Below are 57671 nucleotides of genomic sequence, written 5' to 3'. Positions count from 1 at the left end.
CAGCATGGGCGCGGTCCTCGCGTACGAGCTGACGCGCCGTCTGGAGGCGTCCGGGGAAGGCCCGCGCGGCCTGATCCTCTCCGGCCGGCGCTCCCCCCTGGTGCCCCGGCGGGACGACCTCCACACCCTGGACGACGACGCCCTGCTGGCCCACGTCCAGGCCCTGTCCGGCACCGACGCGGGACTCCTGGCCGACCCGGAGCTGCGGGCGCTGATCCTCCCGGCGCTGCGCAGCGACTACCGGGCCGTGGGAACGTACCGCCACGAGCCGGGGCCGCCGCTGCGCACCCCCGTCAGCGTGTTCTGCGGGGAGTCCGACCCGCGGGCGAGCGTGGCCGAGGCCATGGGCTGGCGGGAGCTGACGGGCGCGGCCTTCACCTTCAGGGGCTTCCCCGGCGGGCACTTCTACCTGGCGGAACGGCACGAGGCGGTGGTCGGGGCGATCACGCAGGACCTGAGGGCGTTCACGACGCCTTGACGCCTTGACGCCTTGACGCCTTGAGGCCCTGGGACCGGCCCCGTTCCCCGGCCCCGGCATCGACCCCCGGGACCGGCACCGGCCCCGGGACCGGCCCCGGCCCCGGCCCCGGCCCCCGGTACCGGCACCGGCACCGGCACCGTGCCGCCCGGGACGCTCGCCTCAGCGGCGCCTCAGCCGCGCAGCGGTCCGCCTCAGCCCGCCTGCCGGTCGCCCCGTACCGCCAGGTGCCGGGCGAGCACCTCCAGAGCCCCGGTCACCTCCGGCAGCCGCTCGGCCCCGTCCTCGCCCAGGGCCCGGGCGAGGGCCTCCTCGACCTTGGACGCGCCCGCGGCCCGTACGGAGGCCACCCGCGCGGAGAGCCCGGGGGTCTGCCGCACCAGCGTCCGGCGGCGGTCGGCGGGGTCGGGGGCCGTCTCCACGGAACCGGCCTCGCGCAGCCGGGCGACGGCGCCCGAGACCTGGCTCTGCGGCAGCCCCGTACGCTGCGCCGTCTCGCCGACGGTGGTGTCCGGGTGCGCGGCGATGTCGCCGGCGACGATGACGACGGAGCGCGTGCCGCCCGCGTACTGCCCGGAGCCGCCGGGAGGTTCGGGCAGCGCTTCCTCGCCGAGCTTCATCAGGGCCCGGCCCAGCAGGAACAGTTCGATTCCATCCACCCCGCCAGGTTACATCGAAAAAGATCCATCGAAAATTATCCATCGGTATTGATGCATCGGTTTTGATGGGCTAACTTCGTATCAGAGCGCGGGACGAAGGCCGGCGCCGCCCGACGGTACGAAGGAGTGTCTCCACGATGTCCAGCCACCCCGTTCCCACCACCGCCACCCTCCGGGTCCCCGGCGCAGCCCTGCACTACCGGATCGAGGGGTCCGGGCCCCTGCTGCTCATCTCCCAGAGCGGCGAGGGTGACGCCGACCGCACCGTCGACCTGGTCCCGCACCTCACCGACACGTTCACCGTCCTGACCTACGACCGCCGGGGCCTGTCCCGCAGCCGCCTGGAGGACCCGGCCCGGACCACCTCCCTCGCCGAGCATGCGGAGGACGTCGGCCGGCTGCTCGCCGCCGTCACCGACGAGCCCGCCCTGATGCTCGGCTGCAGCCTCGGCGCCGTCATCGGCCTGCATGTGGCGGCCCGCCACCCCGGCCGGATCTCCACCCTCATCGCCCACGAACCGGTCGCGCCGCGCCTGCTGCCCGCCGCCGAGCGCGCCCGGCACGAGGCGGAGCTCTCCGAGCTCCAGCACGTCCACCGCACGGAGGGACTTCCCGCGACCGTGCGGGAGGCCGCCCGGGTGCTCGGCATAGACACCAGCGGCAAGGACGCCGAACCGGGCCTCACCCCGCAGCCGCTGGGCGAGCGGCGCCGCGCGAACTTCGCCTACTTCATCGAGCACGACATCACCGCGATCGTCGAGGACACCCTCGACCCCGCCACCCTGACCGCCGCGCCGACCCGCATCATCCCGGCCGTCGGCGCCACGACCCCCGCCACCGTCTTCGACCTCGCCTGCGCCTCCGCACTGGCGGAGCTGGTGGGCGAGGAGATACACACCTTCCCCGGCGGTCACAACGGCAACACCAGCCACCCCAAGGCCTACGCCGAGAGCCTGCGCGCCCTGCTGACCGCGTCCTGACGGGGCCGTCATCGCGCGGGAAATGCTGTAGGCAAGGCCGGAAGCCATCAATAGATTGACGCGCATGGACCAATCGGCCGGCGCCTCCGGCATCGATCACCGCGCCCTCCTGGCGGCATCCGTCACCGTCGCGCTGTGGGCCTCCGCGTTCGTCTCCATCCGCGTGTCCGCCGAGCACTACGGCCCCGGCGCGCTCGCGCTGGGCCGCCTCCTGACGGCCTCCGTCGCACTGGGCGTCGTCCTGCTGGTCAAACGGGTACCGCCGCCGCCCCGTCAGGCCTGGCCCGGGATCCTGGGGTCCGGGGTGCTGTGGTTCGGGCTGTACATGGTGACGCTGAACTGGGGCGAGCAGGGTGTGGACGCCGGCACCGCGGCCATGGTCGTCAACATCGGCCCGCTCGTCATCGCCCTGCTCAGCGGCTGGCTCCTGAAGGAGGGGTTCCCGCCGATGCTGCTGGCCGGGATGGGCGTCTCCTTCGCCGGGGCCGTCATCGTGGGGATGTCGAACTCCAAGGGCGGCAGCTCCTCCCTCACCGGAGTGCTGCTCTGCGTGGTCGCGGCCCTCGCCTACGGGGCCGGGGTGGTCTCGCAGAAGCCCGCGCTGCGGTACGCGGACCCGATCCAGGTCACCACGTACGGCTGCTTCGTGGGCACGGCCTGCACCCTGCCCTTCGCCGGCCAGCTCCTCACACAACTCCCCGGGGCCCCGCTGCCGGCCACCCTCAACATGGTCTACCTGGGCCTCTTCCCGACGGCCCTGGCCTTCACCACCTGGACCTACGCCCTGTCCCGCACCACGGCCGGAAGGATGGGCGCGACGACCTATGCGGTCCCCGCCCTCGTCATCCTCATCGCCTGGTCCGCCCTCGACGAGGTCCCCGGCTGGCTCACCCTCCTGGGCGGCGCGACCTGCCTGACGGGCGTGGCCCTCTCCCGCCGCCGCCCGCGGCAGCGCACGGGCAAGGTCCCGGCGACGCGCTGAGGGCCCGCCGTCTCCGCTCAAGGCGCCGGGGCCGGTGCCCGTGTCCGTGAGGCGGGGTCAGTTGCCGCCGAAGGTGCGGGCCACGGTCTCCAGGCGGTCCCGGTGGGCGTCCCACCAGGTCCGGTCCTCCGGCGGCAGGCTGTTCCCGCCCCTCGCCTCGCCGGCGGATCCGTCGAGGAGTTCGCGCAGGATGTCGGCGTGGCCGGCGTGGCGCTGGGTGTCGGCGATCACCCGCACCAGCACGTGGTGCAGGGTCACCTCACGGCGCTCCTCCGGCCACCAGGGGACGTGGCCGGTCGCGCCGAGGTCCAGGGAGGTGATGGTGGCGTCGGCATGGGCCCAGGCCCGCCGGTACAGCTCGGCGATGTCCTCGCGGGACTCGTCGGCCGTGGCCCACATGTCCGCGTTGGGTTCCGCGTCCCGCGTGTACCACCAGGCCGGGGGGTCTTCCGTGAAGAAGGGACGGCCGAAGGTGTCGCCGAAATAGCCGAGCTCCACACCGGCGAGGTGCTTGACCAGGCCCAGCAGGTTCGTGCCCGTGGGCGTCAGCGGTCGGCGGACGTCGTAGTCCGGCAGGCCCTCCAGCTTCCACAGCAGGGCGTCACGGCCCTCCTGCAGGTAGCGGAGCAGCTCTGCCTTCGGATCCGGTGCGGTGGCCATGGCCCGATTCTCCGGCACGGCGACCGCGCGGCGGCGGTGTCGGCCGCCCGTCCGTCACTTCGTCAGGAGGATTCCCGGCCGGTGGCGGACAGTTTTGTGGTGAGGGTGGTGGCCCAGTGGTGGGCCCAGGTGCGGAGGGTCTTGGTGGTCCGGGGGTCCAGGCCGTACGCGGCGAACTCCTCGTCGTCGTACCAGTCGGCGCCGGACAGGCGGTCGCGGAGGTCGTCGAGGCGGAAGGCGTCGCGGCCGTGGCGCAGGCCGAGGCGTTCGAGTTCGGCCAGGGTGCGGTGCGGGGCGGCGGCGTGGACGTCGATCAGGTCGCGGACCGCGCCCCGGTCGGCGAGGGCGCGGACCTTCGTGCCGATGACGTCGTCGAAGGCGAGGACGGGGCCGTACGGGGTGGGCTCGGGAGCGGCCCAGAGGTTCTCCTTGAGGACGTCGAGCCCGCACCGTTCGCCGTCGGCGCGGTCGGTGACCATCAGCCGGGCGGACAGGGGGTCGACCCCGAGGACGGTGACGTGCCAGCCGGCGTCGGCCAGCCGCCGGGCGAGGTCGGCGGCGATGTCGGCCATCGGGGCGGGGTTCTCGGTGGCGACGTCGAGGTCCTGGCTGGCCCGTTCGACGAGGCCGTGGGCCTGGACGGCGTAACCGCCCGTGAGGACCAGGGGGTACGGGCTGCCGATGGTGATGACGTCGGCGAGGAGGCGGCGGTGCAGGCCGGTGAGGTTCACCCGGCGGAGCCCGGGCGGGCGGGTGGGTGGGGCGTCGGTGCCGGTGCCATGGGCCCAGCATCCCGGATCAACCGGGCCCCGTTCAGCGCTTCTTGGGGAAGGCCGCCCGCAGGGCCGCGCCGCGCAGGGTGACGGCGATGCGGAGGGCCGGGAGGACGCAGAGGGCCTGCAGGGCCGCGTACCACCAGGGGCAGACGCCCGGGATCAGGTCCACGCCGACGATGGCGATCGGGAAGACGACCGTGATCGTGCGCAGGCGTTCGAAGGCGCGGTGGGAGCCGCGGGCGGTTGACGCGGTCAGCCGGTGGAGGAGCAGGGCGATCAGGGGGAGGAGGGCCGCCCGGGTCCACATGAACGGGTTCACCATGTGGCCGGTGGCCGCGACCGCGACGACCGCCAGGAGGGCGGCGGTGGTGAGGGCGGCGTAGACCTTGACGGTGGTCCGCGTCGTGGCGAACGCGGCCTGGGCGGCGGGGGTGTCGAGGAGGGCCGGGTCGGCCGTCGCGGTCTTGGTGGTCGTGGTGTTCTGCTGCGTGTTCTTCGCGTTCGTCTTCATGGACATGACGCTACGGAGCGGCCGTCGGGGCCGGTATCGGTCTGGCCCCACAGGGGGGTGGGGCCAGCCCCACTCCTGCCCCGAGCTGGGGTGATGCGGGCTCCGGGCGGTGCACAGTGGGATGGTGAACCGGAAACGAGGGGGAGTCATGGGGCGTGTGGGGAACTGGGTCGTACGGGCCGGCGTGGGGTGGTGGCGGGCGGTGGTGGTCGTCGCCGTCTGCGGGCTGGTCCCGGCCGTGTGGGCCGCCGCCGTGGGGCTGGCGGTGCTGTGCGGGGCGGAGCACCCGTGGTCGTGGATCGGGCCCGCCGTCATCGTCTGCGCGGGCACGCTCGCCCTGGCGCAGACCGTCTGCCGGGCGGTGCGGGCGCTCGTCGCACGCTGGACCGGTACGGAGATACCCGGCGGGTACCGGGAGGCCGGGCCGGTGATGCAGCTGTCCACCGGCTACTGGTGGAACGGCTTCAGCTACGAGCGCAGCCGCCGCGACGCCGTCATGGACCAGCGGATGCGGCTGTGGTGGAGCGACCCCGCCACCTGGCGCGACCTGCGCTTCGCCGTCGTGGCCCCGCTCACCGCCGGCTTGGCCGCCGCCCTCCCGCCGGCCGCGCTGGCCTTCGCCGCGGCCGGGCCGGCCGGGGTCGGGCCGGCCGGGTCCGGGGCCGTCGGGCGGCTGGCCGGGGCGGGCGCCCTGGCCGTGGCCGTCGGCTGCGGCCCGTACGCCTGGCGCTCCCTGCACCGGGTGGCCGTCCGCTTCCTGGGCCCCTCGCCCAAGATGGCGCTGGCGGAGCGGGTGGACGAGCTGACCTCCCAGCGCGCCGACGCCACCGTCGCGCAGGCCGCCGAGATCCGCCGGATCGAGCGGGACCTCCACGACGGCGCCCAGGCCCGCCTCGTCGCGCTCGGGCTCTCCCTGGCCACCGCCGAGGCGCTGATGGACCGGGACCCGGCGCAGGCGAAGGCGCTGATGCGGGAGGCGCGGGCCGGGGCGGCCGCCTCGCTGACCGAACTCCGCGAGCTCATCCGGGGCATCAGCCCGCCGGTCCTCAGCGAGCGCGGGCTCGTCGACGCCGTCCGGGCGCTGGCGCTGGACGTCCCCCTCGACGTGGCCGTCCGGGCGGACGGTCCGCTGCGGCTGGACCCGCCGATCGAGTCCGCCCTCTACTTCGGCGTCGCCGAACTCCTCACCAACGCGGTCAAGCACGCCGGGGCGGCCCGCGCGCACGTCTCCCTCACCCGGGACGACACGGGCGTCGTCGTCGAGGTCGAGGACGACGGGCGGGGCGGGGCCGACGTCCGGCCCGGCGGCGGGCTCGCCGGCCTGGGCCGCCGACTCGCCGTCTTCGACGGCACGTTCGCGGTCACCAGTCCCTCCGGCGGCCCGACCCGTGTCAGGATGGCCGTGCCATGCGAATAGCCGTAGCCGAAGACCTCTACCTCCTGCGCGACGGGATGGTCCGCCTGATCGAGGCGTTCGGGCACGAGGTGGTGGCCACGGCCGCCACCGGGCCCGAGACCCTCGACGTCCTGCGGACGCACCGCCCGGACGCGTCCGTCATCGACGTCCGCATGCCCCCGACCCAGTCGGACGAGGGCCTGCGCGCGGCGCTCACCGCCCGCGCGGAGATCCCGGGCCTGCCCGTCCTGATCCTCTCCCAGCACGTGGAGCAGCTCTACGCCCGCGAGCTGCTGGCCGACGGCACCGGCGGCGTCGGCTACCTGCTGAAGGAGAGCGTGTTCGACGCCGAGCAGTTCATCGGCTCCCTGGAACGGGTCGCGGCGGGCGGCACCGCCATGGACCCGGCCGTCATCGCGAAGCTGCTGTCCGGCGGCGCCCCCGACCGGGGGCTGGCCCGGCTCACCGAGCGCGAGCACTCCGTCCTGGGGCTGATGGCCGAGGGCCTGTCCAACCAGGCGATCGCGCGCCGGCTGTTCCTCAGCGAGGGCGCCATCGGCAAGTACACGACCTCCCTGTTCGGGAAGCTCGGCATCACCGACGACGACGACACCAACCGCCGCGTCCGCGCCGTCCTGGCCTACCTCAACGAGCGGTAGCTAGACGGCCTAGCCCGCGACGGCGAGCAGGGGGGCCGCGTACTGGCGGGGGCGTTCGACGATCAGCCGGCTGCGCAGGGCGTGGGCGGCGGCGCCGGTGAGGCCGAGGCCCTCGGCCGCGGCGCGGAAGGTGACGTAGCGGGCCTCGCCGTGCCGGTCCCGGAGGCGTTCGAGCCAGGCGTCGATCCCGCGCAGCGCCTCCTCGACGGAACCTTCCGGGGTGCCGGCGCCGTTCATCAGGAGGGCGCGGTCGCGTTCGCGCTGGAGCTCGGAGAACCCGCAGACCTCCAGGCTGAGGCGTTCGGCGGCGGCCAGGTCGGCGTTGCCCGAGAGGTGGAGCCCGCGGGCCAGGCGGTTGCGCGCGAGGACTCGTTCCGCGCTGATGCGGTAGACGCGGGCGCTCGCGTCGGAGATCTCCACGGGCAGGCCGGTGTCCCGTACGACGCAACTGCCGCGCAGGCCGCGGGCGGCGGCGGCCAGGAGGGCGCTCGCCTCCGAGGGGTGCCATTCGAAGACGTGGTCGACGAGGCGGGTGTGCTCCGCGGTGAGCGTGAGGTGGTCCTCGCCCAGGTCCGGGAGCAGGTCCCGCTCGGGGACCTCGCAGTCCAGGCCGGGCCCCGCGAGGTACACGTCGGCCTTGATCCCGGCGGTGGCGCAGGCGGCGACGGCCAGGGCGTCGGGGAGCGGGCTCAGCAGCGTGGGCTCGTCGCCCCGGGCGAAGACGTCTCCGCCGACGTCGACGATCTTCACCTCGTCCACGCCGAAGTGCCGTGCCGTCCGCGCGATCTGGCGGGCGAGGCCCCGCACCCCGCGGTAGGGGTCGAGCAGGCCCAGGGTGACGGGGAGGTCCCCGGCGAGGCGGGGCAGGGTGGAGCCGGCGGGGGCGATGGCGGCGCTGCTCGCGAGGATCTCACTGACCCCGCGGGTCAGCGGGCGCAGTCCGGTGAAGTCGCGTTCGGAGCGGGGCCCCGGGACCGGGTCCACCACGAGGCGCTCCCACGAATAGGAGAGGACGACGGCGGGCTCGTCGCCGCTGAGCGCGCCGTGCACCAGAGTCGTGCCGATAACGTCCCCGCCGCCGCCCGCGGCGATCAGAAGCTGAGTCATGACCTTCCCCCCGGCCCGTGGGCCGACCGGCGCCCTCCGTGGTCGCGGGCGCTGCCTTTCCGATCCCCCGAGTCTTGCCGCCGGCCCGCGGGGAAGTCGACGGAAGGCGGTGGCAGAGTCCTGCCCTGGCAGGTCCCTGACGGCGGTCAACTGCCTTGACGCGTGGGGCCGGTGGGGCGGGCATGACGTTGCCATGGCAGGACCCTGACAGCCCGGGCCGCTGACAGGGTGTCGCCCGGCGGTGAGAATTCGAGGGCCGGAAAGGGCCCGCGCACGTACAGACAGGGGACGTTCATGAGCAACTCCTCGCCCGTCACCGGGGCGGTCGCCGCGACCAACGGCTGGGGCTGAGCCGTGTACCTCGTCACGACGCGCCTGGAGGCGGGCTGCGCGAGCCGTTCCGCCCAGGTGGACGAGCCGCTCCTGGCCTCCCTGCTCCGGGAGGCCGCCGGGCCGGACGACGGACTGGAGCACGTGTACGTCGCCTGCGATCCGCGGGGCGCGGACCTGGTGCTGTTCCTCCTCCAGCCGAGGCTGGGGCAGGCGGAGGCCGTCGCGGGCCGGCTGTCCCGCCGGTGCCTGGGCCGGGCCCGGCAGCTTTCCGGCTGGAGCCTCGGCCACTACGGCACCGACCTGGTCCCCACCCTGTCCGAGCGGGCGCTGCTGCCGGGGCCGCCCGCCGTCCTCTGAGGACGGCGGCCCAACGCGGCCGCGCCGCCGCGGCCGCCGCGCCCCGGCCCGCTCAGGGGAAGGCCGGTCCGTCACCTCCCCGCAGCCAGCCGCGTTCCCCCGCGACGACCCCCGCCTGGAACCGGCTGCGGGCGCCGAGGCGTTCCATCAGCTCCGCGGTGATCCGCCGGGCGGTCCGTACGGAGACCCCCAGCCTGCGGGCGACCACGTCATCGGTGTGCCCCTGGGCCAGCAGCCCCAGCACCGCCTGCGCCTGGTCCGACAGGCCCGAGCCCGAGCGCCGCGCGCGGCCGTCCCCGCCGAGCGGCACGGCCTCCTGCCACACGTGCTCGAACAGCGCGCACAACGCCGCCACCAGGCCGGATCCGCGCAGGACGAGCGCTCCGGCCGTGGCGTCCCCGGGGTCCGTCGGCACCACCGCCGTACGCCGGTCGTAGATCGTCATGCGCATCGGGAGCGCCGAGGCGGTGCGCACCGACGCCCCCAGCTCCTCCAGCCACCGCGCGTACTCCACCGTGGGCGGGGAGTTGGCGATGCTGGAGAGGTAGACGGTGCGCATCCGGACGCCCCGGCCCAGCTGCTCCTCGTCCAGGGGCCGGCTCGCCGCCATGGTCTGCGCGGACTGCGGCCCGCCGTCGGCGAAGGCCATCAGCTCGCCCTCGCAGGTACGGGCCAACTCGCCGATCCGGGACCGGATTTCGTCGATCCCGTCCAGCAGGCGCACATCGGCCTGGCGGCGGGCCGGGCCGTGCCGGTCGTAGTCGGACAGCAGCCGGGCGACGCTGGCCCTGGTGACCGCCAGTTCCCGCTGGCGTTCGGCCAGGTCCGCCTCCCGTTCGGCCAGCAGGCTGGTCAGCCCGACGTCGGGGCTCACCGCGTGGACCCCGGAGCCGTCGCCGCCCCCGTGGCCGATGAGGGTCATCCGGGCCAGCGTGTCGCAGGCCCGGCGGATCCGATCGACGGGCAGCCCCAGCTCCTCGGCGAGCCCCGCGAGGCCGAGGTCGGGGCGGGCCAGCATGGCGCGGTAGACGGACTCGGCCTCGTGGTCGAGGCCCAGCGCACTCAGCACGACACTCTCCTTCCGTGTGACGCCCCCGGCCCCTCGGCCGGCTGCCCGCTCACCAGCTGGTGTGCAGGGGCTTGCCCTCCGCGTAGCCGGCCGCGCTCTGCACGCCGACGACGGCACGCTCGCGGAACTCCTCCAGGGAGGCGGCGCCGGCGTAGGTGCAGGAGCTGCGCACCCCGGCCACGATCTCGTCGATGATGTCCTCCACCCCGGGGCGCCGCGGGTCGAGGTACATCCGGGACGTGGAGATCCCCTCGTCGAACAGGGCCTTGCGGGCCCGGTCGAAGGAGGACTCCTCGGCGGTGCGGTGGCGGACGGCGCGGGCGGAGGCCATGCCGAAGTTCTCCTTGTAGCGGCGGCCTTCGCCGTCGAGGTGGATGTCGCCGGGGGACTCGTGGGTCCCCGCGAACCACGACCCGATCATCACGTTGGAGGCGCCGGCGGCCAGGGCGAGCGCGATGTCCCTCGGGTGGCGGATCCCGCCGTCGGCCCAGACGTGCTTCCCCAGTGCGCGGGCCTGCTCGGCGCATTCGAGGACCGCCGAGAACTGGGGGCGGCCCACCCCGGTCATCATCCGGGTGGTGCACATGGCGCCCGGCCCCACGCCGACCTTGACGATGTCGGCCCCGGCCTCGACGAGGTCGCGGACCCCGGCGGCCGTCACCACGTTCCCGGCGACCACCGGAACCCCGGGGTCCAGGGCGCGCACCGTGCGCAGGGCCTCCAGGGTCTTCTCCTGGTGGCCGTGGGCGGTGTCGACGACGAGGACGTCGGCGCCGGATTCCAGGAGCTGCTTGGCCTTCAGCGCCACGTCCCCGTTGATGCCCACGGCCGCGGCGATCCGCAGCCGGTCCCGGGCGTCGACGGCCGGCCGGTAGGCGGTGGCCCGCAGGGCCCCGGCCCGGGTGAGGACGCCGGTGAGGCGGCCGTGGCCGTCGATGACGGGAGCGAGCCGGTGGCGGCCCTCGTGCAGCAGGTCGAACGCGGCGCGCGGGGCCACGTCCTCGGGGAGGGTGAGGAGGTCCTGGGACATCACCTCGCGCAGCCGTGTGAAGCGGTCGACGCCCTGGAGGTCCTTCTCGGTGGCGATGCCGACGGGCCGGTCCGCCTCGACGACCACGACGGCGTCGTGCGCGCGCTTCGGCAGCAGCGACAGGGCCTCGGCCACCGTCGCCTCGGGGGTGAGGACGACGGGGGTGTCGTGGACGAGATGACGGCTCTTGACCCACCGGACCACATCGGCGACGACATCGGCGGGGAGGTCCTGCGGAATCACGCACATTCCGCCGCGGCGGGCCACGGTTTCGGCCATCCTGCGGCCGGAAACCGCGGTCATATTGGCCACGACGAGCGGAATTGTTGTTCCGGTTCCATCGGAGGTCGAAAGGTCCACCGACATTCTGGATCCGACGGCCGAATGGCTCGGCACCATGAACAGGTCGTCGTACGTCAGATCGTGCGGAACCGGCTGTGCGGAGAGAAACCGCATGGGAATTACCTGGCCAATCGATCGATGTGCTGTACAGGGAGCCGGCGGGCGAATCCGCGCACGCCAGCACCACCGCCCCGGTGGCACCCGCGTGGTGTGGGCGGGTGGGCACCGGGGTCGGTGGGAATCGGCCGCTGCCGAAGGGGAAGGGTCAGGCGCCGGCGGTCTTCAGGCCGGAGATGCGGATCGGCTCGCCGCCCATGTGCTTCTGGGCGCGCTTGTTCTGCTGGTGCAGCCGCTCGTAGTACTCGCGGTCCAGTTCGATGACGTTCTTCGAGAAGAACATCCAGGAGAGGACGTCCCGGTACTTGAATCCGTCGGCGGTGAGCTGGACGCGGTCGGTCGGCAGCCGGCGCAGCAGGCCGAGTTCCTCGGCGGCCCCCAGGACCGGCTCGAAGAGGTGCGCCTTCTCCTGGTAGCCGAAGCGGTCCAGCTCGTGCAGGTCGAGGTCGAAGGTGTCCAGGACCAGCCGCTTGCGGATGATCTCCTCGTCGTCGAGGACGAAGCCCGTCTGCGGGGTCAGCTCGTGGGCCAGGGCCTGCTTGATGTAGTCCGCGACCTCGCCGAGGCTCGGCTTCACGTTGCCGACCATGTAGTCGACCGAGCTGGTGTAGCTTCGGGCGCCGGCGCCGAGGCCCAGCAGGGGCACGCCGTGGAAGGTGAGGACCTTCTGCTGGTAGCCGCCGCGGCCGAGCTTCTTGTAGCGGACGTTGGACTCCTGCACGTAGCCGGCCTCGCGGAACCTGGCGTTCGCGTAGTCGTAGCGCTCGTAGAGGTCCGGGTTCCACATGTACTGGTAGGACCCGGTCTTGGAGAACCAGGCGTCCGGCCGCACCGTGAGGAAGTAGGTGCTGATCGTCTCGGGGGCCAGCGCCACCAGCTCGTCGACGGAGTGCCGCCAGCTCTCCGGGGTCTGCCCGGCGAAGCCCATGATCAGGTCGGTGCTCAGGTTGGGCAGCTGCTTCTCGCGGATGATCTCGATGGCCTCGCGGATGACCTTCTCGTTCGCCTGCCCCCGGCCGGCCTCCCGGATCTCCGCCGGGACCAGCGACTGGATGCCGATGTTGGCCCGGGTGAGGCCCATCGCGATGAGGCGCTCCAGGGTTTCGGGCTCCTTGACGATGGAGTCCGGGGTGGCCTCGATCGCCACCTCCTCCACCGTGCTGCGCCAGTTCGGGTACACCTCGTCGAAGGTGGCGAAGAGCTGCTCGAAGTGGCGCGGGCTCAACAGGCTGGGCGTCCCGCCGCCGATGTAGATGGTGCGCAGCCGGCGGGCCTGGATGATCTCGGAGTGGTCGCGGATCTGGGTGCACAGCGCGTTCATGTACGCGTCGTACACGTCCATGTCCTCGGAAATGACGGTGTACAGGTTGCAGAACCCGCACTTGTACCGACAGAAGGGGACGTGCAGGTAGAGATTCAGTTCCGGAACGGGATGCCGTTTCAGGTCCTCGTCCCAGATGTCCTTGATGTTCCAGGCCCCGTCGAGGGGCCGGTAGGCGCTACGCGAAGGGTACGCGTAGTTGAAAGGCGGAATGACGCCCTGCTCGATGTGGCGTGCGAGCTCATCGCGAATTGCGCTCAACGTGGTGTTCCTTAAGTGCGGTGTGCGAGATCCGGGCAGCAGGCGACAGGGGCGTGTGTCGTGGATCCGAAAACGAAGGAACGGAGGCTCGGCCTCCTCATGTAATTGCGGCGCCCCCGCGGCAACGCGATCCGCCGAAAAACCCCTGACCGTTCACGCATTCAGGGCGCAGAAACAAGGCCGGGACGGACGCTGCAATAAGTAGATAGGGAATTTCGGGCCGAACGGCAGGCCCGTTTCGCACAAACGTGCATCGACATTCCGGCCCCCCGGTTGGCGGAACCCACAAGATTGTCTTGGTGGGTGAGATCTTTGGTTCCCGGCTCCACCGGCACCCCGCCACGGCACTAGCGTCACTGGCTCATGCACTGAACGGGGGTTCAAATGAGGCATGTAGCACGGTCGTTGACGCCTGGAGCAGAGGCGGCGCGACCCCGGCCGGAGGGCCGGGAGAGATCCATCCACACGTCCACGCGACGCTGCGGGGCCCCACCGCCCCGCGAGGGTTCCTGAGCGTCCGTCACCACCTTTGATCCGGGTCAACAGGCCTGCGCGCGCCGTGAGTTGACGGCAGCGCCACCGGGCCGCCGGCCCTCTTCCGCCCTACCGGCACCCCGCATCGGCTCCGGCCGCTGCCCCCTGGCGCCCCGAGTACGCCCGGGGGCCGGCGCAGCCATGCCCGGGGCCGGGACACCAACTTCGTGGATGAGGTTTTCTCGTGAGTCCAACGCCATGGGGCGCCCCCGAGGCGGTAGCCGTGCACCAGGCCGTCGGGATCGGCGGCACACCCCCGCGCCCGGACGGCGCGCAGAAGGTCCGCGGCTCGTTCGCCTACTCCTCGGACCTGAGCGCCGAGGGCATGCTCTGGGGCGCCACGCTGCGCAGCCCGCACCCCAGCGCCCGCATCCTCTCGCTCGACCCCTCCCGGGCGCGTGAACTGCCCGGGGTCTTCGCGGTACTCACCCACGAGGACGTGCCCGGCAGCAAGTTCTACGGCCTGGAGCGCCGCGACCAGCCCGTCCTCGCCCTCGACGAGGTGCGCTACCAGGGCGAGCCCGTCGCCCTGGTCGCCGCCGACCACCCGGAGACCGCCCGGCGGGCCCTCGCGCTGATCGAGGTGGAGTACGAGGTCCGCGAGCCCCTCACCGACCCCAGACTGGCGGCCTTCGACCCGGACCGGCCGAGCCTCCACCCGCAGGGCAACCTCGTACGCCACCAGCCCATCCGCTCGGGGGACACCGAGGCCGCCCGGCGCCGCGACGACCTCGTCGTGGTCCGCGCCGAGTTCGAGATCGGCATGCAGGACCAGGCGTTCCTCGGCCCCGAGTCGGGCATGGCGGTGCCCGACGGGGACGGCGGCATCGACCTCTACGTGTCCACCCAGTGGCTGCACCACGACAAGCGGCAGATCGTGCCGGTCCTCGGGCTGCCCGAGGACCGGGTCCGGCTGACGCTGGCCGGGGTGGGCGGGGCCTTCGGCGGGCGCGAGGACCTCTCCGTCCAGATCCACATGGCGCTGCTGGCGCTGGCCACGGACCGCCCGGTGAAGATGTCGTACGGCCGCGACGAGTCCTTCCTCGGGCACGTCCACCGCCACCCCGCGCAGATGCGCTACGAGTACGGCGCCACCCGGGACGGCCGGCTCGTCTACGCCGACGTGGAGATCGTCTTCGACGGCGGCGCGTACACCTCCGCGACCCCCGGCGTGGTCGGCATCGGCTCCTCGCTGTGCCTGGGCCCGTACGAGGTCCCCCACGTCGAGGTCGACGTGTACGGGGTCTACACCAACAACCCGCCCTGCGGCGCGATGCGCGGCTTCGGCGGCGTCCAGGGCTGCTTCGCGTACGAGTCGATGATGGACCGGCTCGCCGCCGAGCTCGGCATGCACCCGCTGGAGATCCGCAGGATCAACGCGATCACCGCCGGCTCCCGCATCGCCAACGGCCAGGCGGTCGACGCCCCGCAGCCCTTCCGCTCCCTCCTCGACGAGATCGCCGCCATCCCGCTGCCCGAGCCCCTCGCCGCCGGAGCCGACCAGCGCGACCTGCCCGGAGGCCTCTCCGGCAGCACCCGCCCCGACGGCGTCGTCCGGGGGGTCGGCTACGGCGTCGGGATGAAGAACGCCTGCTTCTCCGGCGGCGACGACGACTACTCGACGGCCCGCGTCCGACTGGCCGTCACCGACGGCGAACTCACCGCCCACCTCCACACGGCGGCCGCCGAGGTCGGCCAGGGCCTCACCACCGTCGCGGCCCAGATCGCCCGCACCGAACTCGGCGTCGAACGCGTCGTCCTGCTGCCCGCCGACACCTCCGTCGGCGACTCCGGGGGCAGCTCCGCCTCCCGCCAGACCTACATGACCGGCGGCGCCGTGAAGGCCGCCTGCGAGGCGGCCCGCGAGGAGCTCTTCCGGCTGGCCACCCGCCGCCTGGGGCTCAGCGACCGCCCCGGCGACGACCTCTCCGTCGAAGGCGGCAAGCTCGTCTCCCGGCGCGACGGCGTCCTCGCCGACCTCGCCGAGGTGCTGGACGGGCGGAGCGTGGACGTCACCCGCGAATACCACCACCGGCCCACGAGCGCCGTCGACCCCCTCACCGGCCTCGGCGACTCGCACGTCCAGCTCATCATGTGCGTCCACCGGGCCGTCGTCGACGTCGACGCCGAACTCGGCCTGGTCCGGGTGGTCGCGCTGGACGCCGTCCAGGACGTCGGCCGCGTCATCAACCGGGGCGGGCTGGAGGGCCAGATCCACGGCGGCTCCGCACAGGGGCTGGGGCTCGCCCTGATGGAGGAGATCGTCCTCGACGGGGGCAGGGTCCAGAACGCCTCCTTCACCGACTACCTGATCCCCACCGCCCTCGACGTGCCGCGGATGCGGCTGCGCCTCGTCGAACACCCCGACCCCCACGCGCCGTACGGCGTACGGGGCGCGGGGGAGGCGCCCACCCTCTCCGCCACCCCCGCCATCGTCTCGGCCGTCCGCGCCGCCACCGGGCTCGCCCTGACCCGCATCCCGCTGCGCCCCCACGACATCGCCCTGGGCGAGCGGACCGAAGGGGTGCCGGCATGAGGAAGGTGCTGCTCGTCGAGGCCATGGGAGCCGCGGAGAGCCTGCTGGACGCGGGCCGGGACCTCGGCGTCGAGATCGTCGTCGCCACCCACCCGGAGATCTACGAGTGTTACGCCCCGGCGGTCAAGGACAAGATCACGTCGGTGGTCTTCACCGACTTCTCCGACCCGGCGGCGGCCCGGCGGGAACTCGCCGACTACGCCCGCGCCGAAGGCGTCGCCGCGGTCGTCGGCTGCTGGGAGTTCCTCACCCCGCTGGCCGCCCGGCTCGCCGCCGACCTGGGCCTGCCCGGCAACGACCCCGAACGCGCCGACGGCTGCCGCAACAAGCGCGTCATGGCCGCGCTCTTCGCCGAGCACGGCGTGCCCGCACCCCGCACGCTCCTCGCCGAGGACCACGAGACGGCCGCCGCCCTCCTCGCCGCGAGCGGCCTGACCTACCCCGTCGTGGTCAAGCCCGCCGAACAGGCCGGCTCCTGGGGCGTCTCGGTGATCCGGGGCCCCGCCGAACTGCCGGCCGCGTTCGCCGCCGCCCGGGCCTGGCCGTACGAGTCCCCGCACGGCTTCCCCCTCGACACCACCGTCCTCGTCCAGGAGTACGTGGAAGGCGTCGAGTACAGCGTCGAGAGCGTCGTCTTCGAAGGGCGGATCACCCCCCTCACGGTGGTGCAGAAGTTCACCACCGACGGGGTCTTCCGCGCCGAGACCGGCCAGACCGTCCCGGCCGCCCTCGACGACACCGACACCGCCACCCTGTACGAGACCACCGCCCTGGCCGTCCGCGCCCTCGGCATCACCGACGGCGTGGCCCACACCGAGCTGAAGCTGCTGCCCGGGGGCGGCGCGAAGATCATCGAGGTGGGGGCGCGGCTGCCCGGAGACCGGGTGCCCGAGCTGATCCGGCTCGCCCGCGGCGTCGACGAGGCCCGCGCCTGGATCGAGGTCGCCCTCGGCATCGAGCCCGACCTCACGCCGCGCGCCGACCGGGCCGCCGCCATCCGCTTCTTCGTACCGCCCCGGGCCGGCCGCTTCCGCAGCATCGACGGGGTCGTCCGCTCCCCGCAGGTCCACCGCATCGCCGTCTACCCGCAGCCCGACGAAGAGGTCCGCGGCCCCGGCGACAACGACGGCCGGGTCGGCTACGTGATGCTCACCGCCGCCACCCCGCAGAAGGTCAACCGCGCGGCCGACGCCGCCGTCGCCAACCTCACCATCGAACTGGAGTAGTACATGACCGAGTCCGACATCAAGCGCATCGCCTACATCCGCTCGATCCCGATCTCGCGGGCCGGCCCGTACATCCCGGAGCTGGCGCGCACCGTCACCGACGCCGGGATCGAGGCGCGGATCTTCTTCACCGACGGCGAGTGCGAGGCCGCCGACTTCCCCGGCGGCACCTGGGAGAAGCTCCCCGAGGACGCCCGTCCCGACGAGATCGCCGAGCGGATCCTCGCCTGGGGGGCCGACGGCGTGGTCTCGCTGGCCTTCCCCGACGAGGCGGGCCTGCGCGACGCCCTCGTCAAGGAGAAGCTGGCCGCCCACGGGATCCCCGCCGTCACCAACGGCCCGGAGCCGAGCCGGCTGCTCGCCGACAAGTGGGAGACCAAGAAGATCCTCGCCGACTACGGCCTGGACACCCCGCGCGGCATGCTCGTCGACGGCACCCTCCTCAAGAACGGCGGCGCGGACGTCCCCGTCTACGCGGACATCATCCGCTGGAAGGCCGAGGAGATCGGCTTCCCGCTGCTCACCAAGGCGGTCTGGGGCAGCTCCGGCAACGGCATCCGCTTCATCCCCGACCGGGCCGCGCTGGAGGAGTACCTGGCCACCCCCGACGAGGGCAACCACGTCATGGAGCAGTGCATCACCGGCGAGCTGTGCACCGTCGAGCTCGTCGGCGCCGACGGCGAGTACGCCGTCCAGCCGCTGTGCTTCACCGGCCCCACCGGCGGCAAGCCGACCTTCGCCTTCTGGGAGCTGCGCTCCTCCGCCCCCCGCCCCGCCGACGACGCCGCCTTCGTCCCGGTCGCCGAGAAGCTGAAGAAGCTCTGCGCGGGCCTGGGCATCACCGGCGTCATCAACCTCGACATCATCTACAGCGGCGGCACCTACTGGGTCCTGGAGATCAACCCCCGCGTCTCCGGCGCCACCGCCCTCGGCGTGGCCGCGTCCGGCCGCAACACCTACCTCGCCATGACCGAGATCCTCCTCGGAACCTGGCCGGCCCAGCCCGAGCCGGTGCTGGAGCGCCGCCGCTGGTCCCTGGAGTTCCCCGTGAACCACGTGACCGACGCCTTCGTCGCGGCCGCCCACGAGCGCCTCGACATCGTCCAGGTCACCCCGACGCTGGTCGTCGACGGCAGGGAGTACGGCGGCCTGCTGATCGCCACCTGCGAGTTCGGCGCCGAATCCGCCTTCCTGGACGGCATCACCGCCCTGGACGCCGAGTACGGGGTGCTCTCCGCCGACATGACCCTCCAGCTCAAGCAGCTGCTGACGGGCCCGGCGGCGCAGGCGGTCCGCTGACGCCCCGCCGTACCCCGGCCGCGCGCCCCGCCGCGCTTTCGTTCCTCCCGCAAGTGAAAGGTCGACCCGCCATGTCCCAGCCGTACGTCCATCTGCCCGCAGCCGAAGTCCGCGCCACGCTCGGTGGACACACCGACGCCGAGGTGAAGCTGCTGCGCGAATCCTGGAACGACATGCCGGTCGACGGCTACCTGAAGGGCGGCGCCGACTACCGGCGCCGCCGCTACAGCGAGTTCCGGCTGACGGACGCGGGTCTCGTACGCGCCCCGCACGGCGCCTTCCACCAGTCCCTCGACGTGAACCCCCTGCACGGCGGCGTCGCCCGGGAGTTCGCGCCCGTCGAGGACGCGGTCGCGCAGTCCCCCGTACTGGCCACGCTCGTCCGGGGCCTGCTGGACCGGCTCCCGGGCACCTTCGACACGGCGGGCGGAGCCGTCGGCGTCCACCAGATCCGCATCACCGCCACCCGGGACGCGGCGGGACTGCCGGCGCCCGAGGGCATCCACGAGGACGGCCACCACTTCGTCGCCCAGGTGCTGATCCACCGCGACAACGTCGAGGGCGGCCACTCCCAGCTCTTCGACCGCGACCGCGCGCCCCTCTTCAGCACCCGGCTGACCGAACCCTTCGAAACGATCATCATCGACGACCGCCGCGTCTTCCACGGGGTCTCCGCCATCGAGCCCGGCGCCGACCTGCCGTACGCGGTGCGCGACATGATGCTCGTCGACTTCTTCCCCGCGCCCGCGCCCGCCCCCGTACCGGCCGCCCACGCCCCCGCCGCGCACGGCCCGGTGGCCGCATGAGCCGGCTGCTGCTCCTCGAGGCCATGGGCAACACCGGGCCCTACCTGCTGCGGGCCGCCGAGGAGCTCGGCCTGCGGGTCACGGTGGTCACCCACGAGGACGTCTACGAGAAGTCCTACCCCCCGGCGCTCAAGGAGCTCATCGGCGAGGACGTGCTGTTCACCGACTTCGCCGACCCCGAGGCCGCCCGGCGTCAGCTCGCCGCCCACGCCCGCGCCCACGACGTGACCGGCGTCCTGTGCGGCTGGGAGTTCCTCAGCCCGCTCGTCGCCGAACTCGCCGCCGAACTGGGACTGCCCGGCAACGACCCGGAGCGCGCCACGGGCTGCCGCAACAAGCGGGTCATGGCCGGGCTCTTCGCCGAGCACGGCGTGCCCTCCCCGCGCACCGTCCTCGCCACGACGTACGAGTCGGCGCTCACCGGGATCGCCGGGAGCGGCCTGGCCTACCCGGTCGTCGTGAAGCCGGCGGAGCAGTCGGCCTCCTGGGGCGTCTCGGTGGTCCGCGCGCCCGGGGAACTGGCGGCCGCCTTCACCCTCGCCCGGTCCTGGCCGGTCGAGACCCCGCACCTCATCCCGCTCGACACCACGGTGCTCATCCAGGAGTACGTGGACGGCGTGGAGTTCGGCGTCGAGGCGGTGGTCTCCGGCGGCCGCGTCGCCGTGCTGCCCGTCACCGAGAAGTTCACCACCCGGGACGCCTACCGGGTCGAGACCGGGCACACCGTCCCGGCCGACCTGCCGCGGGAGTCCCTGGACCTGATCCGCCGCACCGTCGAGCAGGCCCTGCACGCGCTCGGCGTCCGCAACGGCGTCGCGCACGTCGAGCTCAAGCTCACCCCCGGCGGCGGGGCGAAGGTCATCGAGGTCGGCGCCCGGCTGCCCGGCGACCACGTGGTGCGCCTGATGCGCATGGCCCACGGCATCGACGAGGCCCGTGCCTACGTCGAGGCCGTCACCGGCACGCCGCCCCGGACCGCCCCGGCCCACGACCGGGCCGCCGCCATCCGCTTCTTCACCTCGTACGAGCCGGGCACCTTCCGGGGGCTGACCGGACTCGGTTCCTCGCCGCACGTCATGGCCGTCGACACCGACGCCCCCGGCACCCGGGTCGGCGGCGTCCGCGACAAGGGCAACGACGCCCGCGTCGGCCACGTGATCCTCTGCGCCGCCGACAACACCGAGGTCAACGCGGCGGCCGACGCCGTCATGGCCCACGTACGGGTGGAGGTCGGCTGATGCCCAACGCCCTGACCCGCGCCTACCTCGCCGGCCCCCGCCCCGGCGCCCGCCTCGCCCACGCCTGCGCCGACGCGGACCTGCTGCGCACCGCCCTCGGCGAGCGCTTCCTCAGCCGCCCCGTCCTGCTGGAGGGCGAGCAGGTCCGCTCGATCGGGCGGCGGCTCAGCGACCTCTTCGACCTGCTGCTGTCGCTGCCCCACCGGCTCCACGACGGGGACGTACGGGCCTTCGCCCGCACCGTCGGCTGGTCCCCGCTGCAGATCGCGACGGCCCTCAGCGCGGACGGGACGCCCCGCGCGGTCCCGCGCTTCGCCCGCTCGGACCTGTACGAGGAGGAGAGCGGCTTCCGCATCCTGGAGCTCAACGTCGGCAGCCCGCTCGGCGGCTTCGACACCCCGCTGATCGACGACGTGCTGCTCGCCGACCCGTACGTGTCCGCCTTCGCCGAGGAGCACGGCGCCGACACCACCGACACCACCTGGGTGCTCGTCAAGGCGCTCCAGGCGGCCCTGCCCGCCCTCGACCTCGCCGCCGGCCCGGTGATCGGCCTCGTCGACTGGCCCGACAGCTTCCCCTCCCTGGAACCCCGGCTGCGGGTGATGGCCGAACTGCTCAGGCCGTACGGCATCGAGGCCGTCCCCTGCCACGCCGGACAGGTCGAGGCCCGCCCCGACGGCCTGTACGTACGCGGCCGCAGACTGGACGCCGTCCACCGCTTCTACGTCATCGACGACGTGGTCACCCCCGCGGACGCCGCCCTCCTGCGCCCCCTGCACGACGCGGCCAGCGACGGCCGGGTCGCCCTGTTCACCCCGCTGGAGCCGGAGGTGTACGGCAGCAAGGGCTGCTTCGCCGTCCTCAGCGACGAACGCAACCGCGGCGCGTTCACGCCGGCCGAGCGGGAGCTCATCGACTCCTTCCTGCCCTGGAGCCGGACCCTGCGCGACGAGAAGGTCCACGTGGACGGCGAACTCGTCGACCTGCTGCCCTACGTCCGCGCGCACCGCGAGGACCTGGTCGTCAAGGCCACCGGCTCCCACGGCGGCCTCGACGTCCTGCCCGGCTGGTCCACCGGCCAGGAGGAGTGGGACCGCGCCGTCGAGTCCTTCGCGGGCGGCCCCTACATCGCCCAGCGCCGGGTCCGGCCGGTGACCGAGGAGTTCCCCGTCGGCGAGGGCGCGGACGAGACCGAGCCCATGGTCCTCAACTGGGGGATCTTCCTGGCCGGGCACGGCTACGGAGGGGCCTTCATCCGGGGCACCACCGACCCGGACGGCGGCGTGATCAGCCTGGCGAACGGGGCCCGCACGGGCACCTGCCTCCACACCCGTCCCGAGCGGCCGTGAACACCGCCGCCCCCGTACCGTCCTCCGCGGAAGGGGCCGCCCCATGACGCCCACCACCCTCCACGACACCCGGCCGCCCGGGCGGGTCCCGGACGGGTTCCGCACCCGGGACCCGCTCGCCCTCGACGAGCTCCACGGCTCGCTGTCCGACCCGGTGCTCGGCTCGATGACCCTGCTCAACGAGATCGCCGGCCGCTACCCCGACGCCGTCTCCTTCGCCGCGGGCCGCCCGTACGAGGAGTTCTACGACCCGGACCAGCTCCACGCCCACCTGGAACGCTTCACCCGCCACCTGCGCGAGGACCTCGGCCGCACCCCGGCCCAGGTGCGCACCGCCCTCTTCCAGTACGGGCACACCAAGGGCCTGCTCACCGAACTGCTGGTGCGCAACCTCGCCGTCGACGAGGACATCACCGCCGACCCGGACGCGATCGTGGTCACCACGGGCTGCCAGGAGGCGATGGTCCTGCTGCTGCGGGCCCTGCGCACCGACGACCGGGACGTCGTCCTGGCCCCCGCGCCCACCTACGTGGGCTTCCTCGGCGCCGCCCGGCTCATGGACATGCCGGTGCGCCCCGTGCGGGAGGGCGCGGGCGGCATCGACGTCGACGACCTCGTCGCCCAGGTGCGCGCCGCCCGCGCGGCCGGGCTGCGGCCCCGCGCCTGCTACGTGGTCCCCGACTTCGCCAACCCCAGCGGGCTGAGCATGAGCCTGCCCGACCGCGAGCGGCTGCTGGAGACCGCCGCCGCGGAGGGCCTCCTCGTCATCGAGGACAACCCGTACTCCCTCTTCAACGCCGGGGCGCGGCGGCTGCCCACCCTCAAGTCCCTCGACCGGCACCGCAACGTCGTCTACGTGGGCTCCTTCGCCAAGACGGCCTTCCCCGGAGCCCGCGTCGGCTACGTGCTCGCCGACCAGCCCGTCGCCGGGGCCGCCCCCGGCGAGGGCCGGCTGCTCGCCGACCAGCTCGCCAAGCTGAAGAGCATGCTGACGCTCAACACCTCGACCGTCTCCCAGGCGGTCATCGGCGGCAGGCTCCTGGAGCACGAGGGCAGCATGACCGCGGCCACCCGGCGCGAGAGCGAGGTGTACGCCCGCAACCTGCGCGCCGTGCTCGACGGACTGCGCCGCCACTTCCCGCCGTCCGGCCCGCCGGTCAGCTGGAACGTCCCCGGCGGCGGGATGTTCGCCGTCGTGACCCTGCCCTTCGAGACCGACGAGGCGGCGCTCGAACTGTCCGCCTCGCGGTTCGGGGTGCTGTGGACGCCCATGCGGCACTTCTACGGGGGAGCGGGGGGCACGCACCAGATCCGGCTGTCCTTCAGCGTCCTGACACCCGAACAGATCGATCTGGGCCTGGGCCGCCTCGCCGCCCTGGTCCACAACCGCACCACCGGGAGATGAACGACACCATGACCAACCGCCTCTTCACCTCGGAGTCCGTGACCGAGGGGCACCCCGACAAGATCGCCGACCAGATCAGCGACACGATCCTCGACGCGATGCTGCGCGAGGACCCGCACTCCCGGGTGGCCGTCGAGACGCTCGTCACCACCGGCCTGGTGCACGTCGCGGGCGAGGTGCGGACGTCGGCGTACGTCCCGGTCGCGCAGCTCGTCCGCGAGAAGGTGCTGGAGATCGGCTACGACTCCTCGAAGAAGGGCTTCGACGGCGCCTCCTGCGGGGTGTCGGTGTCCATCGGCGCCCAGTCCCCGGACATCGCCCGGGGCGTGGACGCCGAGGGCAAGGACGGCGAGGACGCGCTCGGCCTCCAGGGCGCGGGCGACCAGGGCCTGATGTTCGGCTACGCCTGCGACGAGACCCCCGAGCTGATGCCGCTGCCGATCCACCTCGCGCACCGGCTCTCCGCCCGGCTGACGGAGGTCCGCAAGGACGGCACCGTCCCCTACCTGCGCCCCGACGGCAAGACCCAGGTCACCGTCGAGTACGACGGGGACGAGCCGGTCCGCCTCGACACGGTCGTGGTCTCCACCCAGCACGCGGCCGCCGCCGATCTGGAGGCCCTCCTCGGCCCCGACGCCGACCAGGCGGCCGTCCTCGCCGCCGACATCCGCGAGTTCGTCGTCGAGCACGTCCTGGCGCTGCTGGCGGCGGACGGGATCAAGCTGGACACCGAGGGCTACCGGCTGCTGGTCAACCCGACGGGGCGCTTCGAGATCGGCGGCCCGATGGGCGACGCGGGGCTGACCGGCCGCAAGATCATCATCGACACGTACGGGGGCATGGCCCGGCACGGCGGCGGCGCCTTCTCGGGCAAGGACCCGTCGAAGGTGGACCGCAGCGCCGCCTACGCGATGCGCTGGGTCGCCAAGAACGTCGTCGCCGCCGGCCTCGCGACCCGCTGCGAGGTCCAGGTCGCCTACGCCATCGGCAAGGCCGAGCCCGTCGGCCTCTTCGTGGAGACCTTCGGCACCGCCAAGGTCGACGTACGGAAGATCGAGGAGGCCATCGTCCAGGTCTTCGACCTGCGCCCCGCCGCGATCATCCGCGACCTCGACCTGCTGCGCCCGATCTACGCCCAGACCGCCGCCTACGGCCACTTCGGCCGCGAGCTGCCCGACTTCACCTGGGAACGCACCGACCGCACCGCACAGTTGCAGGCCGTCGCCTTCGGCGCGTAGGCCGTTTCCGCCGCAGCTGTCCGCCGCCCCGCCGCCCGTCGCGGGATCCGGCCCGAACCTCCTGGAGCTCCCTTGTCTGCCGTCACAGCCCCCCGGTCCGTCACCTCCCTGGCGGGCCCGGCCCTCCCGGCGATCTCCTTCCTCGCCCGGCTCCCCGCCGCGATCTGCCCGATCGGCACGCTGCTGATGCTGACCGAGCTGAACGGGATCGGGCGCGCCGGCCTCGCCGCCGGCATGCTGTGGACCGGCCAGGCCGTCGGCGGGCCGCCCCTCGGCCGGATGGCGGACCGGCTCGGACACCGCAAGGTCGTCCTCGCCGCCTCGCTCGCCAACGCCGCCGCCATCGCCGCCCTGGTCGCGGCGGTGCTCGCCGACGCCCGGGCCTTCGCCGAGGCGGTCCTCGCACTGCTGGTGGGCCTGACCGTGCCCCAGATCGGCCCGCTGTCGCGGACCCGCTGGATCTCGCTGACCGGGGACGACCCCGGTCTGACCGGCCGGGCCCTGTCCTTCGACACCACCATCGACGAGATCAGCTTCATGGCCGGACCGGCCCTCGCGGGCCTGACCGTGATGCTGATCCACCCGGTGGCGGGACTGCTGCTGGCCGGCCTGCTCATCGCCGTGTTCGGCGTGCTGTTCGCCCTCCACCCGACGGCCCCCCGCGGCAGCGGGGCCCGTACGGCCGGCGGCGCGACCACGGCGCTGCTGTCCCCGGCGCTGTGCGTGCTGTTCGCCATGGCCCTGCTCCAGGGCATGATCTGGGGCAGCGCCAACGCCGGGATCAGCGCCCTCGCCCAGCACCTGGGCGACCCGGGCAAGGCCGGCTTCGTCTGGGGCGCCATGGCGGTGACCAGCGCCCTCGCCGGGATGGCCGTCACCCTGCGGCCCGGGAACCAGGACCTCACGGTCCGGCTGCGGATCGCCATCACCGCCCAGGCCGTGCTGCTGCTGCCACTCCTCGCCGTGGAGGGCTTCCTCGGCGCCGCCGCGGCCGTCGCCGGGATCGGCATCGCCGTCGCCCCGCACCTGATCGCCCTGTTCGGCCTGGCCGAGCGGGTGGCCCCGCCGGCCCGCATGGGTGAGGCCATGTCCCTGCTGGGCAGCGGTCTGATCGTCGGCCAGGGCATCGCGGCCCTGGCGGCGGGCCAGCTCGCCGAACGCTTCGGTCACGGGGCGGCCTTCAACCTGACCTGCGCGGCGGGGGCGGCGGCGGTCCTGGTGGCCGTGGCCCTGGTCCGCACGGCCCCGTTCGCCCGGGAGGCCGAGGCACTGTGAACCGGACGACCTGACGTACGGCGCGGCACCGGGCCGGCCGCCCCTCAGGGGGAGGCCGGCCCTTCCGCTGCCCGGAGCCGGGCAGGGTCACACCACATAGGTGGTCTCGTTGCGCCCCAGGAGGTATCCGAGCTGTAATCGGTTGTGTGCGCCGAGTTCCTGCTTGATGGCCGCGATATGGGCCTGGAGGGAGCGCTCGCTGATCCCTATGCGGCGCGCGATGGCCTTGTCCGAGTAACCCTCCACCAGCAGCCGGCTGATCGACTCCCGGATCGCCGGGACCACCTCGTCGGCCGCCCGCGCGGCGTGCAGCGGGACGAAGGGGAAGGGCTTGGCCCGGTCCCAGGCCTTGTCGAACGTGTCCCGCAGAAATCGTACGATGGTCGGCTCGGTAATCGAGATGGCCGTGGTGCGTTCCTCGTTCGCCGAAATGAAGGCGACGTCGTCCACGATGATCAGACGATCGAAGAATTCTTCGAGCGTCCGTACTTGAGCGCCATATTCCGTTACCGCGCGAACGTATTCCTTCGTCGCCTCGTCGAATCTCGTCGTGTGCTGATACAGGGTCCGCATCGCGATCCCCGCCGAGATTTGCCGGCGTACGGATTCCAGCGCGTCCTTCAGCACCGCGCTCGGCCGCGCCCCGTCGGGCTGCGCGGTGAGGATGTCCCGCCGGACCGCCCCCAGGGCCTCGTTGATCGCCGTCGAGATGCTGCCCAGTCCGTGCAGGTACCGCACGCCCGGGCCGACCACCTCCTCGGCCGGCGCCTCGACCGCCGCCACCGGCGCGAGCGCCGCCTGCTGCGCCGCCTCCTGCGCCAGCAGGCCCAGGTGCGTTGCGAGTTCCCGCAAGAAGGCCTGCGGCTCCCCGGCCGCGGCCTTGCACAGCTCCTCAGGTGCACCGCTCTGTGCGGTTTTGACGTATTTGACTACGTCCACTACCCACCCCTGTCTGTCCGGTATGGAGCTGTTTGCAGGGGTTGAGACCCCGTGGGTTCCCGCAATGCGGAAACCGGAGCCATCGTAGGTCTAGTTCCTCTCGAGCGGGCAGGAGAGATTTGGTCTCACCGCAGGAACGAACACCGAGAAGGCGCACCGGAGATCAGGACCACCCGGATACCGCCTCGGTTTGGCGTTCCTGGAATGCCTGAAGGCGAAACGACTCGAGGGGACTGGGCAAAATGGGGAAGAACCGCATGGTGACTCGTCCGGCCAACCGTGTTTCGGGAATCCGCGGACGCGTGGTTCTCGCGACGGCCGGCGTGGCCCTCGGGCTCGGAACGGCGGTCGCCGGACTCGCCACCCATGCCGCCCAGGACGTCTCCCCCGCCGGCTCGGTCAGCCACCTGCGCTCCGGCGACGTCGGCTGGAACCTCGTGAACCCGCACGTCGCCGCCGGTGAGAACGGTGAGGCCGGCGACGTGGGCTGGAACAACCCGCAGCCCGCGACCACCCCCGCGCCCACCCCCACCTCGTCCGACGACGTTGGCTGGAACTGATCGCCCACGGACACCCCGTCCTGCACTGCATCACCTCCCGTCACCGACCGACCGGCAAAGGAATGGCTGATCCTCGTGGTTGCCTCCCCCTGGTTCCTGACCTCCGAGACCGCCGCAGGATCCGCCCCCGCCGCCGTCCGCCTCTACTGCTTCCCGCACGCCGGCGGGAACCCCCGGACCTTCCTCGGCTGGCAGCCCGCCCTGGAGGGCGACGCGCTGATCGCCGCCGTCTGCCCGCCCGGCCGCGGCCACCGCTTCCGCGAACCGGCCCCCGCCTCCCTCGCCGCCCTCGCCGACGGGGCGGCCGCCGCCATCGCCCTGGCCGGCGACGGCCCCCGCACGCGGCCGTTCCTCCTCTTCGGCCACAGCTTCGGCGCGGCCCTGGCCTTCGAGGTGGCCCGCCGGCTGGACGGCGTACACGGCTTCGCCGGGCTCGTCGCCTCCGGCTGCGCGGCCCCCTCCCTGCTGCCCACCCCCCGCGTCGTGGAGGCGGCCCGCCTGGAGGGCCGCGCCTTCACCGAGGCCGTCGGCTTCTTCGGCGGACTGCCGCCCGAGGTGATGGAGGACGAGGCCGTACAGGAACTCCTCCTGCCGCACCTCAAGGCCGACTTCCGCATGGTCGCCGCCCACCGCTACCGCCCGGGCCCCCCGCTGACCGTCCCGGTCACCCTGCTCAACGGCACCGGCGACCGGCACGTCGGCCCCGCCGCCCTCGACGCCTGGTCCCGCGAGTGCGCCGCCCCGCCCGCCCGCCACTGGGCGGACGGCGGCCACTTCTACCTCGAGGACCGGCCGGACGCCGCCACCTCCGTCCTGCGCTCCCTCGCCCGCGCGGCGGCGGCCGCGGCGGAGGTGACGGAGCCGTCCGCACACGGACCGGCCGTCCGCGGCGATGAGTACGTTGAGCTGATCTGACGGCCCGCCCGACGCACGACGGCACCCCAGCGAGGAACCCCATGAGCCAGCTCCGCCCCAGCGCCGACCCCGCCGCCCGCCTCCGCCGCGGCGAGGCCTTCCGCGACCTGCACACCGGCCCCGGCCCCTTCGTCGTCCCCAACCCCTGGGACGCCGGCACCGCCCGCATCCTGGCCTCCTTCGGCTTCGCCGCCCTCGCCACCACCGGGGCGGGCCTCGCCCACGCCCTCGGCCGCCCCGACGGAGCCGGCCGGGTGAGCCGCGCGGAACTCCTCGCCAACGCCGCCGCCATCGTGGACGCCACCGGACTGCCCGTCACCGCGGACCTGGAGAGCGGCTTCGGCGAACGCCCCGAGGACGTCGCCGAGACCATCCGCCTCGCCGCGGAGGCCGGCCTCGCCGGCGGCTCCGTCGAGGACGCCACCGGCCGCGAGGAGGACCCGCTGCGCCCCCTCGACGAGGCCGTCGAGCGGGTCGCCGCCGCCGTGGAGGCCGCCAAGGGGCTCGGCTTCCCCTTCACCGTCACCGCCCGCGCCGAGAACTTCTTCCTGGGCCGGCCCGACCTCGACGACACCATCCGCCGGCTGCGGGCGTACGAGGCCGCCGGCGCCGACGTGCTCTACGCCCCGGCCCTGCCCGACGCCGAGGCGGTCCGCGCCGTCTGCGCCGCCGTCTCCCGGCCCGTCAACGTCCTGATGACCGGCACCCTGAAGCTGTCCGTCGCCGAACTCGGCGCCCTCGGCGTCCGCCGGATCAGCACCGGCTCCGCCCTGTCCCGCGCCGCGCTCGGCGCCCTCACCCGCGCCGCCCGCGAGATCACGGAGTCGGGCACCTTCGACTTCGGCGCGGACGCCCTGCCCTACGCCGAGGCCAACGCCCTCATGGCCGCCCCGCCCGCCGCCGTGCCCGCCGCCCCCGCCCCGCACGCCCCGTCCGCAGCCGACCGAGAGAGCGATCCGGCACCGTGAGCCTTCCGCACGCGACACCCACCGCGCCCGCCGGCCCGGGGGCCCGACCGGCCCCCGCAGCCGTCCACCTGTCCGCACCCCGCTACGTCCTCGGCGAACTCCGCTGCGACCACACCACGGTCGAGGGCCTGCGCGAGCGGGCCCGCCGGTTCGGCATGCCGCCCCGCGCCGACCTGTGGGGCTGGGGCTCCGTCCACCGCACGGCCAAGTCCCTGGAGACCCTCGCCGCCGAGACCGCCCGCGCCACCCTCGACGCGGCGGGCGCCGCCCCCGCCGACGTGGACTGCCTCATCCTGTGCTCCACCCGCTTCCCCGGCGGCCCCCGCACCCACGGCGCCTTCGTCGAGAACGTGATGGCCGCCACCGGGCTCGGCACCGCCGCCTTCACCGGCCTCACCCTCGGCCGCTGCGCGAACCTCCTCGCCGGGATCCGCACCGCCCAGGCGTACGTGGCCTCCGGCATGCACCGCACCGTCATGGTCGTCACGGCGGACCGGGTCACCGACGAGTCCGTCCGCATGGAGAACTTCGCCCTCTTCACCGACGGCGCCGCCTCGTGCCTGGTCAGCGCGGACCCCCTCGGCCCCGACGCCTACGAGATCGTCGCGGGCGCCGGCGCGCAGGACCCGGCCGGCCTCGACTGGTCCAACGAGATCAGCTCCGACCTGGCCCGCGAGGTCAACCGGCGCATCCTCGACGAGGCCGGCATGAAGACCGGCGACATCCTGGGCGTGCTCCACGCCAACCTCTACAAGCCCCTCGTCGTCCTCAAGGAACGCCAGGCCGGCTTCACCCGCGAGCAGCTCTTCCTCGACAACATCCCGCGCGTGGGCCACTGCTTCGCCGCCGACCCGCTGATCAACCTCGTCGACCGGGCCCGGGACGGCGCCCTCCAGCCCCACGGGCACTACCTGCTGGCCTCCAGCGTCCCGGGCGTGCGCATAGCCGTCCTGCTCCGCGCACTGCCCACGGCCGCGCGCACCCCCGGGACCCCGCCCCGCGCGACCGAACCCGTACACACATCCGTATCCGGAGGATCCCCGGCATGAGCGCGCCCCTCACCCCCGACGAGGAGACCTCCCTCGACATGGCGCGCAGCTCCTACGCGCCCGCCTTCGCCCTCCCCGACCTCACCACCTCCCTGCCCGCCGGCCCCTTCGAGGCCTCCCCGGAAGGCGCCGCCGAAGCCGCCCGGATCACCGCCGGGCCGCCCGACGCACTCTTCCGGCGCCTGATCGCCGACCAGGAGAGCGAGGCCGTCCTGCTCGCCGCCCGCCGGGTCCTCGCCGCCTTCCTCACCCCGTCCGACGAGGACGGCGCGTACGGGGAGCACGGCGCGGACAGGGAGCACGGCGCGTACGGGGACGGGCCGGACCCCCTGGCCGCCGGAGCCGACGCGGACGCCGTCGCCGCCCACGTCCTGGCCGCCCGGGACGAACTCGCCGCCGTCCTCGCCCCGCTGCGCACCCACCCCGACCCCGAGGTCCGCGCCGCCGTACTGCGCCAGCGCGCACCCCTGGCGCTGACCGGCGGCTGCTGGCTCGACACCCTCTCCCAGGCCGCCACCCAGCCCGCCGAGATCGTCGGCCGCCTCTTCGGCCAGCACTGGCTGCTCCAGGGCGAGGGCACCTCCGAGGCCGGCCTCCTCGGCCGCCGCCGCCGCGCCCTGACCGTCCAGGGCGTCCACCTCCCCGGCGTGGAGGCCTCCGCCTTCCTCGACGAGGCCGGCGCCCGCCCGCTCACCGCCCTGCACGGCGCCTTCCGGCTGGCCCTGTCCCGGCTGCCCGCCTCCTTCCTCCCCGAGGTCGTCGGCGTCCACTACGCGGCCCACGCCCTCGGCCTCGACGAACTCCTCCTCGGCACCGCGCCGGTGCTCGCCGAGAGCGACGTGCGCCCCGTGCTCGCCGCCTACCTCGCCTTCACCGAGCAGTCCCCGACCGGCCCCGCCGACCGGCGCCGCGCCCTGGCCGCCGTCCGCCTCCTGCTGCGCCTGGAACGCGAGCACACCGCCGCCCTCGCCGAACTCGCCGCCTGGCACGACGGGCTGTCACTGGACGCGAAGGTCGCCCGGATCGTCGAACGCCACGCCCCCCACGCCGGCCGCCAGCACCGCGCCGTCCGCCTGGGCACCCGGCACCTCACCGACTGGCTCGACACCGGCGATCTCGACGCCGCGGCCTTCGTCCGCGAACTGCGCGGCTCCCGCCAGCTGCGCCCCGCCCGCGACGGCGGACCCTGCCGCTTCCTGAAGGCCGTCAAGTTCGGCGGCCCCATGTTCGGCGTCTTCGACGCACCCGAGGCGGCCGTCCTCACCGCCTGGGCCCGCGCCGTCGCCGACGGCGAGCCCGCCGGCGCCGACCTCACCCCTGTCACCGCCGGGGACGCGGCCGCCCGCGTCTGGAGCGGCCGGCTCGCCGCCGCCGACCCCGCCGACGTGCTGGTCGGCGAGCCCGAAGGCCCCGAGGACCACCGCCGCTTCTTCCACCGGCTCGTCAACTTCGAACACCACCCCAGCGTGCTGCCGCTCGCCCGCGCCCGCGCCGAGGCCGGCCTCGCCGAGGCCGAACTCCTCTTCGAGCACGGCGCCGAAGGCCTGCTCACCGACGCCTCCTGGTTCCCCTACACCCCCGAGGCCCTGCTGGAGCGGGTCGAAAGGATCTACTGGGACAAGCTCGTGGACCCGTACGAGCCGCTCACCGAGATCCCCTCCCGCGACGAGGTGGTCTTCGAGCAGTCCACGTACGCCCTGGGCAGCCTCATCGACGGCACCTGGGCCCACCGCGTCGGCAACCTCGGCCGCCGCGGCCGGCGCAGCGACGACATGCTCTTCTCCATCTACGCGGACGAGATGGGCCGCGGGGACATGGCCAAGAACCACATCACGATCATCCACAAGGTCCTGGCCAGCATGGACATGGACCTGCCGCACATCCGGCAGGAGGCCTTCCTGCACCAGGGCGAGCTGCCGGACCACCTCTACGCCTTCTCCGTCCACCAGCTCTGTCTGTCCCTGTTCCCCGACAGCCTCTACGACGAGATCCTCGGCTACAACCTGGGCATCGAGATGTTCGGCCTCGGCGCCCTGCGGATGCACGAGATCCAGAAGCTGCGCCGGCACGGCCTCGACGCCTCCTACGAGGAGGCCCACCTGTCCATCGACAACTTCTCCGCCGGCCACGCCCGCCAGTCCGCCGACCTCGTCGTCGCCCACCTCGACGAGATCCGCCACCTCTCCGGCGAGGAGGCCGTCCGGCGCGCCTGGCGGCGGATCTGGCGCGGCTACGCCTCCTTCGCCTTCTTCATCGAACACGCCCTGGTCAAGCGGGTGCGCGCGGCCGAGGCCGAGGACGCCGGCGCCCCCGCCGAGCTGGTCATCTGAGGAGCCGGACATGGAACCCACGACGAGCTTCGACCCCGAGGTCCTCGCGCTCCCCTTCTACGAGGACTCCCACCGCCGCCTCGCCGCGGCGGCCGGGGCCTGGTGCGACGGCAACCGCGTCCTGTGGGAGGAGGTCCGCGCCCTCGCCCCGGACGACGCCGGACGCCGCCTCGTCCGCGCCCTGGGCACGGCGGGCTGGCTCTCCGAACTCGACCCCAGGGGCGTCCCCGTGGACGACTTCCGGGCCGTGTGCCTGCGCCGCGAGGCCCTCGCCTACGCCGAGGACCTGGCCGACTTCGCCTTCTCCGTCCAGGCCCTGGCCGCGACCCCGCTGCTGCGCTTCGGCAGCGAGGCGCAGCGCCGCCGCCACCTGCCGGGGATGGCCGCCGGAACGCTGATCGGGGCGTTCGCGGTCTCCGAGAAGGAGGCCGGCTCCGACCTGGCCTCGGTGGGGCTGGAGGCGGTGCGCGCGCCGGACGGCTCGTACCGGCTGGACGGCCGCAAGGCCTGGATCGCCAACGGCACCATCGCGGACGTGTTCGTGGTGATCGCCAGGACGGGGGAGGGCCCGGGCCCGCTGGGGCTGACGGCCTTCCTGGTGCCGGCCGGCACGCCCGGGCTGCGGGTCGAGCGGATCGACGCGATCGCCCCGCGCTCCTTCGCGCACCTCGCCTTCCGGGACTGCCGGCTGCCCGCCGACGCGGTGCTCGGGCGGCCGGGGAAGGGGTTCGTGGTCGCCGTGGACCTGCTGGAGCGGTTCCGCACGACGGTCGGCGCGGCCGCCCTCGGCTTCGCCCGGCGCGCCTTCGACACCGCGCTCGCGCACGTGCTCGCGCGGGAGGCGTACGGGGCGGTGCTCTTCGACCTCCAGCTGGTCAAGGCCCGGCTCGCCGACATGGAGGTGCAGCTGAACGCGGCCTCGCTGCTGGTGGCCCGGGCCGCCTGGGAGACCGACCGGGGCAGCCGCCGGTTCGCCCGGCACTCCAACATCGCCAAGGTCCACGCCACCGAGGCCGCGCAGGACGTGGTGGACTCCGCCGTGCAGCTGCTGGGCGCGGCGGGGATCGTCCGGGACTCCGTCACCGAGCGGCTGTACCGGCAGATCCGCTCGCTGCGCATCTACGAGGGCACCTCGGAGGTGCTGCGGATGGCCATCGCGGGCTCGCTGGACATGCGCAGGGCGGCCCGGGTGGCCGCCTGATCCTCCCTGTACAACCCGCCTCACCCGTACCACCGTTCAACAAGGAGCAGGTCGTGAGCAGCACCCCCGTCAGCACCGTCGGCCCCACCCCCGTCGAGGCCGTCCGCCTCGCGGACCCCTACCCCTATTACGCGCGCCTGGTGGCCGAACGCCCCTTCGCCTTCGACGAGGCGCTCGGGGCGTGGGTGGCCGCCGACGCGGCCGCGGTGCGCGCGGTGCTGGGCGCCGGTGCGCTGCGGGTGCGGCCGGTGGCGGAGCCGGTGCCCGCCGGGATCGCGGGGACGGCGGCCGGGGAGGTCTTCGGCGAGCTCGTGCGGATGACGGACGGAGCGGCGGCGGTCCGGCTCAAGGGGGTCGTGGCCGGGGCACTGGCCCGCGCCGACCTCGGGCACGCCGCCGGTTCGCTGGCCGCCCGGTTCACCCGCGAGGTGCTGGCGGAGGGCGGCGAAGTCCCGTACGAGGAGCTGATGTTCGGGGTCCCGGCCCGGGTGGTGGCCACCCTGTCCGGCCTCACGGACGGGGCCGACCGCGAGGCGGCCCGCGCGATCGGCGACTTCGTCCGCTGCATCCCGGCCACGGCCACGCCGGAGGACCACCGGGCGGCCGCGGCGGCGGCCGTCCGCCTGCGCGGACTGCTGGGCCCGGGCCTGACGGCGGCCTCGGCGGCGCCCGTCGCGGAGCCGGCGGCCACCTCCGCGCCGGACGGCGCGCCGGCCGGGCCGCGGCACGACCCGGCCCCGCCGGCGGCGGGCCCGCACCCGGAGCCGCACGGGCTGCTGCGGGAGCTCGTGACCGCGGCCGAGCGCGGCGGATGGCCCCACCCCGGGCCGTTGCTCTCGAACGCCATCGGGTTCCTCTCCCAGACCTACGACGCCACCGCCGGCCTCATCGGCAACACCCTCGTCGCCCTGGCCCGGGGCGCCGACGCCCCCGACACCGGGGCGCTCGTGCGCGAGGTGGTCCGCCACGACGCGCCGGTCCAGAACACCCGGCGCTTCGCCGCCGGGCCCTTCACCCACGCCGGCTCCACCGTGGAGCCCGGGCAGCAGGTGCTCGTCCTCCTCGCCGCCGCCAACCGCGACCCCTCCGTCAACCCCGACCCGCACACGCTCTCCCCCGGCCGGGTGAATCCCGTCGTGTTCACCTTCGGCGCCGGAGCCCACCGCTGCCCGGGCGGGGAGCTGGCCACGGCCCTCGCCGCCGCCGTGGTGAACGAGCTCCGCACGGCAGGCTGGAGCACCACAGCGACCCCCGCCTACCGCCCTCTGGCGAACGCCCGGATCCCGCTCTTGTAGGGGGGCTGAACGTCCAGGACGCAGCCCCCGCCATCGCGATCAGGCCCGGGGGTCACCCACCCCCATGCCTCCAGACAGGACAAAACGCACCATGTCGGACACCATTCACCTCTGGATGCGGCACGAGGCCCGCCGCACCGAACGCCGCGCCCCCCTCACCCCGCAGGACGCCGCCCGCCTCGTCGGGGCCGGGATCCGCATCACCGTCGAGGAGTCGGCCCAGCGGGCCTTCCCCCTGGCCGACTACACCGCCGCGGGCTGCGCCACCGCCCCCACCGGCAGCTGGCACGAGCAGGCCCCCGACGGGGCGTACGTCCTCGGGCTCAAGGAACTCCCCGCCGGACCCGGCGCCCCCGCCCTGCGCCACCGGCACATCTACTTCGGCCACGCCTACAAGGGCCAGGCCGGCGCCCGAGAGCTCCTCGACCGCTTCACCGCGGGCGGCGGCGCCCTCCTCGACATGGAGTACCTCACCGACGAGGCCGGCCGCCGCGTCGCCGCCTTCGGCTACTGGGCCGGCTACGTCGGTGCCGCCCTCGCCGTCCTGCACCACCGCCGCGCCCTCACCGCCCCGCTGGTCCCCACCGACCGTCCCGCCCTCGACGCCCTCCTCGCCGCCACGGCCGCGGACGAGGACCCCGCCACCACCGCCGCCCTCGTCATCGGCGCCCTCGGCCGCTGCGGCCGGGGCGCCTGCGACGCCCTCGTCCAGGCCGGCCTGGAGCCCACCCGCTGGGACCTCCCCGAGACCCGCGCCCTCGACCGCACCGCCCTCCTCGCCCACGACCTGCTCGTCAACACCGTCCTGACCACCACCCCCGTACCGCCGTTCCTGACCAAGGCCGACCTGGACGAACCCGCCCGCCGCCTCTCCCTGGTCTCCGACGTCACCTGCGACGTCACCTCCGACTGCAACGTCCTGCCCGTCTACGACGAGACCACCACCTGGGACGAGCCCGTCCGCACCCTGCGCGAGGGCGAGCGCCCCCTCGACCTGATCGCCATCGACAACCTGCCCTCCCTCCTCCCCGTCGAGGCCAGCACCGCCTTCTCCGCCGAACTCGCCCCGCAGCTGCTGCGCCTGGCCGAGTGGGACGGCGTCTGGGCCCGCGCCCTGCACACCTACCGGACGGCCCTCGAAGCCCAGGAGGCACCCCTTGTCAGCTGAGTTAGCCGCGCCCGCCGCGGCCCCCGCGTCCGGCACCGTCCACTGGATAGGCGCCGGCGCGTCCACCGGCCGCTCCGGGCTCTCCCTCGTCTGCGAACGCGCCCGCCGCGTGGTCCTGTGGGACCGCACCGCCGAGCGCGCCGCCGCCCGCCTGGCCGCCCTCGGCCTGGCGGGCCGCGCCGAGGCCCGCGCCCTCGCCCCTGCCGCCCTGGCGGCGGAGACGGGCGCGGGCGACGTCCTCGTCTCCATGCTCCCGGCCGCCGAGCACGCCCCCCTGCTCGGCCTGGCCGTCGACCGCGCCGCCCACTTCGCCTGCACCGGCCACACCTCCACGGAGCTGGCCGGACAGGCGCGGCGGGCGGCCGCGCGGGCCCGTACGGTCACCCTCACCGAGGCCGGGCTCGACCCCGGCCTCGGCCACCTCATGGCCCACGACCTCGTCGCCCGGGCCCGCGAGGCGTTCGGCCCCTCCCCGGCGACCGCCGTGTTCACCTCCCACTGCGGAGGCCTCGCGGCGGACCCCGGACCATTGCGCCACCGCTTCGGCCGGGCCCCGTACGGGGTCCTGGCCGCGCTCGGCGAGCCGGCCCGCTACATCGACGGGTGCGCCGAGCTCACCGTCTCCCGGCCCTGGGAGGCGACCGCCCCGCTGACCCTGGCGGGCGAGGAGTTCGAGGCCCACCCCGACCGCGACAGCCTCCCGTTCGTCGCCCGGTACGGCATCCCGTACTACTGGCACCTCGACACCTTCGTCCGCGGCACCCTGCGCGACTCCGGCTGGCGCGCCGCCTGGAAGGAGGTCTTCGAGACCGTCGCCGCCGGGGACCAGGACGCCGTCCGCGCCCTGGCGCGCGAACTCGCCGACCGCCACCCGGCCGGCCCCGCCGGCCCCGACCGCGTCGTGCTGTCCGTCTCCCTGGAGCTGCGCACCAGGACGGGCGAGCACTGGCGCGGCTCCCGCCTGCTCGACGTCACCGGCGGCCCCGGCGAGTCCGCCATGGCCCGCTGCGTCTCCCTCACCGTCGCCTACGGGGTCACGCGGATCCTGGCCGGCGCCCTCCCCGCCGGGCTCAACCGGGCCGCCGAGACCCCCCGGGAGGCCTCCCGCTGGCTGTCGTTCCTCGGCGCCCACGGGCTCGCCGGCCGCTACGAGGAGACCACGGCCGCGACCGCCTCCGCCCCCGCAGGAGTACCGGCATGACCACCTGACGCTCCCTCACCCACCCCTCCCTCACCCCACTTCCCCCTCACCTCAGCCACCGCACATCGAACGAGAGGTTCCGAACCATGGGGCACGAGAGCTTCCGGCCGGGCATCACGCACTTCCGCTGCGTGGGAGTCGGCGTGGGCCCGGCCAACCTCAGCCTGGCGTCCCTGCTGCACAGCAGGCCGGACGTACCCAATCTCTTCCTCGACCGCAAGGAGTCCTTCGGCTGGCACGACGGCCAGCAGATCCCCGGCACCAGCCTCCAGGTCTCCCAGTTCAAGGACCTGGTCAGCCTGGCCGACCCCGCCAGCCCCTTCTCCTTCCTCTCCTACCTGCACGCCAAGGGCCGGGTCTACCACTTCCTCAACGCCCAGTTCGACGACGTGCCCCGGCTGGAGTTCCGCAACTACCTGGCCTGGGCCAGCCGCCGCAACGAGAACGTGGTCTTCGGCGAGGGAGTGGAGGAGGTCGACTTCGACGACGGACTCGGGATGTTCACGGTCCGCACCGCCCGCCGCACCGTCACCGCCGAGAACGTCGTCGTCGGCGTCGGCAGCCGCCCCTGGGTGCCGGCGCTGGGCGCGGGCCAGCTCGGCCCCACCCAGTTCCACGTCAGCGACTACATGGCCAACGCGCAGGACGTCGGCGGCAAGCGGGTCGTGGTCATCGGCGGCGGGCAGTCCGGCGCCGAGGCCTTCCTCGACCTGATCTCCCGGGGCGGCTGGGACCTGCCGCGCCGGGTCTCGTGGATCTCGCGGCGGCAGAACTACTTCCCGATCGACGACTCGCCCTTCACCAACGACTACTACATGCCCAGCCACGCCGACTACTTCTACGGCCTGCCGCGCGAGCGCCGCCAGTCGCTGAACTCCCGCAACGTCCTCAGCAGCGACGGCATCTCCGAGTCCACCCTGCGCGAGATCTACCAGGGCATCTACGTCCACCGCTTCGTCGAGGGCAACGAGGACCTGGTCGCCCTGCACCCCGGCCGCGACGTCTTCGACGTCCGCCCCGGCCCCTTCGGCGGCTGGGAGGTCTGCGCCCGGCACACCCAGGAGCCGCAGTCCCTGGAGCGGTTCGAGACCGACGTCGTCGTCTGGGCCACCGGCTACCGGCCCGCCGCCACGGAGTTCCTCGCCCCGCTCGCCGGGCGCCTGGAGCGCGAGGGCGAGGAGCTGCGCGTCGACGAGGACTACGCCGTCCGCTGGGACGGGCCCGCCGACCGCCGCCTCTTCGTCCAGAACGGGGTCCGCGGCCAGCGCGGCCTCGCCGACCCCAACCTCAGCCTCAACGCCTGGCGCAGCCGGCGCATCGCCGACCGGCTGTGCGGCGTACGCGGGGACGAGCAGCTCGCCTCCTTCATCGAGTGGTCCTCCAAGACCCCCCAGGACGAACGGTGGACCGCCTGATGACCACGCACCGCGCCGGCTCCTGCCGCCCCCTCACCACCGACCCCGAGGCCCACCCGCACCCCATCGCCCCCACGGCGGCCACAACCGCCACACCTACGGCCGCACCGGCGCCCGCGGTACCCGCGCCCTCCACAGGCGTGCCCGCGCCCGCGCCCTCCCCGGCCGCACCCGAGTCCTCCCCGGCCGCGCGCGCATCCTCCCCGGCCGCACCCGCACCCGCACCCGCGCCGACGCAGGCCGCGCCCGCCGCCGACCCCACCGCGGCCCCCGCCTACCGCACCACCGCCCGCCACGCCGGCGGGCCCACCGGGGCCCGTACCGACGTCGCCGTCGTCGGCGCCGGGATCCTCGGCGTCCTCATCGCCCGCGAGGTCCTCTCCCGCGACCCCTCCGCCACCGTCACCGTCCTCGACCGGGACATGATCGGCTCCGGCGCCACCCGCCGCTCCGCCGGACTGCACCTCCCGCGCGGGGCCGACGAGACCGTCCGCGCCCTGGCCGCCGAGAGCGAGCGCTTCTACGCCGACCTGCACACCGCCCGCCCCGACCTGCCCATCCACCCCCTCGGCATGACGGTCCTCGCGCCCGAGTCCGCCGAAGAGGCCCTGCGCGAGGCCTACCTCCCCGAGGCCAAGCTCCGCTGGACCGCCGAACCGCCCCCCTGCGTCCCGGCCCTGCCCAAGGACTTCGGGGCCTGGGAGGGCGACGGCTGCCAGTACGCCGACGTCCACGCCCTCACCCAGCTCCTCGCCGCCGAACTGCGCCCCGCCGTCTCCTTCCGCGAGGGCGTCGCCGTCGAGACCGCCGCCGCCGGCCCCGGCGGCACCCGGCTCACCCTGACCGGCGGCGCCACCCTCGACGCCGGCCACGTCGTCATCGCCCCCGGCCCCTGGACCGGCGAACCCGCCTGGCGCGAGCTCGTCGCCCCGCTCGGGACCCGGATCAAGAAGGTCGTCGCCCTGCACGTGGACACGGCGCCCGCCCCCGGGGACCGGGCGGTCGTCCTGCACGAGGAGGACGCCTTCCTGCTGCCCGTCCACCACCGGGGCCACTGGCTGCTCAGCTACACCTGCCGGGAGTGGGACGTCGACCCGGCCGGAGTCGACCCCGCCGTCACCGCCGGCCACCTGCGCGAAGGCCGCGCCCTGCTCACCCGCTACGCCCCCGCCCTGGCCGCCCACTGCCGGTCGGGCCGGGTGTTCTGCGACGCGTACGGGCCCGGCGGCAGGCCCCTGGTCACCGCCCTCGACCCCTACGGCCGGCTCGTCTTCGCGGGCGCCGCCGGCGGCTCGGGCTACCGCCTGGCCCCGGCGCTCGCCGCCCGGGCCGCCGACCTGATCCCCTCCCTTCCGTCCCCGCGAAAGGCCACGACATGATCATCGCGAGTTATGACGACGACGTGCTGGAGCAGGCGTTCGGCATCGACATGAGCGGTGTGGAGGGCCTCGGGACCGGCGCCGGCTGGGGCCGGGTCGCCCCCGGCCGGGCCACCGACGACCACCGCCACGACGAGACCGAACTGTTCGTCATCGTCTCCGGCCGGGGCGAGTTCCTCATCGACGGCGAACGCCACGAGGCCGCCCCCGGCACCGTCGTCCTCTTCGAACCCTTCGAGTCCCACGTCCTGCGCAACACCGCCGACGACGCCACCGACCTGGTCTTCTTCACCCAGTACTGGCGCGACGCCCGGCGGGCCGCCGAGGCCGCCGCCGCACCCGCGCGCACCGGCTTCGGCGACCGCCCCGTCTTCGTCTTCTCCACCCCGCCCACCCCCAACGGCGACCTGCACCTGGGCCACCTCGCCGGCCCCTACCTCGGCGCCGACGCCTTCACCCGCTTCCAGCGCATGAACGGCACCGAGGCCTACCACCTCACCGGCAGCGACGACCACCAGAGCTACGTCCTCGGCGCCGCCCGCCGGGGCGGCCGCACCCCCGCCGAGACCGCCGCCCACTACAGCGCCGAGATAGCCGAGACGCTGCGGCTGATGGACATATCCCTCGACCAGTACACCGTCACCGGCGGGAACCCCGGCTACCGCGAGGGCCTCCGGGACTTCTTCAGCCGGATCGTCGCCTCCGGCGGCATCGCCGTCACCGCCCACGACGCCCTCTACGACGCCCTCACCGGCGCATACCTCTACGAGGGCGACGTCACCGGCGGCTGCCCCGGCTGCGGGGCCACCACCTCCGGCAACCTCTGCGAGGAGTGCGGCGAACCCAACACCGTCGCCGACCTCGCCGACCCCCGCTCCGCCTCCACCGGCGGCGCACCCCGCCCGGCCCCCGCCGCCCGCTGGACCCTGCCCCTGCACGCCCACGCCGGCGACGTCCGCGCCCACCACCGGCGCGGCCGCGTCCCCGCCCGGCTGCGGGAGCTCGCCGACCGGCTCTTCCGCCGCCCCGCCCTCGACCTCCCCCTCAGCCACCCCTCCGGCTGGGGCGTCGAACCCCGCGAGAGCGACACCGACGGGCAGGTCATCTGGGTCTGGCCCGAGATGAGCTACGGGTTCCTGCACGGCATCCAGGAACTCGGCGCCCGCCTCGGCCGCCCCTGGCGGGCCGACGGGCCCGGCCCCGACTGGAAGATCGTCCACTTCTTCGGCTACGACAACAGCTTCTACCACTCCGTGCTCTACCCGGTCCTCTACCGGCTCGCCCACCCCGGCTGGACCCCCGACATCGACTACCACGTCAACGAGTTCTACCTGCTGGAGGGCGAGAAGTTCTCCACCAGCCGCCGCCACGCGATCTGGGGCAAGGAACTCCTCACCCCCGACACCGTCGACGCCGTCCGCTACTTCCTCGCCGCCACCCGCCCCGAGGGCCTGCGCACCGACTTCCGCCGCACCGCCTACGAGGAGACCCTCGCCCACACCCTCATCGGCACCTGGCAGCAGTGGCTCACCGACCTCGGCGCCCGCGTCGCCAAGCACCACGGCGGCCGCGCCCCCGACGCCGGGAACTGGACCCCCGAGCACACCGCCTTCCTCGCCCGCCTCGGCACCCGCCTCGACGCCGTCACCGGAGCCCTCGGCAACGACTCCTTCTCCCTCACCCAGGCCGCCGCCGAACTCGACGGCATCGTCCAGGACACCGTCCGCTTCACCCGCGCCGAGGGCCTCCTCACCGACACCCCCGGCTGGGAGGACGAGAACCGCACCGCCGTCGCCCTCGAACTGGCCGCCGCCCGCCTCCTCGCCCACGCCGCCGCCCCCGTCATGCCCCGGTTCGCCGCCCGGCTGGCCGCCGCCCTGGGCGCCGGCGCCCCGCGCACCTGGCCCCGTACCGTCGAACTCCTCACCCCCGGCTCCGCCGTCGACCTCGCCGACGCCGTCTTCTTCCAGCCCTCCACCGATACCGCCGAGGCGTCCGAGCCGGTCCTCACCCCCTGGCTCACCCGGGTCGCCCGCACCGCCCTGCGGCTGGGGGACGACGAGCGGATCGCCCACCGCACCCTCACCCAGCTCGCGGCCGGCTCCCTCCAGGCCGTCACCGTCCAGTACCAGATCCTCGACGCCCTCGACGTCGACCTCTCCATGGACGAACTCCTGCACGGCGGCACCCTCGCGGAACTCGCCGCCGTCATCGCCGAGCGCGCCGAGCCCTCCGCCGTCGCCGCCCTGACCTCGGGGGAGGCCCGATGAACCAGCACCGCCACATCCTGCGCGAGATCGCCGAACGCGGGCTGACCGTCACCCTCGCCGACGGCGACCTGCGCCTCCAGGGCAACCGCGACCGCATGGACCCCGAGTTCATCGCCCGCGTCAGAAGCGCCAAACCCGCCCTCGTCGCCCACCTGGAGCGCGAGGCCGGCCACGGCCCCGGCTTCCCCCTCACCCCCCTCCAGCGCAGCTACTACCTCGGCCGCGGCGGGATCTTCGAGGTCGGCGACGTCTCCAGTCACGTCTTCCACGAGATCGAGGGCGACTGGGACCTCGACCGGCTCCAGGCCTCGCTCGACACCGTGATCGCCGCCCACAGCGGCCTGCGCTCCCGCTTCCTGTCCGACGAACGCCAGGTCACCGAGTACGGCGACCACGCCCCCCGCATCGGCGTCCTCGACCTGCGCTCCCACACCCCCCGCCAGCAGGACGCCATCCGCGCCCAGCTCCGCGCGATGCGCTCCCACCAGGTCCTGCCCGCCGACCAGGCCCCCCTGATCACCGTCGACGCCACCATCCTCGACGACGACCGGATGCTCCTCCACGTCGGCCACGACGGGCTCGTCATGGACGGCATCAGCATGTTCCTGTTCTTCCGCGCCTGGTGGCACGCCTACCAGAGCCCCGGCGCGGACGCCCACGAGGAACTCCCCTACGAGGACTACCTCGCCGCCCTCGAAGCCGCCCGCGACAAGGCACCCGCCCACCGCTCCCGCGCCTACTGGCTGGACCGCGCCGACGACCTCGCCCCCCACCCCGACCTGCCCCTGCGCACCAGCCCCGCCGCCCTCACCGAGACCCGCTTCACCCAGCGCCGCGTCACCCTGGAACGCACCGCCTGGAGCGCCCTCAAGGACCGCGCCGCGGCCGCCGGCCTCACCCCCTCCGCCCTCCTCCTCGCCGCCTACGCCGAGACCCTCGCCACCTGGGGGGCGGGGGATCGGTTCACCCTCACCACCACCGTCGCCCACCGCCCGCCCGTCCACCCCCGCGTCTTCGAGGCCATCGGCCAGTTCTCCGACACCCTCCTCGTCGAGGCCGAGACCGACCGCACCCTGACCTTCGCCGAACGCGCCCAGCTCCTCCAGGCCCGCCTCCACACCGACATCGACCACCGGCACTTCTCCGGCGTCGAGTTCCTGCGCGAACTCGCCGCCCGCCGCGGCGGGGTCACCGGCGCGCGCATGCCCTACACCTTCAACAGCGCCATCGGGCACGTCAGCAGCGAGGTCGACGGCTCCGCCCTGGAACTCTTCGGCAAGGAGGTCTACTCCGTCAGCCAGACCCCCCAGGTGTGGCTCAACGCCTTCGCCATGGAGCAGCACGGCGCCCTCGTCGTCCAGCTCGACGGCATCGACGAACTCTTCTGCGAAGGCCTCCTCGACGACCTCGCCCACGGCTACCGCACCCTCCTGGAGACCCTCGTCGACGAGGCCTCCTGGCGGCTCCAGGCCTTCGACCTGATGCCGCCCGCCCAGCACGAACGCCGCGCCGCCGCCAACGACACCGCCGTCGCACGCCCCGACGAGATGCTCGGCGACGCCATCGTCGCCCGTGCCGCCCGCACCCCCGCCGCGCCCGCGATCCTCACCTCCGACCGGACCGTCAGCTACGGCGAACTCCTGCACCGGGCCGCCACCGCCGCCACCTGGCTGCGCGCCCGGGGCGTCGGCCGGGGCGAACTCGTCGGCCTCGTCTGCCACCGGGGCCCCGAGCAGATCGTCGGCATCCTCGCCACCGTCCTCGCCGGAGCCGCCTACCTGCCCGTGGACGCCGCCCTGCCCGCCGCCCGCCAGGAGTACATGCTCACCGACGGCCGGGTCCGCTGCGTCCTCACCAACTCCGGCCGGCCCTCCGACGACACCGTCGCCGCCTTCGACCTCACCCGGCCCTGCTCCGGCCGCGCCGAACTCCCCGACCGGCTCCCCGGATCCCACCCCGACGACCTCGCGTACGTCCTCTACACCTCCGGCACCACCGGCGCCCCCAAGGGCGTCATGGTCAGCCACCGCAGCGTCGCCAACCTCGTCGCCGACTGCCACGACCGCTTCGGGATCACCGCCGGGGACCGGTTCATGGCCGTCAGCGCCTTCCACTTCGACCTGTCCGTCTGGGACGTCTTCGGCGCCCTCTCGGCCGGCGCCGCCCTCGTCATGCCCGACCGCGACCAGGCCACCGACCCCGCCCACTGGCTCGAACTCTGCTGGCTCTACGGCGTCACCGTGTGGAACTCCGTCCCCGCCGTCGTCGGCCTCCTCCACGGCCAGGCCCGCTCCGACGGCGACGTACCGCCCGGGCTGCGCCTGGTCATGATGAGCGGCGACCGCATCCCGCCCGCCCTGCCGGCGCAACTGCGCGAACTGGTGCCGGGCCTGGAGGTGGTCTCCCTCGGCGGCCCCACCGAGACGACCGTCTGGAACATCCTGCACCCGGTCGGCGAGGACGAGGACGGCTCCGCGTCCATCCCCTACGGCCGCCCCAACTCCAACAACCGCGCCTACGTCCTCGACCGCCACGGCCGCGACGCCCCCGACTGGGTCACCGGCGAGATCACCGCCGCCGGAACCGGCCTGGCCCGCGGCTACTGGGGCGACCCCGGGCGCACCGCCGAACGCTTCTACGAGGACACCGCGCGCGGCGAGCGCATGTACCGCACCGGCGACCTCGGCCGGTACCTGCCCGACGGCAGCATCCAGATCCTCGGCCGCGGGGACTTCCAGATCAAGATCAACGGCTATCGGATCGAGGCCGGCGAGGTCGAGACCCGGCTCGCCGCCCTCGCCGAGATCTCCCGGGCCGTCGTCGCCCCCCAGGGCAACCGGCTCCTCGCCCACCTCGTCCCCTCCGGCGGCCACCGCCCCCACCTCACCGAGATCCGCCAGGCCCTCCGCGCCGACCTGCCCGACTACATGCTCCCGGCCGCCGTGCTCTGGCACGAGGAGCTCCCCCTGACCCGCAACGGCAAGGTGGACCGCACCCGGCTGGCCGAACTCGCCGCCCGGACCCCCGCCACCGGGCCCGCCCCGGGCGGCAGCGCACCGGCCACCCAGGCGGAGAAGATCCTCTGCGACATCTGGTCCACGGTCCTGCGCCGCCCGGACGTCGGAGCCCTGGACACCCTGACCTCCCTCGGCGGCGACTCCATCGCGGCGGCCCGCATCCTGACGGCCACCCGCAAGCGCTTCGGCACCACCCTCACCCTCGACCAGTTCGCGGAACTCCCCACGGTCCGGGCGATGGCGGCGGCCCTCACCCCGAAGGAGCCCCGATGACCACCCGGCCACAGCGGACCGGCACCGAACCGACGACGCCCACCCCCCAGGGGCGCGGGGAACTGCGCGACCAGCCACAACCGGCCCGCACCCGACACACCACACCCCCGGCGGAGCCGGAGACGATCCGCCGGATCGTCTCCGGGCCGCCGCCCACCCGCGGCCACCTCCACGTAGCCCGCCTGGACGGCACCCGCACCATCCCCCTGCCCGAGCTCCACGACCGGGCCGACCGCCTAGCCCACCACCTGCGGAGCACCCACGGCATCGGCCCCGCCCACCGCATCGGCATCCTCGCCGCCAACAGCCTGGAGTGGGTCCTCCTCGACCTCGCCGCCCTCCGCCTCGGCGCGCAGACCGCCGGCCTGGAACCCGGCAAGTTCACCCCCTCCACCGAACTCGCCGCCCGCTACGACCTGGACCTCCTCTACACCGACCAGCCCACCGGCGCAGTCCCCGGCGTCCTCCCCGTGGACGGGATCCTCGCCCTCACCGACCACGACCCCCGGCCCGCCCCGCCGCCCCTGCCGCCCGTCACCTGGACCGCCGACGCCGTCACCACCGTCAAGTTCACCTCCGGCAGCACCGGCGTCCCCAAGGGCCTCGGCGCCACCGCCGGCAGCATCGACAGCTCCCTCACCGCCGTCCAGGAGATCTTCGAACACACCCCCGACGACCACCTCTTCGTCTTCCTGCCCCTCTCCCTCCTCCAGCAGCGCTACTGGGTCTACTCCGCCCTCCTCCACGGCCACGACGTCACCGTCACCACCTACGAGGCCGCCTTCGCCACCCTGCGCCGCGTCCGCCCCACCGTCGTCATGGGCGTCCCCGCCTTCTACGAGACCGCCCGCCGCCAGATCACCGCCCGCCTGCGCCGCACCCCCGGCCAGGACCCGGCCCGCGCCGCCCGCGCCCTGTTCGGCGACCGGATCCGCTACCTGTGGACCGGCTCCGCCCCGGCCTCCCCGGCCGTGCTCCGCTTCTTCGCCGACGAGGCCCGCCTCCCCCTCTACGAGGGCTACGGGCTCAACGAGACCTGCATCGTCACCAAGAACCACCCCGGCGCCCACCGCGAGGGCAGCGTCGGGCGGGCCGTGCGCGGCAAGGAGGTGCTCATCGGCGCCGACGGGGTCATCAGCGTCCGCAGCGCCCACCCCGTCAACAACCACTACGCCTACGCCCGCCCCGGCGACTCCGAGAAGGTCTTCTCACCCGACGGCACCGTCCGCACCGGCGACCTCGGCCACCTCGACGAGGACGGCTACCTCTTCGTCCACGGCCGCGCCGACGACGTCATCGTCCTCGACAACGGCAGGAAGGTCATCGTCCGGCCCATCGAGGAACTCATGCGCGCCGACCCGGCCATCGCCGAATGCGTCCTGTTCAGCCCCACCCAGACCGACCTCGTCGCCGTGGTCTCCCCGGCCGCCGCCCCCGCCGACCACGCGGCCATCGCCGCCCGCCTCGCCGCCGTCAACGCCGCCACCACCCCCGACGAGCGCATCAGCCGGGTCCTCGTCGCCGACCCGCCGTTCAGCATCGAGGGCGGGCTGCTGACCTCCCAGTACAAGCCGAAGCGCCCCGACATCCGGGCCGCCTACCACGCCCCGCTGCACTCCCAGGAGGCCGGAATCCATGCCTGACACCACCCACGGCGCCCTTGAGGACGCCGCCCGCGACCAGCTCGCCCTCGTCCTGGTCCCCGAGGTCCCCGCCGAGGAGATCGACCCCGGCGCCGACATGGCCGCCGCCTACGGGCTGACCTCCCTCAACAAGGTCCTCTTCCTCACCGAGGTCTGCGAGGAGACCGGCGTCGACCTCGCCCACTTCACCGAGCACGACCTCGCCGCCATGAAGACCCTCGGCGACGTCACCGCCGCCCTCGCCCGCCACCACCACGCCACCACCGGAGCCTGAACCATGAGCTGGACCGAGCACGCCGCCGCCGTCCTGGAGAACGACCGGGTGCGCCTCACCCCGATCACCGAGGCCGACCGCGAGGGCATCCGGGCCGTCGCCATGGACCCCGACATCTGGCGGTACTTCGTCGCCGCCGTCGAGACCGACGCCGACTTCGAGGCCTTCTTCGACGCCAACCTCGCCGACCACGCCGCCGGCCGCCGGACCGTCTTCACCCTCACCGACAAGGACAGCGGGCGCACGGCCGGCAGCATGAGCTTCGGCAACCTGGCCGAGGCCGACCGCCGCCTGGAACTCGGCTGGTCCTGGCTCGGCCGCGACTTCCGCGGCACCGGCCTCAACCACTGGGCCAAGGCCCTCCTGCTGGAACACGCCTTCGAGGTGCTCGGCGCCGAACGCGCCGAGTTCAAGACCGACGTGCTCAACGTCCAGGCCCGCCGCGGCCTCGCCAACATCGGCGCCACCGAGGAGGGCGTCCTGCGCAGCTTCAACTACATGCCCGGCGGCCGCCGCCGCGACGCCGTCTTCTACAGCATCCTGCGCGCCGAGTGGCCCGCCGTCCGCGCCCGCCTCGCGCGCGGCCCCAAGAAGGCCGTCCCGGCATGAACGACCCCGCCCCCGCAGGCCCCGGCATCAGCCACATACGGGCCGGCGGCACCCCGTACGAGATCGGCCGCGCCCACGGCGCGGCCCTCTCCCGGCCCCTGCGCGCCTTCCTCGACGACGGCCTGGCCCGCCTCAACCACCTCGTCCCCCGGCCGCTGACCCTCCCCTCCCTGCTCCCGGCCATCGCCGCCCACCGCAGGGCCGTCACCGACTGCCTGCCCGACCTCGCCGAGGAGGTGGCCGGCCTCGCCGACGGAGCCGGCACCTCCGAGGACGAGGCCTGGCTGCTCCAGCTGCGCCGCGAGATCCTCGGCTACTCCAAGATCCGCCCCGGCGGCGACTGCACCACCTACGCCCGCACCGGCCCCGGCGCCGGCCCGCCCGTCCTCGCCCAGACCGTCGACCTCAGCGGAGACCTCGACAGCCACATCAGCGTCCTGGAGATCGCCCGCGCCGGCACCGCCCGCCGCTCCCTCGTCCTCAGCTTCGCCGGCCTCCTCGGCTACCTCGGCCTCAACAGCGACGGCCTCGCCGTCGGACTGAACCTGGTCCTCGGCGGCACCTGGGGCCCGGGCGTCCCCCCGTACCTGGCCATCCGCCACCTCCTCGACACCGCCGCCGACACCCGCCAGGCCCTCAAACTCCTCGCCGACCTCCCCCTGGCCAGCTCCCGCTCCCTCATGCTCTGCGACCCCGAGCGGGCCCTGTACGTGGAACACCTCGACGGCGACCTCCGCGTCACCGAGGCCGCCCCGTCCGCCGGCCTGACCCACACCAACCACTACCTCCACCCGGACTTCGCCCCCGCCGACGAGCTCAACGTCTTCGCCCGCAACTCCTCGCTGCGCCGCCTCCACGCCGCCGCCGAGGGCCTGGCCGCGCTCCCCGCCACCGCGACCCCCGAGGACCACCTGGCCCTCCTGTCCACACCGCCCCTGCGCGTCCCCGACCGGGGCGACATCCGCGCCGAACGCACGGTCGCCGCCGCCGTCATGCTCCCCGCGACCGGCCGCCTCCACCTCCGCCCGGGCGACCCCGCACGCTCCCGCACCCGCGTCTTCGGCCTGTAGGCGCAGGCACGGGGGCCGCCGCACCCATGCAAGGGCCGTGCCAGAGAAAGGAGCATGATGGACGCATGGCTGGTCGACCTCGACCAGGTCGCCCCCCAGGACATCAGCGCGCACTACCCCGAGGGCCTGACCGAGGAGGAGCTGCGGCGCGGCGCCGAGTTCGTCCACGCCCGCGCCGCCCACCGCTTCTACCGGGCCCGCCTCACCGTCCGCCGCCTGCTCGCCGGACGGCTCGGGATCGCCGCGCACGACCTGCGCATCCACTACGACCCGGCCGGCAAGCCCTACCTGCCCGACCAGCCCGGTACCCACGTCAGCTGGTCCCGTTCCGACGGTCTGCTGCTGCTCGGCGCCACCGAGACCGGGCCCGTCGGCGTCGACGTCGAGCTGGTCCGCCCGGCCGCCAGCAGCCTCGACGTGCTCACCTTCGTCTACCCCGGCGTCCCGGACGGGGCCGGCGCCGACACCTTCTTCCACGCCTGGACCCTGCTGGAGGCCGCCGTCAAGGCCACCGGGCGCGGCCTCGCCGACGGCGCCCGGGACGTGGACCTGGACTTCGGGCCGGACGGCTCGGTCACCCTGCGCGGGATCGCCGGCCACGGCACCCTGCCCTGGCACGGGCACACCGCGCTCCAGCCCACCCGGCAGGACTGCCCGTGGGCCATGACCGCGTTCGTCTCCCGGGAACTGCCCCCGGTCACCGTCCTGACCTGGCCCGACCGGGACCGCGACCGCGCCGGCGACCCCGTACGGTCACCGGCGCGGCCCCCGGCCACGGGCGTCAGCCCGCGCTGAGCACCGGCGAGCCGTCCGGGGCGATCGCCGAGAAACCGGTGTACGGGACCAGCGCGGGCGGCACGGCCACCGAGCCGTCCGCACGCTGGTACTGCTCCAGGAGCGCCACCAGGGTGCGGCCCACCGGCAGCGCCGACCCGTTGAGGGTCGCCGCGAAGGCCTTCCTCCCGTCCCGGCCGCGCACCCGGATGCCGGCCCGGCGGCCCTGGAAGTCACCGCAGTCGGAGCAGGAGGAGATCTCCCGGTAGGTCCCCTGGCCCGGCAGCCACACCTCGATGTCGTAGGTCCGCCGGGCCGCGAACCCGAGGTCCCCGGCCCGCAGTTCCACCACCCGGTGCGCCAGCCCCAGCCGCCGCAGCGCCGTCTCGGCGTGCCCGGTGAGCAGCTCCAGCTCCTCGGCGGCCCGGTCGGGGTGGCAGATCCGCACCAGCTCCACCTTCTCGAACTGGTGCAGCCGCACCAGCCCCCGGGTGTCGCGCCCGTACGAGCCCGCCTCCGCCCGGTAGCAGGGCGTGAACGCGGTCAGGGCGAGGGGGAGTTCGCCCTCCTGGAGGGTCTCGCCCCGGTAGAGGTTGACGAGGGGGACCTCCGCCGTCGGGATCAGCAGCAGCTCGCGGTCGGCGGCGTTCGTCAGGAACAGGTCGTCCTCGAACTTCGGCAGCTGCCCCGTGCCCGTCATCGTCTCCCGGCTGACCAGGTGCGGCACCCCGTGCTCGGTGTACCCGTGCTCGGTGGTGTGCAGGTCCAGCAGGAACGCGGCCAGCGCCCGCTCCAGCCGGGCCCCCGCCCCCCGGGTCACCGCGAACCGCGAACCCGACAGCCGTGCGGCGCGCACCGGGTCCAGGATCCCCAGCCGGGTCCCCACGTCCACGTGATCGCGCGGTGCGAACCCGAAGCCGGGCACCTCGCCCCAGACCCGCCGCACCACCGGCGGATCCTGATCGGTCCCGTCGGGGACGTCGGGGTGCGGCCGGTTCGGGACGGCCGGCAGCAGCGCGCCGAGCCCCTCCTCCGCCTCCCTCAGCTCCTCCGACACCGACCGCAGCCGCTCCCGGGCCTCCTGGAGGCGGGCCCGGGCGGCCGCGTCCGGCGGGCCCCCGGCCTTCGCCGAGCGGTTCTGCTCGGACCGCAGCTTGTCCCGCTCGGCGATCAGCCGGGCGCGCCGTTCGGTCAGGGTGCGCAGGGCGTCCCGGTCCAGGACGTGGCCTCGGCGGGCCAGGTCGGCCACGGCCTCGTCCTGGAGCAGGCTGTGCGGGTCGTGCATGACGGCTCCTCGGGTCTCGTTACGGGATGTCCTGCGGTCGCGCCGCATCGGGGGCGGTGCTCGCGACGGCCCGGTACTGCTCGGGGGCGCGGGCCCGCAGCCACCACGCGTAGCCGAGCCCGCCGAGCGCGGCGCCGGCCATCAGCCACGGGATCCGGTTGACCCACACCGAGCCGGTGCCGGTGACCAGCGCGAAGTTGTCCAGCAGCAGCCACAGCGCGCCCGCCAGCCCGGCCAGGGCCAGCACCGGGGCGAGCCGGGTCCGCCACCAGTGGGCGTCGGGGTGCCGGCGGAAGAAGACCAGCACCGCCACCGCCACCGCCGCCTGGAGGGCGACGATCCCGACGGTGCCCAGGGCCAGCATCGTCGTCGCCAGGGTGGTGTAGGGGTGCGCGCCCGCGAGCGCGAACACCCCGCAGACCGCGGCCGTCGCCAGCGACAGCACCACGCTCGCCCGGTGCGGGGAGGCGTGCCGCGGGTGCACCCGGGCCAGCGAGGAGGGCAGCACCCGCTCCCGGCCCAGGACGAACAGGTACCGGTTGGCGGCGGTGTGCAGCCCGAGCAGTGCCCCGAACAGGCTGGTGCACAGCAGGACCTGCATCACCCCGGTCGCGAAGCCGCCGAGGTAGTCGTCCGACAGCCGGAAGAACAGGTCGCCCAGCTGCCTCCCGGCCGTCCCGGCCACCCGGTCCGCGCCGATCGCCCCGACGGCCGCCCAGCTGATCAGCGCGAAGAACACGGTGATCAGCACGACCGACGCGTACGTGGCCACGGGCACGCTCCGCTTCGGGTCGCGGCTCTCCTCGCCGTACAGGGCGGCCGCCTCGAAGCCCACGTACGAGATCAGGGCGAACATCAGCGCCACCCCCAGCCCCGGCGCGAAGACGGTGTGCGGGGCGAACGCCGTGGCGGGCAGGGTGTCCGCCCCGTGCCGTACGCCGACGGCCAGCGCCAGCAGGGCCAGCACCGCCACCTCGGCGACCATCAGCACCGCCAGCAGCCGGGCGCTGAGGTCGATCCGCCGGTAGCCCATCACCGCCGCCAGGGCCAGCGCCCCGCCCGTCCACACCGGCCAGGGCACCGGCAGGCCGTGCGCGGCGGAGACCAGTGCGGCGAAGTACCCGAAGGCCCCCGCCACCCCGGCGACGGCCGCCGTGTAGGCGAGGACGGCCGTCAGCCCGGCCGCGACGGCCGGGGGCCGGCCGAGCCCCCGGCCGATGTACGTGTAGAAGCCGCCCGCGCCCACCACGTGCCGGCTCATCGCCGCGTACCCGACGGAGAAGCACAGCAGGATCAGCCCGGCGAGGGTGAAGGTGGCCGGCACCCCCGCACCGTTGCCGATGGCGTAGGCGAGGGGCACCGAGCCCACCACCCCGGACATGGGGGCCGCCGCCGCGACCACCAGGAAGACGATCCGGGGAGTGGTCAGCGTCCGCCGCAGCCCGGGCGCGGCGGCCGGCGCCGGGTGCTCCGTCCTCGCGGGAACCGTGGAGGTCACGGGGGCTACCTCGGGTGGGTGCGGATCAGGTCGACGGCCTCCGGGATGCCCATGTACGGCAGCCGCACCTCGGCCATGTCGTCCGTCCACCGCTCGGCCAGGTCGTAGCGCTCCTTCGGGGTGGTCTCCAGCAGCCTGCGGCCCGGGAAGACCTCGTAGTCCTCCAGCAGCTCCGCGTGGGCGAACATGCCCTGCTGGAACAGCTCCTCGCGCTCCAGCACGAACTCCTCCGAGGGCAGCTCGTCCCACAGCCGCCGGCCGCGCCGGACCAGCTCGATCAGCCGCGGCCGGTACGAGGGGTTGCGCGCGAGGTGCTCGCGGACGATGGAGCTGCCGACCGTCAGGTGGCGGATCTCGTCGATCGACGCCCCGCGGGCGATCTCGGCGGCCGCCGGGTCCAGCAGCGTCCACTTGCGCTCGCTGAGTTCGGCCGCCGGCGCCAGCACGCCCTCGATGACGATGGTGAACACCGCGACCGCGCCGATGAAGTCGCCCTCGTCGCGCACGACCGTCGTGGCGAACTCGGCGATCGGGTTCAGCACCCGCCGCGTGTAGTCGGTGCCCTGCTCCCTGATGAAGTCCAGCAGCCCCGCCTCGGGCACCCCGAGGTCGACCAGGTGCTTGCGGAAGATCATCGCGTGCCGGGCCTCGTCGATCACCTGGGTGGCGAAGAACTCCTGCTCGACGACGCCGGGCGCGCCGATGACGTAGTGGGACAGCACGTCCACCGCCCGGGACTCGGCCAGCGACCGGTTGCCCAGCTCCAGCACGAGCGCCTCGCGCAGCGGCCCCTCCTCCCGCATGTGGGCGGGGGTGACGGCGTCGTGCCCGGCCTCGGCCCGCCCGCGCAGGGTCCCCTGCGCGACGGCCGACAGCCAGTACCCCAGGTCGCACTCCTCGGCGGTCAGGGTCATCTCCTGGGCGCCGTCGAGCAGGTTGGGCGCGCGGTCCCAGTCGGCCTCGACGGGGATCTGCGGAAGGGTGGTCATGAGACAACCTCACTGGGGGAAGCGGGAACGGAGACGGAAGCGGCCGGGGTGACGCAGGCGCTGTGCATGCGGCCCGCGAAGCTGAGCATCGGCGAGTCGACGGTGTGGGAGCCGCCCGTGACCTCGGCGAGGAGCATGTCGTGGTCGCCGACCTGGTGCCAGCCGAGGACCCGGCAGGCCATGTGGGCGAGGCTGCCGCCGATCAGCGGGGCCCCGGTGAGCGGGTCGGTGGACCAGTCGAAGCCGTCGAACTGGGCGTCGCCGAGCGGGCGCTGCGGATTGGCGAAGCGGCGGGCGACGTCCTGCTGGGCCGAGCCGAGGACGTTCACCGAGAAACGGCCGGCCCGGCGCACCATCGACGCGAACGTCGACGTGGGCCGCAGGCAGGCGCCCAGGACCAGGGGGTCGCGGGAGAGGGTGACCACGGCGCTGGCGGTGGTGCCGTGCCGGACCCCGTCACGGCTGACGGTCAGCACCGTCACGCTCGACGCCAGCCGGCGCAGCGCCAGCCGGGCCGCGTCCGGGTCCTCGTACCCCTCGGCGGACGCCGAGGGCGAACGGTCCGTCAGCCAGGCGGGATAGCGGCTCACCGGTTCACCCCGACGGCCGGGGCGGCGGCGGTGGCGGCGATCGTCGCGGGGTGCTCCTCGTACGGCAGCGGGACCGGGCCGTCGGTGGCCGAGCGGCGCTTCAGCATGGCCGTCACCTGGTGCACCAGCGGGGTGTCCTCCGGCTCGAACGGCAGCCCGAACGGCTTGAGGAAGTTGCCGAAGACGCCCCGGTCGCCGAAGACGTGGAACGGCAGGGCCAGCAGCGCCCACTCGGGCCCGATCAGCCACATCCACAGCAGGCCGACGGCGGCCACGCTGAGCAGGCTGTGCATCGAGTTGTAGAGCACGTAGAACGCCTTGTGGATCCGCCCGTCCGCGCTGCGCCGGTAGGCGATCGCGCCCGGGATGTAGCCGAGCAGGTCGATGTACAGGAACAGGCCGATCGCCGCGAACCAGTCGATGTCCAGGAAGTGCCACAGGATGAACCCGATCGTCACGGCGAACGCGACCAGGTACTCCAGCCGGTGCAGGTTGAAGGTGACCGGCGATTCCACCGGGTTCTTGATGTCCATGAGGGGTGTCCTTACTGCGGGCGGGCCGCGCTACGGGATGCTGCCGGCGGGTCAGGACAGGCGCAGCGGGCCGCCGGCGAAGTACTCGGCGAGCTCCGCGGCCACGCTCGCCCGCGACGGCGGGTGGAAGGCCAGGGCGCGGACCGCGGAGGCCAGGTAGGCCACGTCGCCCGAGCGGATGTAGGCCATCCCGCCGAGCATCTCCACGGCCTGGTCGACGGTCTGGGCGAGCAGGTCCTGCGTGGCGTAGCGGGCCGTCAGCACCGCCGCCACGGCCTCGTCCCCCTCGGTGCCGTCCTCCAGCGAACGGGCCGCGCCCTCCACGAGGGACACCGCCGCGTCCAGCCGCACGGCCAGCTGCGCCCGCTCCGCGGCGCTGCCCCGCCCGCCGGCCAGCACCTGCGCGACCAGCGCGGACGCGGCGCCCACGTACGAGGAGGTGGCGAGGAGCTCGAACCAGGTGAACCCGGCGGTCTGGAGGTCGTCGAGCCGGTCGGCGTCCTCGGGGGTGCTGTGGATGACGAGGTCCCCGGGAACCTCCACATCGGTGAGCCGCACCTCGTGGCTCTGCGAGGCGGCCAGCACGGGCGTCGCCCAGAACGGCCGGGTCGTGACCCCGGGGGAGGAGGCCGGGATCAGCATCAGCGCCAGAGCCGAGCGCCCGTCCTCCTCCGTCACCTGCACGCTGGCCGTCAGCACGTCCATCGAACCGGAGAGGCTGCACGGCTTCTTCGCGCCGTTGACCCGGTAGCCGCCCGGGGTGCGCTCGGCGACCACCGACGGCGCCAGGATGTTCTGGTCGGTCCGCCCCTCCGCCCAGCCCGAAGCCAGCAGCAGCCCGTCCGAGGCCACCGCGGACATCAGCTTCAGCTGGGCGGGGGTCAGCCGATCCGCGGCCTCCGCCAGCCGGAACAGCATCGCCACCGTGAAGTGGTGCATCGTCGTGGCCACGCCCAGGGAGGGCGAGACGGAGGCGATCGCCCGCTGCACCCGCACCGCCTCCAGCGGACCGGCGGCCGCGCCGCCGTACGCGGCCGGCACCAGCAGCCCGGGCCCGCCGTGCTTGCGGTACAGCTCCAGCACCGGGCTGTCCGCGCCCTCCCGGGCGCCTAGCGGCAGCTCTTCGAGTGCGTCGAGAAGACCTGCGTGGAATTGCTCGCAGATCCCGCGCGCTGTCGTCAGGGAACGCATCGCCGTGTTCTCCTCGGGCTCTCTCGGATTTCCCGTCCGAACCGCCGGGTATTCCCTGCGATCGGAAACTCGATATGCGTATGAGAGTCTTCCAGTCACCATCTGACTGAGGCCTGACGCTCATCTGACCAGCACTTTCAACTGACTTGGGGCTGACGGAAGCCTGACCGGCGACGGGCTCGGCCTTGTGGCCCCGGGCGCCCCGTGCCATAAGTAGCGGGAGTGCTGCCGTGCTGCCGCGAGAATGGATTTCACATGACCGGAACGATTCTGGAGACGGACGTCGCGCTCGATGCGATCCGGCAGTACGCGGACGCCGGAAATCCGAGCGCGTATTTCGCCTTCAGCGACGGGAACAGCTATTTCCGGCTCCCGGACGGGCCCGGGGTGATCGTCTACCGGCCCGTCGGCCGCTACCTCGTCCAGTTCGGCGGCCCCTTCGCCCCCTTCACCCCGGCCGGCCCCGACGGCCCCCGCGCCCGCCTGCTGGCCGGGTTCCGGGACCTCGCCGCCGGACAGGGCCGCGAGATCGTCTCCGTACAGCTCCAGGGCGCGGACGCCGACGTCTACGTCGAACAGGGCTTCACCGTCAACCAGATGGGCGCCTCCTACGCCGTCGACCTGGAGACCTTCACCCTGGCCGGCACGAGGTTCATGCAGCTGCGCAACAAGATCTCCCGCGCCCTGCGCAGCGGCCTGGAGATCAAGGAGGTCGCCTACGAGGACCACGCCGCGCAGATCGAGGAGCTCGACGCCGCCTGGCTCTCCACCAAGGGCGAGGGCGTCAAACCCCTGGAGTTCCTCGTCGGCCAGACCGGCGGCCGCTACCAGCACCTGCGCCGCCTCTTCGCCGCCGTCCGCGACGGCGAGCTGATCGGCTACGTCTCCTACGCCCCGGTGTACGGGCCGCAGCCGGGCTGGATGCACGACCTGAGCCGCCGGCGGCCCGACTCCCCGCCCGGGGTGATGGAGGCCCTCAACAAGGCCGCGATCGACGTGTTCACGGCCGAGGGCACCCGCTGGCTGCACTTCGGCTTCACCCCCTTCACCTCCCTGACGGCCCCGCGGTTCCCGGGCCACAGCCTGGGCTTCCACTGGTTCATGGAGCACCTGTGGGAGCACGGCGCGCACATCTACCCGGCGCGCACGCAGCTCGAGTACAAGCAGAAGTGGGCGCCCTCCGCCGTACTGCCGGAGATCGGTCCACACGTTGTAGTCGTCGCGCGCGGACGGGTCGACGTTGACCACCTCGCACCCGGCCTTCGCGGCCACGAACTGCAGGCCGCTGAGC

The 57671-nt window shown here is 74.0% G+C and carries 49 protein-coding genes (1 of these 49 running past the window's edge); 34 read left to right on the top strand and 15 right to left on the bottom strand.

All coding sequences use genetic code 11. The features are described 5' to 3' along the window. Positions 1-478, top strand: partial view of an alpha/beta fold hydrolase gene (locus tag AB0O29_RS10080; RefSeq protein WP_365148934.1) — the 3' portion only. The gene continues 296 nt to the left of window position 1, outside the view; only the last 478 of its 774 coding nucleotides appear in the window; its start codon lies off the left edge, out of view; it ends in the stop codon at positions 476-478. 194 nt (positions 479-672) lie between these two features. Here AB0O29_RS10080 and AB0O29_RS10075 read toward each other — a convergent pair whose 3' ends face one another. After that, positions 673-1137, bottom strand: coding sequence for a MarR family transcriptional regulator (locus AB0O29_RS10075; protein ID WP_365148932.1), 465 nt, complete (start codon positions 1135-1137; stop codon positions 673-675). Positions 1138-1274: 137 nt separating this feature from the next. On the opposite strand from AB0O29_RS10075, the gene AB0O29_RS10070 reads away from it, so the two are divergent. Both AB0O29_RS10070 and AB0O29_RS10065 read left to right on the top strand, forming a co-directional pair. Next, positions 1275-2117 carry an alpha/beta hydrolase gene (locus AB0O29_RS10070; RefSeq protein ID WP_365148929.1) on the top strand — a complete coding sequence of 281 codons (843 nt, stop codon included), beginning with the start codon at positions 1275-1277 and terminating at the stop codon, positions 2115-2117. A 64-nt stretch (positions 2118-2181) separates the two neighbouring features. After that, positions 2182-3099 carry a DMT family transporter gene (locus AB0O29_RS10065; RefSeq protein WP_365148926.1) on the top strand — a complete coding sequence of 306 codons (918 nt, stop codon included), beginning with the start codon at positions 2182-2184 and terminating at the stop codon, positions 3097-3099. A 57-nt stretch (positions 3100-3156) separates the two neighbouring features. On the opposite strand, the gene AB0O29_RS10060 is transcribed toward AB0O29_RS10065, so the two are convergent. From AB0O29_RS10060 to AB0O29_RS10050, 3 genes are all read right to left on the bottom strand, one after another. Next, the gene (locus tag AB0O29_RS10060) at positions 3157-3759 is read right to left on the bottom strand and encodes a DinB family protein (protein WP_365148923.1); all 603 of its coding nucleotides are present in this window, start codon (positions 3757-3759) and stop codon (positions 3157-3159) included. Between the two features lie 62 nt (positions 3760-3821). After that, positions 3822-4490: a nucleotidyl transferase AbiEii/AbiGii toxin family protein gene (locus tag AB0O29_RS10055; protein ID WP_365148921.1), complete on the bottom strand. Its 669-nt coding sequence runs from the start codon at positions 4488-4490 to the stop codon at positions 3822-3824. An 82-nt stretch (positions 4491-4572) separates the two neighbouring features. Beyond that, on the bottom strand, positions 4573-5046 hold the full coding sequence (locus AB0O29_RS10050) for a hypothetical protein (RefSeq protein WP_365148918.1): 474 nt from the start codon (positions 5044-5046) through the stop codon (positions 4573-4575). 148 nt (positions 5047-5194) lie between these two features. Here AB0O29_RS10050 and AB0O29_RS10045 point away from each other — a divergent pair, with 148 nt between their 5' ends. Beyond that, positions 5195-6463 carry a histidine kinase gene (locus tag AB0O29_RS10045; protein ID WP_365148915.1) on the top strand — a complete coding sequence of 423 codons (1269 nt, stop codon included), beginning with the start codon at positions 5195-5197 and terminating at the stop codon, positions 6461-6463. Next, positions 6454-7101 (top strand): response regulator transcription factor, encoded by a 648-nt coding sequence (locus AB0O29_RS10040; protein WP_365148912.1) that lies wholly within the window; start codon positions 6454-6456, stop codon positions 7099-7101. The genes AB0O29_RS10045 and AB0O29_RS10040 overlap by 10 nt, the downstream gene beginning before the upstream one ends. A gap of 9 nt (positions 7102-7110) precedes the next feature. On the opposite strand, the gene AB0O29_RS10035 is transcribed toward AB0O29_RS10040, so the two are convergent. Then, positions 7111-8208: a DUF1152 domain-containing protein gene (locus tag AB0O29_RS10035; protein ID WP_365148909.1), complete on the bottom strand. Its 1098-nt coding sequence runs from the start codon at positions 8206-8208 to the stop codon at positions 7111-7113. Positions 8209-8562: 354 nt separating this feature from the next. Between AB0O29_RS10035 and AB0O29_RS10030 the strand changes: the two genes are divergently transcribed. Further along, positions 8563-8898, top strand: coding sequence for a hypothetical protein (locus AB0O29_RS10030; RefSeq protein WP_365148906.1), 336 nt, complete (start codon positions 8563-8565; stop codon positions 8896-8898). A 52-nt stretch (positions 8899-8950) separates the two neighbouring features. Here the strand turns inward: AB0O29_RS10030 and AB0O29_RS10025 are convergent, their stop codons facing one another. The 3 genes from AB0O29_RS10025 to AB0O29_RS10015 form a co-directional block, all read right to left on the bottom strand. Continuing rightward, a complete protein-coding gene (locus AB0O29_RS10025) occupies positions 8951-9967 on the bottom strand; it encodes a helix-turn-helix transcriptional regulator (RefSeq protein WP_365148903.1) in 1017 nt (338 codons plus the stop codon). 49 nt (positions 9968-10016) lie between these two features. Next, entirely contained in the window at positions 10017-11453 is a 1437-nt protein-coding gene (locus AB0O29_RS10020) for a GuaB1 family IMP dehydrogenase-related protein (RefSeq protein WP_365148900.1), read from the bottom strand. Between the two features lie 151 nt (positions 11454-11604). After that, a complete protein-coding gene (locus AB0O29_RS10015) occupies positions 11605-13038 on the bottom strand; it encodes a radical SAM protein (protein WP_365148897.1) in 1434 nt (477 codons plus the stop codon). Positions 13039-13756: 718 nt separating this feature from the next. Here AB0O29_RS10015 and pucD point away from each other — a divergent pair. The 9 genes from pucD to AB0O29_RS09970 all read left to right on the top strand — a co-directional run bounded on the left by pucD (position 13757) and on the right by AB0O29_RS09970 (position 25944). Continuing rightward, positions 13757-16108 carry a xanthine dehydrogenase subunit D gene (gene pucD / locus AB0O29_RS10010; RefSeq protein ID WP_365148894.1) on the top strand — a complete coding sequence of 784 codons (2352 nt, stop codon included), beginning with the start codon at positions 13757-13759 and terminating at the stop codon, positions 16106-16108. Then, entirely contained in the window at positions 16105-17334 is a 1230-nt protein-coding gene (locus AB0O29_RS10005; RefSeq protein WP_365148891.1) for an ATP-grasp domain-containing protein, read from the top strand. Before pucD ends, AB0O29_RS10005 begins: the two co-directional genes overlap by 4 nt. A gap of 3 nt (positions 17335-17337) precedes the next feature. Further along, positions 17338-18633: an ATP-grasp domain-containing protein gene (locus AB0O29_RS10000; RefSeq protein ID WP_365148888.1), complete on the top strand. Its 1296-nt coding sequence runs from the start codon at positions 17338-17340 to the stop codon at positions 18631-18633. A gap of 71 nt (positions 18634-18704) precedes the next feature. Further along, on the top strand, positions 18705-19439 hold the full coding sequence (locus AB0O29_RS09995; RefSeq protein ID WP_365148885.1) for a 2OG-Fe dioxygenase family protein: 735 nt from the start codon (positions 18705-18707) through the stop codon (positions 19437-19439). Further along, the gene (locus AB0O29_RS09990) at positions 19436-20677 is read left to right on the top strand and encodes an ATP-grasp domain-containing protein (RefSeq protein WP_365148882.1); all 1242 of its coding nucleotides are present in this window, start codon (positions 19436-19438) and stop codon (positions 20675-20677) included. The genes AB0O29_RS09995 and AB0O29_RS09990 overlap by 4 nt, the downstream gene beginning before the upstream one ends. After that, positions 20677-22026 carry a hypothetical protein gene (locus AB0O29_RS09985; protein ID WP_365148879.1) on the top strand — a complete coding sequence of 450 codons (1350 nt, stop codon included), beginning with the start codon at positions 20677-20679 and terminating at the stop codon, positions 22024-22026. The genes AB0O29_RS09990 and AB0O29_RS09985 overlap by 1 nt, the downstream gene beginning before the upstream one ends. A 43-nt stretch (positions 22027-22069) precedes the next feature. Further along, complete coding sequence (locus AB0O29_RS09980) at positions 22070-23431, top strand: PLP-dependent aminotransferase family protein (protein WP_365148876.1); 1362 nt, start codon at positions 22070-22072, stop codon at positions 23429-23431. Between the two features lie 8 nt (positions 23432-23439). Continuing rightward, complete coding sequence (gene metK / locus AB0O29_RS09975; protein ID WP_365148963.1) at positions 23440-24669, top strand: methionine adenosyltransferase; 1230 nt, start codon at positions 23440-23442, stop codon at positions 24667-24669. A gap of 72 nt (positions 24670-24741) precedes the next feature. Then, positions 24742-25944, top strand: coding sequence for an MFS transporter (locus AB0O29_RS09970; RefSeq protein ID WP_365148874.1), 1203 nt, complete (start codon positions 24742-24744; stop codon positions 25942-25944). Between the two features lie 87 nt (positions 25945-26031). On the opposite strand, the gene AB0O29_RS09965 is transcribed toward AB0O29_RS09970, so the two are convergent. Next, positions 26032-26883, bottom strand: a complete 852-nt coding sequence (locus AB0O29_RS09965; protein ID WP_365148871.1) for a LuxR C-terminal-related transcriptional regulator — start codon at positions 26881-26883, stop codon at positions 26032-26034. Between the two features lie 302 nt (positions 26884-27185). Here AB0O29_RS09965 and AB0O29_RS09960 point away from each other — a divergent pair, with 302 nt between their 5' ends. From AB0O29_RS09960 to AB0O29_RS09875, 18 genes are all read left to right on the top strand, one after another. Next, complete coding sequence (locus AB0O29_RS09960) at positions 27186-27443, top strand: hypothetical protein (RefSeq protein WP_365148869.1); 258 nt, start codon at positions 27186-27188, stop codon at positions 27441-27443. Between the two features lie 75 nt (positions 27444-27518). Next, positions 27519-28358, top strand: a complete 840-nt coding sequence (locus AB0O29_RS09955) for an alpha/beta fold hydrolase (RefSeq protein ID WP_365148866.1) — start codon at positions 27519-27521, stop codon at positions 28356-28358. A gap of 41 nt (positions 28359-28399) precedes the next feature. Then, a complete protein-coding gene (locus AB0O29_RS09950; protein ID WP_365148863.1) occupies positions 28400-29326 on the top strand; it encodes an isocitrate lyase/phosphoenolpyruvate mutase family protein in 927 nt (308 codons plus the stop codon). Next, positions 29323-30375, top strand: coding sequence for a 3-oxoacyl-ACP synthase (locus AB0O29_RS09945; protein WP_365148860.1), 1053 nt, complete (start codon positions 29323-29325; stop codon positions 30373-30375). Before AB0O29_RS09950 ends, AB0O29_RS09945 begins: the two co-directional genes overlap by 4 nt. After that, entirely contained in the window at positions 30372-32705 is a 2334-nt protein-coding gene (locus AB0O29_RS09940; RefSeq protein ID WP_365148858.1) for an iron-containing redox enzyme family protein, read from the top strand. The genes AB0O29_RS09945 and AB0O29_RS09940 overlap by 4 nt, the downstream gene beginning before the upstream one ends. 10 nt (positions 32706-32715) lie before the next feature. Beyond that, positions 32716-33906 (top strand): acyl-CoA dehydrogenase family protein, encoded by a 1191-nt coding sequence (locus AB0O29_RS09935; protein WP_365148855.1) that lies wholly within the window; start codon positions 32716-32718, stop codon positions 33904-33906. A 53-nt stretch (positions 33907-33959) separates the two neighbouring features. Then, positions 33960-35201 carry a cytochrome P450 gene (locus AB0O29_RS09930; protein WP_365148852.1) on the top strand — a complete coding sequence of 414 codons (1242 nt, stop codon included), beginning with the start codon at positions 33960-33962 and terminating at the stop codon, positions 35199-35201. A gap of 91 nt (positions 35202-35292) precedes the next feature. Then, entirely contained in the window at positions 35293-36369 is a 1077-nt protein-coding gene (locus AB0O29_RS09925; RefSeq protein ID WP_365148849.1) for a saccharopine dehydrogenase, read from the top strand. Then, complete coding sequence (locus AB0O29_RS09920; RefSeq protein ID WP_365148846.1) at positions 36359-37570, top strand: saccharopine dehydrogenase C-terminal domain-containing protein; 1212 nt, start codon at positions 36359-36361, stop codon at positions 37568-37570. The genes AB0O29_RS09925 and AB0O29_RS09920 overlap by 11 nt, the downstream gene beginning before the upstream one ends. An 86-nt stretch (positions 37571-37656) precedes the next feature. Next, on the top strand, positions 37657-38985 hold the full coding sequence (locus AB0O29_RS09915; RefSeq protein ID WP_365148844.1) for a SidA/IucD/PvdA family monooxygenase: 1329 nt from the start codon (positions 37657-37659) through the stop codon (positions 38983-38985). Next, complete coding sequence (locus AB0O29_RS09910; protein ID WP_365148841.1) at positions 38985-40364, top strand: FAD-dependent oxidoreductase; 1380 nt, start codon at positions 38985-38987, stop codon at positions 40362-40364. Before AB0O29_RS09915 ends, AB0O29_RS09910 begins: the two co-directional genes overlap by 1 nt. Beyond that, positions 40361-42634 carry a class I tRNA ligase family protein gene (locus AB0O29_RS09905; protein ID WP_365148838.1) on the top strand — a complete coding sequence of 758 codons (2274 nt, stop codon included), beginning with the start codon at positions 40361-40363 and terminating at the stop codon, positions 42632-42634. The genes AB0O29_RS09910 and AB0O29_RS09905 overlap by 4 nt, the downstream gene beginning before the upstream one ends. Then, positions 42631-45924 carry an amino acid adenylation domain-containing protein gene (locus AB0O29_RS09900; protein WP_365148836.1) on the top strand — a complete coding sequence of 1098 codons (3294 nt, stop codon included), beginning with the start codon at positions 42631-42633 and terminating at the stop codon, positions 45922-45924. Before AB0O29_RS09905 ends, AB0O29_RS09900 begins: the two co-directional genes overlap by 4 nt. Beyond that, positions 45921-47567: an AMP-binding protein gene (locus tag AB0O29_RS09895; protein WP_365148833.1), complete on the top strand. Its 1647-nt coding sequence runs from the start codon at positions 45921-45923 to the stop codon at positions 47565-47567. Before AB0O29_RS09900 ends, AB0O29_RS09895 begins: the two co-directional genes overlap by 4 nt. Further along, positions 47560-47841, top strand: coding sequence for a phosphopantetheine-binding protein (locus AB0O29_RS09890; protein WP_365148830.1), 282 nt, complete (start codon positions 47560-47562; stop codon positions 47839-47841). Before AB0O29_RS09895 ends, AB0O29_RS09890 begins: the two co-directional genes overlap by 8 nt. A gap of 3 nt (positions 47842-47844) precedes the next feature. Continuing rightward, positions 47845-48450, top strand: a complete 606-nt coding sequence (locus AB0O29_RS09885; protein ID WP_365148828.1) for a GNAT family N-acetyltransferase — start codon at positions 47845-47847, stop codon at positions 48448-48450. Next, a complete protein-coding gene (locus AB0O29_RS09880; RefSeq protein WP_365148825.1) occupies positions 48447-49520 on the top strand; it encodes a C45 family peptidase in 1074 nt (357 codons plus the stop codon). The genes AB0O29_RS09885 and AB0O29_RS09880 overlap by 4 nt, the downstream gene beginning before the upstream one ends. Before the next feature lie 57 nt (positions 49521-49577). After that, positions 49578-50315, top strand: coding sequence for a 4'-phosphopantetheinyl transferase superfamily protein (locus tag AB0O29_RS09875; protein WP_365148822.1), 738 nt, complete (start codon positions 49578-49580; stop codon positions 50313-50315). Here the strand turns inward: AB0O29_RS09875 and serS are convergent. From serS to AB0O29_RS09845, 6 genes are read right to left on the bottom strand one after another with little or no spacing between them, the layout of a single operon-like run. After that, positions 50302-51579 carry a serine--tRNA ligase gene (serS, locus tag AB0O29_RS09870; RefSeq protein ID WP_365148819.1) on the bottom strand — a complete coding sequence of 426 codons (1278 nt, stop codon included), beginning with the start codon at positions 51577-51579 and terminating at the stop codon, positions 50302-50304. The two genes, AB0O29_RS09875 and serS, sit on opposite strands and share 14 nt — an antisense overlap. A gap of 19 nt (positions 51580-51598) precedes the next feature. Next, a complete protein-coding gene (locus tag AB0O29_RS09865) occupies positions 51599-53077 on the bottom strand; it encodes an APC family permease (RefSeq protein ID WP_365148816.1) in 1479 nt (492 codons plus the stop codon). Positions 53078-53082: 5 nt separating this feature from the next. Further along, positions 53083-54066, bottom strand: a complete 984-nt coding sequence (locus AB0O29_RS09860) for a VlmB-like protein (RefSeq protein ID WP_365148813.1) — start codon at positions 54064-54066, stop codon at positions 53083-53085. Beyond that, the gene (locus AB0O29_RS09855; protein ID WP_365148811.1) at positions 54063-54656 is read right to left on the bottom strand and encodes a flavin reductase family protein; all 594 of its coding nucleotides are present in this window, start codon (positions 54654-54656) and stop codon (positions 54063-54065) included. Before AB0O29_RS09855 ends, AB0O29_RS09860 begins: the two co-directional genes overlap by 4 nt. Further along, the gene (locus AB0O29_RS09850; protein ID WP_365148808.1) at positions 54653-55189 is read right to left on the bottom strand and encodes a hypothetical protein; all 537 of its coding nucleotides are present in this window, start codon (positions 55187-55189) and stop codon (positions 54653-54655) included. Before AB0O29_RS09850 ends, AB0O29_RS09855 begins: the two co-directional genes overlap by 4 nt. A 51-nt stretch (positions 55190-55240) precedes the next feature. Further along, positions 55241-56380 carry an acyl-CoA dehydrogenase family protein gene (locus tag AB0O29_RS09845; RefSeq protein WP_365148805.1) on the bottom strand — a complete coding sequence of 380 codons (1140 nt, stop codon included), beginning with the start codon at positions 56378-56380 and terminating at the stop codon, positions 55241-55243. A 255-nt stretch (positions 56381-56635) separates the two neighbouring features. Here AB0O29_RS09845 and AB0O29_RS09840 point away from each other — a divergent pair. Further along, on the top strand, positions 56636-57671 hold a 1036-nt coding region (locus AB0O29_RS09840), incomplete at its 3' end, for a DUF2156 domain-containing protein (protein ID WP_365148802.1).

It is taken from the genome of Streptomyces sp. NPDC089915 (assembly GCF_040684675.1).
Taxonomy (GTDB): Bacteria; Actinomycetota; Actinomycetes; order Streptomycetales; family Streptomycetaceae; genus Streptomyces.
Note: the sequence above shows the minus strand (reverse complement) of the source record. Positions and strands in the feature narration are given on the sequence as shown.

Excerpts from the sequence above, each read along its gene's own strand:
- AB0O29_RS09895 (WP_365148833.1), top strand. The coding sequence starts at position 45,921 with ATGACCACCCGGCCACAGCGGACCGGCACCGAACCGACGACGCCCACC.
- AB0O29_RS09915 (WP_365148844.1), top strand. The coding sequence starts at position 37,657 with ATGGGGCACGAGAGCTTCCGGCCGGGCATCACGCACTTCCGCTGCGTG.
- AB0O29_RS10000 (WP_365148888.1), top strand. The coding sequence starts at position 17,338 with ATGACCGAGTCCGACATCAAGCGCATCGCCTACATCCGCTCGATCCCG.
- AB0O29_RS10040 (WP_365148912.1), top strand. The coding sequence starts at position 6,454 with ATGCGAATAGCCGTAGCCGAAGACCTCTACCTCCTGCGCGACGGGATG.
- AB0O29_RS09860 (WP_365148813.1), bottom strand. The coding sequence starts at position 54,066 with ATGACCACCCTTCCGCAGATCCCCGTCGAGGCCGACTGGGACCGCGCG.
- AB0O29_RS10065 (WP_365148926.1), top strand. The coding sequence starts at position 2,182 with ATGGACCAATCGGCCGGCGCCTCCGGCATCGATCACCGCGCCCTCCTG.
- AB0O29_RS10070 (WP_365148929.1), top strand. The coding sequence starts at position 1,275 with ATGTCCAGCCACCCCGTTCCCACCACCGCCACCCTCCGGGTCCCCGGC.
- AB0O29_RS09880 (WP_365148825.1), top strand. The coding sequence starts at position 48,447 with ATGAACGACCCCGCCCCCGCAGGCCCCGGCATCAGCCACATACGGGCC.
- AB0O29_RS09990 (WP_365148882.1), top strand. The coding sequence starts at position 19,436 with ATGAGCCGGCTGCTGCTCCTCGAGGCCATGGGCAACACCGGGCCCTAC.
- AB0O29_RS10045 (WP_365148915.1), top strand. The coding sequence starts at position 5,195 with ATGGGGCGTGTGGGGAACTGGGTCGTACGGGCCGGCGTGGGGTGGTGG.
- AB0O29_RS10005 (WP_365148891.1), top strand. The coding sequence starts at position 16,105 with ATGAGGAAGGTGCTGCTCGTCGAGGCCATGGGAGCCGCGGAGAGCCTG.
- AB0O29_RS09900 (WP_365148836.1), top strand. The coding sequence starts at position 42,631 with ATGAACCAGCACCGCCACATCCTGCGCGAGATCGCCGAACGCGGGCTG.
- AB0O29_RS09890 (WP_365148830.1), top strand. The coding sequence starts at position 47,560 with ATGCCTGACACCACCCACGGCGCCCTTGAGGACGCCGCCCGCGACCAG.
- AB0O29_RS09950 (WP_365148863.1), top strand. The coding sequence starts at position 28,400 with ATGAGCCAGCTCCGCCCCAGCGCCGACCCCGCCGCCCGCCTCCGCCGC.
- AB0O29_RS09850 (WP_365148808.1), bottom strand. The coding sequence starts at position 55,189 with ATGGACATCAAGAACCCGGTGGAATCGCCGGTCACCTTCAACCTGCAC.
- AB0O29_RS09940 (WP_365148858.1), top strand. The coding sequence starts at position 30,372 with ATGAGCGCGCCCCTCACCCCCGACGAGGAGACCTCCCTCGACATGGCG.
- AB0O29_RS09980 (WP_365148876.1), top strand. The coding sequence starts at position 22,070 with ATGACGCCCACCACCCTCCACGACACCCGGCCGCCCGGGCGGGTCCCG.
- AB0O29_RS09910 (WP_365148841.1), top strand. The coding sequence starts at position 38,985 with ATGACCACGCACCGCGCCGGCTCCTGCCGCCCCCTCACCACCGACCCC.
- AB0O29_RS10020 (WP_365148900.1), bottom strand. The coding sequence starts at position 11,453 with ATGCGGTTTCTCTCCGCACAGCCGGTTCCGCACGATCTGACGTACGAC.
- AB0O29_RS09985 (WP_365148879.1), top strand. The coding sequence starts at position 20,677 with ATGCCCAACGCCCTGACCCGCGCCTACCTCGCCGGCCCCCGCCCCGGC.
- AB0O29_RS09995 (WP_365148885.1), top strand. The coding sequence starts at position 18,705 with ATGTCCCAGCCGTACGTCCATCTGCCCGCAGCCGAAGTCCGCGCCACG.
- metK (WP_365148963.1), top strand. The coding sequence starts at position 23,440 with ATGACCAACCGCCTCTTCACCTCGGAGTCCGTGACCGAGGGGCACCCC.
- serS (WP_365148819.1), bottom strand. The coding sequence starts at position 51,579 with ATGCACGACCCGCACAGCCTGCTCCAGGACGAGGCCGTGGCCGACCTG.
- AB0O29_RS09925 (WP_365148849.1), top strand. The coding sequence starts at position 35,293 with ATGTCGGACACCATTCACCTCTGGATGCGGCACGAGGCCCGCCGCACC.
- AB0O29_RS09905 (WP_365148838.1), top strand. The coding sequence starts at position 40,361 with ATGATCATCGCGAGTTATGACGACGACGTGCTGGAGCAGGCGTTCGGC.
- AB0O29_RS09845 (WP_365148805.1), bottom strand. The coding sequence starts at position 56,380 with ATGCGTTCCCTGACGACAGCGCGCGGGATCTGCGAGCAATTCCACGCA.
- AB0O29_RS10035 (WP_365148909.1), bottom strand. The coding sequence starts at position 8,208 with ATGACTCAGCTTCTGATCGCCGCGGGCGGCGGCGGGGACGTTATCGGC.
- AB0O29_RS09875 (WP_365148822.1), top strand. The coding sequence starts at position 49,578 with ATGGACGCATGGCTGGTCGACCTCGACCAGGTCGCCCCCCAGGACATC.
- AB0O29_RS10060 (WP_365148923.1), bottom strand. The coding sequence starts at position 3,759 with ATGGCCACCGCACCGGATCCGAAGGCAGAGCTGCTCCGCTACCTGCAG.
- AB0O29_RS09935 (WP_365148855.1), top strand. The coding sequence starts at position 32,716 with ATGGAACCCACGACGAGCTTCGACCCCGAGGTCCTCGCGCTCCCCTTC.
- AB0O29_RS09885 (WP_365148828.1), top strand. The coding sequence starts at position 47,845 with ATGAGCTGGACCGAGCACGCCGCCGCCGTCCTGGAGAACGACCGGGTG.
- AB0O29_RS10050 (WP_365148918.1), bottom strand. The coding sequence starts at position 5,046 with ATGAAGACGAACGCGAAGAACACGCAGCAGAACACCACGACCACCAAG.